Origin of the sequence: Streptomyces carpinensis (assembly GCF_002154505.1) — a bacterium.
GTDB lineage: Bacteria > Actinomycetota > Actinomycetes > Streptomycetales > Streptomycetaceae > Streptomyces > Streptomyces carpinensis.
The window spans coordinates 1-53,691 of the sequence record NZ_MUBM01000022.1 but is presented as its reverse complement, the minus strand read 5'-3'; the positions used below and the strand labels follow the sequence as shown (position 1 = coordinate 53,691).

Here is a 53,691-nt window from a genome sequence, read left to right as displayed (position 1 = left end):
TTCCGCGCAAGCGCGGAATGAGTCCGGAACTCCGTTCCGGACTGCCGGTCAACTCCGTTGCCCGGCAGGGGAATCCGGCTCCGCCGGCTTCCTGGCCCCTCCCGGGCCTGCTCCGCAGTCCCGTCCGGGAGTTGACGGACGCTCCGCGCCCGTCAAGGGGCTGCAGGGAGGGTCGGTGACGCCGTGTCAGTCCGCAGAGAGGAAGAGTGAGGATCCGTCAGGAGGCTGCGCCTACAGGTTGGTCGCGGCAGTGTGTGTCACTTTGCTTGCCCGGATGTCTTCTGGTCTACTTGGGCGGGTCCCGCTACGCCCGGTACACACATAAAAAACAGGCGAGATAGAGAGGCTGAGAAAGCACTCACTTGTTCCAGCCCGTTGAAAAACATGAGATACCGTCAGGGACTGCCTGACTGGAGGACAGTATGCCGCATATGGAATTGCGTCCACATCAGGTTGAGGCAGTCGACGGGGTTCTTCGGAATCTCTCCGTTCCAGTCGGTGGTCGGATGCCGCCGGAGGGACTGAGGACGCAGGTGATCGCCGCTACCGGTTCCGGTAAAACCCTGATCGGGGTGGAGTCCGCGAACCGGCTTTCCGCCCGCCGGGTCCTGGTCCTGGTGCCCACACTCGACCTCCTGACCCAGATGGCCCGTGCATGGCGCCGTGGCGGGCGTAGGGGCGTGATGGTGGGGGTCTGCTCCTTGCGGGCCGAGGAGAGCGACGGCGTGCCCTGCACGACCGATCCGGAGGAACTGGTCGCCTGGACACGGGATCTGGAGACCGTGACGGTGTTCGCCACGTATGCGGCTGTGGGACTTCGCGTCCTGCAGCGGGCGCATGCGGCCGGCCTGGCGGTGTGGGACCTGATGGTCGTGGACGAGGCGCACCGGACGAGCGGTGATGCGGGCAAGCCCTGGGCTGCCGTGCATGACCAGCAGCAGATCCCGGCGGTGCGCAGGTTGTACATGACCGCCACCGCCCGGGTCTGGGAGGCCGAGGGTGCGGGTGAGGCGTCCCGGCTGGTGGCGAGCATGGACGAGGACTCACCGGTGTTCGGGCCGGTGGCCTACAAACTGAAGCTGTCGGATGCGGTCCGGCTGGGGTTGGTGGCGCCGTATCAGGTGCTGTGCCTGGACATCCGCGACCCCGAGCTCTACTCCGTGCTCACGAGCACGAGCGAGGGCGCCGGTTCGCCGGCCGTGCGCGGCGCGCGGCTGGCCGCCGTACAGACCGGGCTCATGCGCGCGGCCGTTGAGGAGCGGTTCCGACGGGTGTTGTCGTTCCACAGCCGGATCGGGGAGGCGGAGGCGATGGCGGCCGGGGTGCCGGCGGTCGCGGCCCGGCTCGCTGAGGACGCCCCCGAGACCTTCCCACCCGCGGAGCAGGTATGGGCCAACTGGCTGTACGGCGAACACCCACCCAACCACCGCCGCCACGTCCTGGACGAATTCGCCTCGGACTTCCTCGGAGGAGCCGAATTCGAGGGACGGGATGTGCCCGCTGCTTTGCGGGTGTTGAGTTCCGTTCGCGTTCTGGGAGAAGGTGTCGATACCGCCGAATGTGATGCCGTGCTTTTCACTGACGCGCGCGGCAGCATGATCGATATCGTGCAGATGGTCGGGCGAGCGTTGCGTATGCAGCCGGGTGAGGGAAAACTGGCCACACTGATCGTGCCGGTATTCCTCGGACCCGACGAGGACGCGAATCAATTGCTCACTTCGGACGCCTACGGCACCCTCGCGAAGGTCCTTGGAGCCCTGCGAGCCCACGACACCGACACCATCGAAGCCCTCGCCGACCCCCGCCTCCGCAACGCCCGCCCGCAAGGCGAACCGGACGGCAGCGAGAGCGAGTTGGCTGGTGCCGACGAGGGTCAGGCGCAGGGCGAGGAGGGCGCCGCGCGGGCGCGAGTGAGCGAGCGAGCAGCCGGGGTTCTGCGGTTCATGGAAGAACGTGACCCGGCTGCTCTCGCCCAGTTCGTGCGCCTGCGGGTCATCGACCCCGAGGGCGCCTACTGGCGACGCGGCATCGAAGCCGCCACCCAATGGCTCCGTGAGACCGGGCAGAGCGAGCTGCGCGTGCCCTACACGTTCGTCTCTCCGGAGGACTGGCCAGCGGGCATCAGCGGCCATCCCCTGGGGGTATGGGTCGCCGATCAGCGCCGCTACTACGCCGCCGGGACACTCGAACCGGACCGTGTCGCCGAGCTCGAGGCGCTCGGCATGATCTGGTCCGTGCAGGACACCGCCTGGGCCGATGGCCTGGCCGTCGCCCGCTCCTACGCGGCCGCGCACGGCGGCATGCTGCTCCCGCCAGCCACCGCGGTCTGGGACGGCTACCCCATCGGGACCTGGACCAAAAACCAGCGCGCAGCCGCCCGCAAGACCCGAGAGAACGCCGAACGACGCGCAGCAGGCGAGAAGGGCATCCCCTACACCGGGGAACTGCCACAGAGGCGTCTGGAAGCCTTGGAGGCGATCGATCCGGGATGGTGCCCCCTCGGGTGGGACATCGCCTGGCAACGCTGCTTCCGCCTCGCCCACGCCCACGTCAAGACCGGCGGAACACTGCCGGTACGGGCAGGTGAGGTCATCGTGCTGGGGGAGGACCTGGGCGCGTGGGTTACGGCGCAGCGGCTCGGCTGGGACATGCTGCTGCCCGTGCAGCAGTGGCTCCTGGAGAACACGCTCAGGCTCGAGCCAGCAGGCGAGGACGAACAACCCACGCGCCGCTCGCAGAGTGCCGCGTGGGAACGCAACATCACCGCCGCCCGCCAGTACCACGCCCGCGAAGGCCACCTCGTAGTGCCCCGCAAACACGTCGAGAACGTCGACGGCGAGGCAGTGGGGCTGGGCCAATTCCTGAACAACACCCGCCGGAGAGCCGCGACACTCAGCACGCAACGACGCAACGACCTCGATGAACTCGGCATGCGCTGGTGACCGGTGGCCGCGAGCACGCCCGCTCGACGCGGTCGCCAGAGGCCGGGGTGCCGCGGCTCAAACGGGTTCGGTAACCGACCGGTAATCGGTCGGCGGCGCGGGTGGTCAGATCGCTCGGGCCGGCCCAACGGGTACCCCGACGCCCCGACGTACCGCCGGGTGGCCGGGCCAGCCTGCACGAGTGGAGCCGGGACGAGGCCAGACCCTGGTCCGAGGCCATGACGTACGCCCTGGCCGAGCACTACGGCCGCTGGGTCACCGGCTGGCGGTGGGCGCACGACGAGGGGGACTTCGGCGGAGGGCCGGTCGGCAGCTGGTGCTGCGCCCCGCACTCTGTCACCACTGCGGACGAGACCCTCGACCGTGTGACCGCGGCGCTGCGCGAGTGGCGCGAGTGGCTGGAGAGCCTGGCCGCACGGTTCGAGACCTACCCGCTGGACCTGGCCGGCATCGACGACCAGCGGATCCTGTGGGACCGCACCGCCCGCCACCTGATCCTGCACGTCACCGACCGCACCGGCTGCGGCAGCGGCTGGTACGGGCACTGCCATCAGGTGCTCGAATGGTTCCTCAGCCGCTGGGGCGTCGAGGTCGACGCCGCCGAGCACCTGGTGGAGCGGGCGATCGGCGGCCGGTTCAAGAGCTGGACCGGCCCCGGCCCTGTGCTGGTCGAGGACATCGCCGAACGGCTCGCGGCCTCCGTGCGGCCGGACGCCGACATCCGGGCCGCCGAGCCGTCGCTGCCCGACCACTTGGAGCGCCGGCTCGAGGTGCGGGAAGCCGTGCCGTGGCAGAAGGCCCAGGACAGCAGCGAGGAGGGGCCGGTGACGCCGGCCCGCGACGGGGCGGAGGAGGAGATCCGCACCTTCGACGCGATCCTCGACCCCGCCCGCGGACAAGGCCTGCTCGCCGCCCTGGAGCTGATGCGGGCCGACGCCACGCGCGGCGCCCGGCTCGACTTCGACCTGCTCCAGAGCTGGCAACGGCACGTCCTGGCCACACCCGGGCCGCCACCGTTCCGCAGCCTGCCCGCCTTCGCCAAGGGCGGCCTGGAACGGTACGGCATCGGCCCCGACACCCTGGCCCGCCTCGACGCCTGCCTCGCCGAGAGCGCGAAAGACGCCGCCCGGCCCCTGCCGCTGACCGCTCGGGCCGCACGCGCCTTGCTGTCAGCTCCGTGAGGTGTACCAGGGCACCAGGCGCAGCAGGAGGTCAAGGGTGTTGCGGGCGTGCGGGTGGTGGCGATGGGGCGAAGGCCGCGACGAGAGCCAGAGTGGCGGTGACCGCGCCGAGCAGAGATCCTCCGCGACTGCCGGCAGCGCAGCGACGGCCTCCATCACGCGGTCCAGGCCGTGGCGCGCATCCACGACCTCGCGCTCGCCGCATGACCCGAGCGGCCGGGAACGCGCTTCAGGCCGTGTGATCACGGCCTTCTGCAACACCCTTTAGTGTTCGGGGCTGCGCCCCTCGTAGTGTGTGGAATTCACAGGTGGTGAAATCTCCGGCTACAGCAGCTCAGATCTCGCAATAGATACAGCCCAATCAACGAAGCTCTCATCTACTGATTCATCCAGAATGTCTACGCCGCATTCTCCGTTTGCGTTCACATGAACGTGCATTAGCTCGCCTGGCCCTCCCGGAGTGAGATCCCAAAATTCAACTACCCAGTCTCCACTCCCCTCCTTACCGTCACTGAGAACCGCCACCTCGATCAGAGAGCCGTCATGCTCATAAAATCCCACAATGCCCATCCTTCCTGGTATGAATGAGAGAAGCGTGACGGCCTCTGAGGTGAGGCCGCCACGCATTTTGGAGTTGCCCATCTAATCCCTGAATGAGCACAGCTTCCAGTCTCCACTACCGCCAAACTGCCTAAACTGCACGCCACCCCAGGGAACGTGATATTCGATAATGTTATCTCCGGCCTTGTTAGTGTAGCTCTGCACTGCCGCCCTCGGGTCGTTTAGAATTCTCGCAAGCGTCTCCTGCCCGAGGTCACTCCAAGCCCACGGGCTTTTCTTTCCACTCGGCGTTGGCCATTGGCCAGCATTTGAAGAGCGATTTGCATTTTTCTGCAACTCAAAGCCTGCGCGCGAGAAATTATTCTTGTCGGGCGCAGCTCCTCTAGCCAAGAGTTCCCGAGCTGTCGGTCCCGACCCGCGCCCTGGCTTAGGCAACCCACCTTCACTCATACCGAAAATTGCGGCAAGAGCAGTGGGTACTTGGTAAGTGTCGCTCGTGGTGTCGTAGCCGCCTTCTTCGGCGATCCAGTTGTCAAACTGGTCTCCGTAGTCGCATCCGGGAGCTCCGGGACCGCCGTCACCGCGGCAGTCACTGTCCCAGATCCATCCTGCTTGTTCAGCTGCATGCGGAATATTGCTGATTATTCCGTAGAGGCTTCTCCGACGGACTTGCAGAGGCCGCTCAAACCGCCCCAAGCTCCGCACCCGCTCTTCTTCGCAGGGACGGGTTCGGGACCCTTTTTGAAGGTGATCTTGGCCTTTGTGCTGTTCTGGGTCTGTGGTGACGACCGTGGAAAAGGTGCCGCTCACGCCATGGAATGTGCCCTGTTGTGTGTAGGTTTTGGTGTAGCTCCAGTGCCAGCCAGTCCTGGTTTTGGTCCAGGTTTCGGTGCCGCCGTTGCAGCTGCTGGAGGCGCCGCCGCATGCGCCGTCGGGTCTCAGGCCGGTGGGGTCCGCGAGGGTGACGGGGGTGTTGTTGGCGTAGGCGTAGCCGTTGAGGGATTCGTGGTCGTTGAGTGCGAGGACGGGGTCGGCGGAGAGGAAGCGTCCTGTGGCCGGGTCGTATTCGCGGGCGCCGATGTGGGTGAGGCCGGTGTCGGTGTCGGCTGGTTTGCCGAGGAAGCCCTTGTCGTCGGGCCAGGTAGACGGTGCTATGCCGCGTGCTTCGCCGAAGGGTTTGGTGTAGCGGCGGGTGATGGCCTGGGTGGTGGGGTCCACCGCCATTGAAGCGGTGCCGTAGTGGTCGTCGACCATCCAGGTCAGGCCAGCTTCGGTGCGGACCGCGGTGGCGTCGCCAGCCGGATAGTAGCGCTGGGCGGTGAACTTCTTGGCGACCGTGTCGTAGTGAAGTTCCTGGCCGGCCAGGTAGAGGACGGTCTCGGCGGGGCCGCGCCGGATGAGGAGGTCGCCGCCTGCGTCGTAGAGGTAGTCGGTGGTCTTGGTGCCTTCGGTGAGGTGGGTGAGTTCTCCTTCGATGTCCCAGGTGAGGCTCTGCGCGACGCCGGTGGGGTCGTAGCGTTTGGTGGTGTTGCCCTGCTCGTCGTAGGTGTAGGGCTTGGCGGTGCCGGTGCCCACGGTGACGGAGGTCAGGGTGTGGGGCTGGCCGGAGCCGGAGGCGTTGACGGCGGGGTAGCCGTAGGTGGTCTTCGTGTCGCCGGTTGCCTTGTGCTCGGTCTGGGTGTCGCGCAGTCCGCCGGACTTGTAGGTCCAGCTGGTCCAGTACGGGGCCGGTCCGCCCAGCGCGCTCGCTGAGCGGGCGGTGGTGCAGTTGTTGGAGGAGGGGGTCCAGGCTTCGGTCAGACGGCGGTAGCCGTCGTAGGCGAAGCACTGGGTGTCCTTGCCGCCCGCGTTGTCGGTGATCGACGTGATGTTGCCACTGGTGTCATAGGTGTAGTTGGCGTCCCTGGTGTAGCCGGTGTTGGTCTGGTCGACGGTGTGGCTGTTGGACAGGCGGCGGGTGCCGTCCTCGTAGCGGTTGAGGATCTGCAGTTGCTTGGCCCCGGTGGAGGTGCCCAGGCGGGTCTCCTCGATCTCGCCGTACGGGGAGTAGCCGATGTTCTGGACGTAGTCGGTCATGCCGTCGGTGCCGGTGAGCATGCCGAGGTCGTTGTAGGTGTTGGTGACGGTCTCGGCGGGCAGGCTGGCCACCGCGGGCATCGAGGTGGACTGGACGGTGCCGTCGATGTTGTAGGTGGTGGAGGTGGTGAACGTCTGCGGCGCGCCGGCGGTGACCAGGGGGTCGGTGGCGGCGATGACGGTCTTGGTGCCCTTGGGGCGGCCAAGCGCGTCGTAGCCGGTGACGGACTGGGAGTAGATCTTGCCGGTGGTGCCGCCGACATACCGGATCGAGGCGGTCGGCTGTCCCTTGGCCAGGGAGTCGTAGGTGAACTTGGTCAGCTGGTGCGCGTCGTCCTTGACGCCGTCCCAGGTGCCGGTCTTGCGGCCGAGTTCGTCGTAGTCGGTGATCAGGGTGCGGGAGGCTCCGTTGAGGGTGGTCGTGACCGTCAGCGGCTGGTCGACGTCGTTGTAGGTGGTGTCGACGCGGCCCTTGTCGGGGTCTGTGGTCGTGATCTTTCGGCCGCGCAGGTCGTAGTCGTACGTCCAGACCGCCCCGTCCGGGCCGGTCATCTTCTTGAGCTGGCCGCCTGGGGTGTACTCGTACAGGGTGCGGGTGTAGTCGCTGCCGGTCGGGACGGGGCCGCCGTACTCACGGCGCTCGGTGATCCGGCCGCGGGCGTCGACCATCGTCAGGGTGCCGGTGCCGCCCGCGGCGGCGGTAACGGCGGTACGGTCGCCCAGTTCGTCCGTCTTGGTGCGCCACTTCTCCTGGTCGTAGACGCGGAAGATGGATTCGGTGGCGCGGCCGGCGGCGTCGAAGACCGTTTCGGTGGAGGCGGGGACGGAGCCGGGGTAGGTGTTCGCCAGGGTGCCCGAGGGGGCGTTGTTGTCGTGGACCTGGTCGTTGGTGATGTAGGGCAGGCCGCGGTCGTCGTAGAGGGTTTCGGAGATCACCCGGCCGCCGTTCGGCGCGGGGACCTGCTTCTGGCGGGTCCGCAGCAGGCTGTCGAAGATCTCATAGGAGCTGTTGTAGGTCTGTCCGTCGGCTTTGAGGGTGTCGGTGCGGACCCAGGTTTCCTTGTTGTTGTTGATGCTGTAGGCGTAGGCGATGCTGGCGGCGTCGCTGAGCGTGCGGGAGCGGTCCGGATTCCAGACCGACTTGAGGCGGCCGAGTGCGTCGAAGGCCCACTCGGTGACGTTGCCGTTGGCGTCGGTGGTCTTGGTGGCCGTGCCCCAGGCCGGGTCAACCCACACCTGCTGATCACCCAGAAGACGGCCGTCGAACTCGGGCCGGCGGGCAAGCTCTGGACCACCCGGGCCACCCGCAACCTCACCGCGACCCTGGAGCGACTCCGCGTCGACCGCCAGCTCGAAGAAGCCCTGATCCACGGACCCGACCCGCTCCACCTGTCCCTCGTCTTCGGCATCGACGAGAAGACCGCCATCCGCTACGCGGACTCAGCACGGGCCCTCCTGGAGCAGGCCGCCGAGACCCGACCCTTGTCTTGACGCGAACCCACGGATCCATCCCCCAGAATCAAGGCTGTGGATCCTCGGGTTCGCGCTGAAGACCCTTCAGTTTCCATGAACTCACGGGCCTCCAGGCCCCGGACTCCTATCTCTGGCCTCAGGTGTGAAGTAGTGATCAGGGCTTCGTGACCACGGAGCGCATGTAGGCGTCGGCGTGCGGGCGGCGGACGGCCATCGGGTGGACGCCGGTGGCGATCGGTAGAACGCTTGCCAGTTGCGCAGGCCGCGGGCGTAGGAGCGGCGGGTATGGGCGGAGCGCTCGCCTTAGAGGTCGCGCTGATAGGCGCGTTGGGGGCACCGGCAACAGAACGGGCACAGGTCCCGGTGATCATGGAGTTGCGACGCTCTGTGATCACTGGGGAGACCTGTGCCCGCGCTTCCATCATGGCTGACCGAACCGCTCTGGGACCAATTCGCGGTCTTGCTGCCCGAGCGGCCGGACTACCACCCGAACCACCCACTTGGCTGCCACCGCCGACGCATCAGCGACCGGATCATCTTCGACAAGATGTTGCAACTGCTGCGCTTCGGCTGTTCCTACGAGGCGATCGCCGACACAACCTGCTCGGCCACCACGATCCGCAGCCGCCGCGACGAGTGGATACGACAGGGCGTCTTCGCCCGGCTCAAGCAGATCGCGCTCGAGGCTTACGACCGGATCGTCGGCCTCGTCCTCGACCAGATCGCCGTAGACGGCTCCATCACCAAGGCTCCCGGAGGCGGCGAGGTAGCCGGGCGTTCCCCGGTCGACCGCGGCAAACAGGGCCTGAAACGCTCGGGCATGACGGACGGACACGGCATTCCACTGGGTCGTGTCCTGGCCGGCGCCAACCGCCACGACTCCCCGCTACTCGCCCCGACCCTGGACCGCCTGGACGACCTGGGTCCGTTGCCCGACGACGTCACGGTGCACCTGGACGCCGGCTACGACTCGGACAAGACCCGCACTCTGCTCAACGAACGCGGCCTCCACGGCCGCATCGCGCACAAAGGCGAGAAGGCGCCCATCCAGGCCAGTCAGCGTTGGCACGTCGAACGCACCCACGCCTGGCAGAACGCCTTCCACCGACTCGCCCGCTGCTACGAGCGGCGTGCCTCCGTCGTCGATGCGTTCTTCGACCTCGCCGACACGATCATCACCGTGCGCAGCCTGATCCGGCGGGCATGGACGACTCACCGCTGGGACGAACGCCCGAACCGCCGACCATGACCGCACCCCTATCCGTGCCACCTCCTAGACATCAGCCATAGAGAGACCAGCCGGGGCAGGTCGTCGCGGTAGTGGGCCTTCAGCGCGGTGCGGGCGGCGACGGCTTCGGCGGGCTCCGAATCATCCTTCCCTCTCTCCGGCTGCTCTGGGGTCAGCCGATCATCTGGTGCAGGACCGGGACGGCACCGCCAAAGCCAGTCAGGCCGGCCAGCACGGCGCCAGCGGCCGGGCCGCCGGCGAGGAAGGTCAGCCCGCCAGTGACCAGGCCGATGAAGGCGGCGGCGAGCAAGACGAGCGCGGTGTGCGGAGTCAGGAGCGGATCGGGGCCGGCGGGAGAAGAGGCGTGGTCGGTGGCGTCGTTCACGTTGTCGGTCATGCCATCAGCTCAGCCCGCCCGGCGCCGTGGGCCACCACCAGGCGGACGATTCCGTGGGAAAACGGCCAGCTCCGCAGCCGACCGGAAAGCCGCGCACACCACCGCCTTACGGTGCCGTCCGGAAACATCCGGGAAAGTCCGGCGAGGCCCGCGGGTCCGGCCCTACCGTTGGCCTTCGGCAGGCATGCGCGGGAGGGGTGGAGCCCAGGTGGCCAACGCGAGCACGGACAGCGAACACGGGGACTTCGCCCAGGAGCTGGAGGCGTTCGCGGCCGACCTCCGCGCCCTGCGGATCGACCAGGGACACCCCTCCTACGCGGCGATCAGCAAGCGCGCCGTCGGCCGGCCGCTATCCGTCTCCGCTCTGAGCGACGTGATGACCGGGGCCTACCTGCCGGGCCTGGACTTCCTCATGGCGCTGGTGCGGACCCTGCTCGGCTCCCAGTCCGAGCAGCCGCGGCCCGTCGCCCGGGACGACCCGCGGCTCGCGGAGTGGCGGTCCCGCTGGGGCAGGCTCAAGACGCTCCAGGACCAGAACAGGCGCGCCCCGGGACCCCAGCCCCCGGCCGCCGGCGCCCGTGCTCCCCGCGACGACCGGCCGGCGCCCGGCCCAGCGACCCTGCCCGCCCAGGAGGCCGCCCTCTCCTCTGAGGGAGTGTCCGCCCTCCCGGACGTCACGGACCCCGCCGAGGAGATCGCGCGCCTGCAGCGGATCCTCACCTCACAGGGCCTCGCCGCCCGCACCGTCCTGGGCGCGCTGGAACATGGCAAGCGGATCGACCTGGAACCCCTGACCGGCCACACCGGGGGCAGCTGGGGAGTGGCGTTCTCGCCCGACGGTAGGCTCCTCGCCACCGCCGGCGCCGACGGCACCGTGCGCCTGTGGGACCCGGCCACCCACGAACAGGTCGCCATCTTCGGCCGCTTGGCCATGGGCGCCCAAGGGGTGGCGTTCTCGCCCAACGGGGGGCTCCTCGCCGCCACCGGCGCCAACGACACCGTAGGCCTGTGGGACCTGGCCAGCCACGAGCAGGTCGCCACCCTCGACGCCGGGGGCAGTTTCGGGGTGGCGTTCTCGCCCAACGGCAGGCTCCTCGCCGCCCCCAGTTCGAGGGGTGAGGTACGCCTGTGGGACTCGGCCACTCACGAACTGGTCGCCACCCTCGACGGTCACACCAAGAACAACTGGACCGCGGCGACGTGCTTCGGGGTGGCGTTCTCGCCCGACGGCCGACTCCTCGCCACCGCCGGCACGGACAGCTCCGTACGCCTGTGGGACCCGGCCACCCACGAACAGGTCGCCACCCTCGACGGCTGGACCATGGGCGCCCGAGAGGTGGCGTTCTCGCCGGATGGCAGGCTCCTTGCCGCCGTCGGTGAGCAAGGCGACGTGCGTCTGTGGGACCCGGCCACCCGCGAACCCATCCGCACAGCCCTCAGCGACCGGCCCGGCGCCGACCGAGATGTAGCGTTCTCCCCCGACGGCAGACTCATCGCCACCGTCGGTAACGCCGGCAACGCGGTGAAGCTGTGGGACCTGGTCGCCGACGAGCCCGTCACCACCTACTCCACCGGGGGCAGCCGCAAATTGGCATTCTCCCCGGACGGCCGACTCCTCGCCATCACTGGCGAGGACGGCACCGTACGGCTGTGGATCACCCCGACCAGCGGAGTCGTCCCGCCTCAGCGTGCCCCGCTCGACGGTGTACGGACACCTTGACGAGACTACGACCATCCCCCGCCAGCCCAAGAGGACCGTGGTCACGAAGCCCTGATCACTACTTTGCACCCGAGGTCAGAGATCGGAGGCCGGGGCCAAGAGTCCCGTGGGTTCAGACGAAGTGAAGGACCTTCAACGGGAACCCGCGGGTCGGATCCTGTGCTGTGCGGAGGTGGCCCCGCGAGTTCGCTCCGAACTCACGGCGAGGGATCTGGTGCCGCGTGTGTCGTGACCTCGTGGAGATGCGCCTCGACCGGGCCCAGGTGCTGGTCGTGGGCGAGGACGAGCTCGTCGGCGAGGTTAAGAATGCGGATGCTTCCGCTAGGGAACTGAACGGTGATACCGACGGCGAAGTCCAGGTTCCCGTCCCGATACCGGATCTCTCGGACGGAGAGGACCTGCTCGCCGACGAACGGACTCGTCGGGAAGTCCCGTGGATCGTCCTCGACGGTGGTGCGGCCGTACTCGTCCATGTCGTAGGGGCCGTGGGGCTGGTCGATCTCCAGGGCCAAGCCGTCGCCAACTGTGTGGAGCCGGACGGGGCCAAGGCCGTCCATGTGTAGCCACATGTGCAGGAGGGACGGCTTGCTCTCCGGGTAGTGGTGCCAGGACGTTGTCACCTGCAGCAGGCGCCTGTCGGCCAGGTCCTCAGCTTTGATCACTCTTCGATGCTTTCACGTCGTTCAGCGACTCGGAACTGGATTCCAGGAGGCGGCGAGCCGAGTCCGCGTAGCGGATGGCGGTCTTCTCGTCGATGCCGAAGACCAGTGCGAGGTGGAGGGGGTCGGCGCCGTGGGTGAGGGCCTCTTCGAGCTGGCGGTCGACGCGGAGCCGTTCGAGGGTGGCGGTGAGGTTGCGGGTGGCCCGGGTGGTCCAGAGCTTGCCGGCCGGGCCGAGTTCAACGGCGGTCTTCTGGGTGATCAACAGGTGGGGGTTCGCCGTGTTCGGCCAGCGGCTGCGGCGGTGGTCGAGCCAGTCCAGGACCGCACGGCGGGTGAGGTCGTCGAGTGGGCGGACGTGGCCGCCGACGGTGATGCGCCGGTTGCCCAGGTCGACGTCGTCCAGCTGCATGGTGCGGATCATCTTCGGCCGTGCCGCGTGGACGGCGGCCAGGGCGACGATGAGTCGGATGTCTGGGGTGGTGGCGGTGCCGATGGCTTCGTCGATGTCGGCTTGGTCGAGGGCTTGGAGGACGCCACCGGTCTGTCGGGGGACACGGATGCGGATCGTGGGGTTGCGGAAGATCTGGCCGTTCTTCTTCGCGTGCCGGAACAGTGACCGCAGTGCGACGATCCGGCTTTCGCGCTGTTTGCCGGTGACAGCGTCCCGGGCCGCGATGATGTCCTCACGGGTGACCTCTCGCAGGTGGTCGTAGCGGCTGGACCACTCCAGCAGCACCGGCTGGATCTCGCCCAGGTAGGCCCATGTCGTATGCCGAGAGCGAGGCTCGGATCGCGGGCCACCGTCGAGGAGAGTGCGAATCCAGGCTTCGACGGCGTGGTGGATGCCTGGGGGCATTCCGTCGAGTTTTCGCTCCAACCACCGGTCGACGGCGGGAGCCCGGTCGTCGGTGAACAGGCCGAGACGGTCGAGGACTTCGGCGGTCCGCACGACGGGAAGCCCACGGACTCGTAGGGCCGGGAAGAGCTCGGAGGATCGGATCGACTCACCTTCGCGGAAGCCGGACAGCGCGATGACCAGGGCTCGGTTCACGTCGCTGGTGATCCAGCGGCTCCAGCCGCGGGCCTCTCCCAGTGCCCGGGCGGCCTGCCGGGCCCGGATCAGCCAGGGATTGGCCAGGTCGGCGTGGAGTTCCCGGTCGAACCGGCGGAAGTCCCGAGTGATAGTGAACAGCGTCAGTTGCGTTGGAGTCGTGATCACGCGATGCGGTTCGGGAAGCGGCGGCGGCTTCAGCATGCGTCGCCCGGCCTTGCCGACCCGCGGCCCGCCGTTTTTGGGCCGCTGGAGGTTCGCGAAGAACAGCTGCTGGCAGCTCACCCGCCGTAGGTACGGCTCGATCACCGAAGCCTTGCCACTGGCCTTGATCGCCCAGGTCGCCTGAGCCCGGCAGAGACGGCAGTATCCGTACTTGTCATCGACCGGAACCTGCCGTCGACAACCGACGCATGCACCGACAGTGTGTTGCTGACCGTAGGTGTAGCAGCCGCGGCAGAACCGGCCGGGCAGCTGCCCCCAGGCGAAACAGCCTGAACAGGAGGCCGCCGGCTTGCTGTCGCTGATCTTCCCCATGCTGTTGCTGACCAGGTCACATCGGCGGCAGGGAACGGCCGTCGCGGCGCTTGGGCACCACGGCCGGGGCCACCACTGAGCCGGTCGTGGCCTCCTGGACGACAGCCTGCTGACCGGGGCGCCTGACGTTCCCGGGCTCGGGAATCAGCAGATCGCCGATCTCACAGCCGAGCACGACACAGATCACGTCCAAGTCCTCCAGCTTGAGGGAGACCGGCTGGCCGGACCACAGGCCGGACATCTTCCCGGCCGAGATCACCAAGCCGTGTTCGGCCAGGCTCCGCTGGAGCTCGGACGCCTTCCAGATGCCCTTGTTCGCGGCGGTCAGCCGCAGGTTCCACTTCATCCCATCAGTCCTTCCAGTCGCCTCGCGGCCCGCTGCTGCCCGGACACCCAGGCGTCCTCGACCCGGGTCTGCTGGACGTGGATGTACCGCATCGTGGTGGCGATCCAGGAGTGTCCGAGGACCTCCTGGATCCCGAGCAGATCAAGACCCCCGAGGTAGAGCTCGGACGCACAGAAGTGCCGCAGGACGTGCGGCGTGAGCGTGTCGGCCCAGCCGGGCAGATGCGCCTTTGCCGCAGCGGCCAGGCCACTGCGCAACGCGTCGTCGCCGACCCGGCGCGAGGAGCCGTCAGAGTTCTTGCGCTCAGACGGGAACAGCGGGGCACCGGAACGGGTGTGGTCGTCGTCGAACTGGCCCCAGACGTCCTCGATGAACCACCGCAGCGTGCGATCGGCGCCGTTGATCAGCGGCACCATCCGCTCACGCGGGCCCGATCCGCGGGCGCCCTTGCCGTGACGCACGTGGAGCTTGCCGAAGCGACCCAGCTCCCACTTGATGTCGGCCAGATCGAGCTTGCATGCCTCGCTCACCCTGAGTCCGACCTGCGACATCAGTTTCGATGCGGTGTAGTTCCGCGCGGTCGGGGCGAACTTGCGGCAGGTCGCCAGCTCGCCGCCCCAGCCGGTGAACAGCGTCTTGATCTCCGGCTCGGTCGGCGGGATCCGCAAAGCCGTGTCATTGGATCCCCGCGGCCGGTTCATCTCGTCGATCGGGCACTCGACGACCCGCCCGGTCATCCGATGGATCTCGACCTTGTGCCGCAGCTCCAGGAACAGGAAGTACGTGGTCAGCGCCTGTGCACGCGCCAGCCGGGTGCCGCTCGGCGAACCCCGCAGCACCTTCCCGAAGTACCCGTCGGCGTCCGTCGGCTCCATATCCCACAGCGGCCGGCCGAACCAGGCCCGCATCTGGTCCAGGTGCCCAACGTCGCCGCGGATGGTGCCGTCCGCTAGCCCTGCCGAAGCCCGCGCGAGGACGAACCCGGCGAGCACGTCGGTCTCGAACTGCTCCAGTTCCTCCGCCGAGACCGGATCGCGGAACTCGCGCAGGTCGCGTACGGCTGCCAGCGCCAACCCGAGCCTCCTCACCTTCACTCCGATCGCAGATCGATCGGACAGAGTGAGAACGCTTCAAGAATCCTGAAGTTACGTCACCGGCTCGAAGACCACCCAAGAAGACAGAACACCCTGGCCACAGGGACAAGGACTCAGCAGGGCTCAGGGGAACTCGCGGGATGTCGCACATTAGCGACGGGCTGTCGGGTGCAGGTCAGTACCGCGGGGCTCCGCCCCACACCCCGGCCACCCTGCGGAGGGGGTGGGGGCACCGATCTTGGGTGCGGGTTCGTCGGGAATGGAGATGGTGGTGGGTCGCGGTGCGGCCCCCTCATTGGACGGCACCCGGAGGGCAGCACACCGCCTGGCGGTGGGACAGGCGGTTGGGCTGCAGAGCGGAACGATTCATTCGATCTTGGCCCGGCTGGAGCGAGCGGGGATCCTGGAGAGCTTCTGGGAGGACCCTGAAGAGCACGAGGCCGCTGACCCTCGGCGGCCGCGTCGGAGGCGCTACCGGTTCACCACCGATGGAGCGGAGCAGGCGCGGCTGGCTCTGGCTGCTGCGTACGAACGTCAGCAAAAGAGCGCCGGCCAATTCACTGGGCGCCCTGTCACCGGCTCCTGAACGGACGGTGCGAGATGAACGCGGACTTGCCCATCGGGCGGGCCTGGCGAACACGCTGGGCCGGCGACGCGGTGGCGACTACCGCGTGCCCGGTGAAGGCGACGGAGCACTCCAGCCCGCCAGGCAGCGGCGGCATGACGCTGACCTGGCCGTCAACTGGTGGGAAACGCCCCTCCCAGGCTTGCAGAAAGCAGTCGAGAAGAGGATGTGGACCGTTCACCGGGAAGTGGCTGTGTCAGTTCTGGGGAGTCGTTTGTCATTGGGTTCGGGAGTCGTTCTGGCCCTGCGGCCTTGATCAATGTTACTGAGTTTGATATCGATCGCGTGTTCGATCCTGGGACGATGGCCTCATGGCAGACCGGTCCACGGTCAAGCGCCGAACGCCGTGCCTGGGAAGTCAAGACCGTCCCGACAGACAAGCGAAGCTCCTCATCCCCGACCGGCCCCCGTCCTACCCGGAGGAACAAGTTCCTCACGCACGTCGAGAAGGGCAGGTGACCTCCCAGGCTGCCTCGATCATCCGGAAGATCTCGTCCACCGCGGCCTCCGGATCGGCCGCCTCACGGGCCAGCGAATAGGCGTCGATCACGAACCTCGCGATCGTCCGGCTCGCCGTTGCGGTCTGTGACAGTTCGGGATCGGCGGCGATGGCGGTTGCCAGCGTCTCCGCGTGGCGCAGCCTCATCGACTCCTCGTACTTCCGCAGGGCGGATGATTCGTCGATCATGCGCCAGATCGGGGCGGCGCTGTCCGCCGTGCAATGTCGCACCAGGGCCCGGATCTCGCGGCGCAGCGCAGGGATGAGCGGCTCGTGCGGCGCCCGGCCGGTGACCGCCTGCGTGAGGCGTTGCTCGAAGTCTTCGTCCTGCTCGAAAACCAGGGCCTCTTTGGAGGCGAAGTGGGAGAAGAGCGTGGTGACGGCCACGTCGGCCTCAGCGGCCACTTCACGGATACCCACCGCGTCGTACCCGCGTTCCAGGAAGAGCCGCAGGGCGGTGCTGGCGATCTTCTGGCGGGTCGCGGCCTTCTTGCGCTCACGGCGTCCGGACGGCACGGTCATGCCCTAACGCTATCAGGTACGAAACCGGAGCAGTTTCAAAACCCTAACGGTTAGTGTTACGTTCCACCGCATGAAGAAAGTGAGCTTCGCCGAGTTCGGCGGTCCGGACGTTCTGCAACTCATAGATGCCGAGGAGCCCCACGCGGGCCCCGGCCAGGTACGCATCGCCGTGCGGGCGGCGGGCGTGAACCCCGTCGACTGGAGGGTCCGTGAAGGCCAGATCCTGAAGGCCCATCCGATCGAGTTGCCTGCCGGAGTCGGGCTGGACGCCGCCGGGGTGGTGGACGAGGTCGGCGAGGGCGTCGACGGGGTCGAGGTCGGCGATCACGTGTTCGGCGAAGGCTCCAGCACCTATGCCGAGTTCGCCGTGCTGTCGGCCTGGGCCCGTATGCCTGAGGGTCTGACGTTCGAAGAGGCCGCCGGGTACCCCTCCGTGGTGGAGACCGCGCTGCGCATCATCCGCGAGGTCGGTGTGCAGCCCGGCCAGACGCTGCTGGTCAGCGGTGCGTCCGGGGGAGTCGGATCGGCGGTGCTGCAGATCGCCCGCGACCGTGGCATCACGGTGATCGGCACCGCCGGGGCCGCGAACCAGGACTATCTGCGGAGCCTGGGGGCCCTCGCCACGACGTACGGCGAGGGCTGGGTCGAGCGGGTGCGGCAGCTCGGCCATGTCGACGCGGCCCTCGATCTCGCCGGCTCGGGCGTGATCCGCGAGCTCGTCGAGCTGACCGGGGACCCGCAGAAGGTGATCTCCATCGCCGATCTCGATGCGCCGGAGCTCGGTGTCCGGTTCTCCGGCGTGGCCGGGAGCGTGCCGGATGCGCTCGCCGAGGCCGCCGGCCTCATCTCGCGGCGAAAGCTCCACATCCCGGTCGAGAAGTCGTACACGCTCGCCGAGGCCGCGGCGGCCCACATCGACAGCCAAGCCGGTCACACGCGCGGGCGCCGGGTCGTGGTCGTCTGAGCCGTTTCCTGCGCTGTTGCACGGCGCCTTCTGCATTGCCAGGGCGATGACCTGCGGTCACCCTTAACAGTCCGCACCGTCTCCGGGCTTGGCTGGTTATCGGCCACTGTCAGGGTGGCCGGCTTCAAGCAGCGAAGCCGACGTTGGTGACGTACTCGTACTGGCCCCACTGGGAACCGAGGTCGACGATCTGGTCGACCCATGCGTCGTCCAGCTCCTGGTCGTCGCCGGCGACCCAGGCCTGCACGATGCGGTCCCAGCAGCGCACGTTCAGCGTGCGGAACTCCACGACGCGCTGGCGGGGCCGGTCGACCTGCGACTGGTTGAGCGGGTGGATCTCCACCCGGGTTCCGCGGCCCTCTCGGTTGAGGCGGGCAAGGAGGTAGCGGGCGACGTTCTCTCGCCGCACCGTCCGGTATGCCTGCTCGATCCGTTCCAGGTTGGCCTTCGAGGGCGACCGCTTGCCGTCCAGCCACGCTTTCAGGGTGCGGTCGGTGACGGTCAGGCCGGCCTCGCGCGCAGCCTGTCGGGCGTGGTCGGTGCGGGTGAGGTAGTGCAGACGTGCTATCAGGCCGCGCCGGGCGGTGATGGGGGTGGCGATGTAGCCGGCGAGGGCGTCCAGCTGGCGGGCGACGGCTTCGTGGCCTTTGATGCCGCGGGCGCCGTACTTGCCGAACTCGATGTTCCGCTCGGGCATGGTCTCTCTGGTTCCTTGACTTATGGATCTCTGTACGGGGCTGTGATGGCCGATCGCCGTCGTCGCCAGGGAGATTACCGCCGGACGGGTGATCGGCGCCGTGAGGGCTGCTTAGGGCATTCCTCTGGGTGTGCTGGCCCTGCGTGGTTGATCAGGGGTTGTTGGTGTGGTCGGGGTCGGTGCCGATGCTGTAGACGTCCTTGATCTTCACCTCGGTGACGCCGCGGCCCTCGGGGAAGACGGCCCGCCAATCGCCGATGACGTGCAGTTCGTCGGTGCCCATCGCGCGGACGACCAGGAGGCCTTCATCGAAGGCGCGGTGAGCCTTCCACCACAGGTTGGCGAACGCCTGGGAGCGGATGATGTGCATCCAGTCGGGCCGGTACAGCTCCCGGTTGTAGTTCGACTCCCCCATGGTCGAGACGAACTTGGAGTACATCGCCTTGACGTACTCCAGCGTCACCTCGTCGTCTGCGGCGATCGCCGTGTCACGGGCGTCCTTGAGTGCGATGCGGAACTTCTCCAGCAGGTTCTCCGTCGCGCCGGAGGTGAACGACTCGTGGATCTCAGGCGGGTCACACAGCCCGTACTTGGGACCGGACAGACGCAGCAGCAGCCGGAGGGTGGGTTCGGTGACCCACAGCGGGCCGGGCTCGTCACGGCTGCCGAGCGGGTTCGGGAGCACGGCGTCGTGCTCCCACACCGGCGGGGTGATCAGATGGACCCCAGCGCGGCGCCGGTCGTGATGGTTGCCGGTGGAGTGCTCCAGCTGCCCGATCGGCAGGTGCGTCTTGAGCGCACTCAGGTAGGCGCCGTTGATATCGAGGGCCGTCACCTCGTGTCGGCCGGCGGGCAGATGCGGGCGCGTCCACTTCGGGCGGGCCTCCCAGATCTGGTCCGCGCCGTGGGCGGTCTGCTTACGCAGAATGTCCGGTACCCACGGGTGGGCGACCACGTCGTAGCGGCCGCCCTTGCGGGTGGCGTCCAGCAGCGCCATCGCGTCCGGGATCGCCCGCTTCACCAGCGCCGCAGTCGCCGCTTCGACGTCGCCGGAGTGCTGAGCGAGCGCGGCCGTGACGGCCTGGCCGATCAGGTCGGGGGTGTCGGAGGCGGCCTGCGCGCGGCGTCCCTTGGGCACGATCGGCACGTCGCCCGTGCGGTCCGCGGTGCGGCGGGCGGCAGGCGGCTGGGGCTTCGCGGCTTCCGGCTGTGGGGGCGCGGCGGGAGGCTGCGCGGTGCTGGATGCGGCGGTGCACTCGGCCGCATCCAGGTGCTGCGGCAGCCCGGCCAGCGCGAACTGCGCCGGCTGCCCGCACAGCACGCAGGACTCAGGTGCGGCGAGGGCGTCGACGTCGTCCTGCTCGACGTCCTGGACCGGATTCTTTTGTCCGGCGTCCGGTGTGCCGTCGTCCGCAAGTTCCCCAGCCGGTGCGTCCTCGGCCGCAGCTGCCAGCTTGGCCTGTGCTCCCTGAAGGAAGTACGCGTACTTCTCCCTCAGGTCCCCGCTCGGGTCACGGCCCGATTCCCAGCCCCCGACCGTCGACGGGCTGACGTTCAACGCCTTCGCAACCTGCGTGCGCGAGAGGTTCAGCTGCTCGCGCAGGGCACGCCGTTCGTCCACGGGGGGAAGGGCAGCAACTTCCTGCTTGGCTCGTGCGAGCAGGGCATCGATCGCTTCGAAGTCCGTCACCGGATCTCCCTTCCGCCGCTCGGTGCCGGCGCAGAGCGCGTGCCGTCGATGTGGCGGCGGGGGGCACGGCGGCGGTGCGCGGGCAGCGACTCCGTTGCCCGCGTGGGGCCGGCCAGGAGATCGAGAGCGTCGATGCCGTAGTGGGCGGCCACCGCGTCGCAGTCGGCCAGACTCCAAGCCGCAGCCCCCGACTGACGGCGGCTCACCTGAGCCTGGCTCACTCCCAGGGCGGCGCCGAGCTCCGTCTGCGACTCCCCGGTCGCGTGCAGGAGCGCGGCCACAGCCGACCGCACTCGCTCCTCCAGGCTCATACCCATAGCACCAAGGATACCCCTTCTTCCGCATCTTCCATGTGAATAATGCATGATAATTGGTGGCCGCTCCACGGACCAGAAGAACGTCCCTGCCTAACCCCGCTTAATGATCAGTTCTTCGGCAAATCCGCGATGCCCATGCGCACTGCGACGGCGCGCGCGCCGACCTTGGCGAGGGATGCATAGGCGGCTGCCAGGTCGAGGGGGGTGCGTTCCAGCTCGTCCTCGTAAGAGCCCACGCGAACCTCCTCCAGGTGGGCCTGCGCGGAGCTGATCAGCTCGAAAATGACCGCGATGTCGGTATGCGGCTGAGATTCTGCTTGGCCCCGGGAGAGAAGGGCGTGGCTGATCGCCTCCGCTTCCTTCTTGAGAGTGTCGAGGTTGGCGGGTGTTTTGCGGTAGGTCACGGGTGCAGGGTCTCGCCGCCCATGACATGTCGATCTTCTGTGACCTGCCGGTTCTCTGTTGTCTCACCGCGATGTCACCCAAGATCAGTCTCAGATCGATGCCATTTCCTCGGCGGAACGATGAGTCTGAGGCTGAGCCACCGAGCACGAGGACTACATGCGAGCTCAGATCGCGCACCGATGAGTTTCCCGCGTTGCGCCGGTCTGTACGCGTGAGACCGACTCACGGAAGGCTGGCACCATGCGGAAATTGATCTACGGCATGAACCTGACCCTGGACGGCTACATCGCCGCGCCCGGCGACGACATCGGCTGGGGCGGGCCGCCGAGCGACGAGCTGTTCCAGTTTTGGTCCGACCAGTTGCAGGCGACCGACCTGACGCTGTACGGGCGCAAGCTGTGGCAGACGATGAGCTCCTACTGGCCGACCGGCGACCAGCAGCCGAACGCCACCCCGACGGAGATCGAGTTCGCGCGCCGCTGGCGGGACATGTCGAAGGTGGTGTTCTCCTCGACGATCGACAAGGTCGACTGGAACACCCGCCTGGTCACCGGCGACGCAGTCGCCGAGATCAGCCGGCTCAAGGCCGAGGACGGCGGCCCGATGGACATCGGCGGCGCGACACTCGCCGGGGCGGCCATGCGCGCCGGGCTGATCGACGAGTACGTGCTGGCCACCGCGCCGGTCCTGGTGGGCAGCGGCACGCCGTTCTTCACCGCGCTGGACAGCTGGGTGAACCTGAACTTGGTGGAGACGCGGGCGTTTCCCGGCGGCGTGGTCCTGACCAGGTACGAGACGAGGCACTGAGCAGCTTCCCGCTGTCGCGCTGCTTGGATGGGTGTTTCCCTCTCACCGTCGTCCTCAGCCGGGATCGTCTGGGCGGCTGCGGCAACGTGTTTCCCGAATCGGGTCAGCTCAGGATCAGAGCCCAATCACCCAAACGAGTGGGCGGCTTGACCTGCCAGTCTCAGATTCGTGTCAGATATGCCATCGCTTGGCCATCGCTCGTGAGATTTGGCCACGAAAACTGATGAGACCCTGCAACGGGGGCCTCAGGTCTGTGACATGTCGACGAAGCGGGAGTAGTGCAGCTGGCTGGCGACCGTGATCGTGCCGGTGGGTCCGTTGCGGTGTTTGTCGAAGATCAGCTTACAACGGAGACGGAAAACGTGTCGGAGTCGTTGGCTGGTCGAGGTGCCTCGGACAGTTCACATGTCCGAGGTCCCTCAACCAGCCATCCGCGCATCCGACAAGTGAAGATCCGAGAGGAACTCAGGAGGTGGCGCGAATGTCCTCCCACAGTGGCGTCAGCCGCATGAGCTGCTCGTCTCGCCAGCGAACTCGCTCTTCCCATCGGTCGAGGGGGAGAAGAGTGCGACGCTGGCGTACTGCGGTCGACACGAGTTCTGGCGTCCATGGGTCGTCCTGACCGCGCTCAGCGCCCATTCGCGCATACGCGGGTCCCATTTTCTCCGCGTGTGATTCAAGACCGCCGCGTGTGTTGAGGTCGACGGTCTCGAACGGGCCGATGAGACTCCACCGGCGCCCGAGACCACTGCGGACGACTTCGTCGATCTCGTCAACGGTCGCAACCCCGTCTCGGACCAGGCAGTAGGCCTCACGCAGTACCGCGCCTTGAAGACGGTTGAACACGAACCCTTCCGGTTCATGGTTGACCGTGATCGGGCGTAGTCCTGCGCCGGTGTAGATGGCCCGGGCGCGCTCGACGGCCCACGTAGCCGTGTTGGAGGAGGGGACGAGCTCGATCACCGGGATGAGGTACGGCGGGTTGCCGGGGTGACCGACCAGGATCCGGTCCGGCAGCCCTTCGGGCAGGTCGGCTGTGATGAGACTGGGACGTATCGCTGAGCTCGAGCTGGCGAACACCGCTCGATCAGGCGCGTTCTGGGCCGCACGCCGGATCAGGTCTTGCTTGAGGTCTACCCGCTCCGGGGCACATTCCTGCACCAGTGCTACTCCCGCGACTGCCTCCGCCAAGTCGCGGGTGAACGTGACCCGCGCGCTCACAGCGTTCGGATTCTCGACGAGGCCGTGTACGGACAACTGGTCAAGGCGATCGGAGAGCTCACCGTGGGCGCGCTCCAGAGCGTCCGGGAACGGGTCCCACACTCGGACCGCGTGCCCGGCCCGTGCGAAGACGATCGCGAAGGCGACCCCGATGGAGCCGGCGCCGGCGACGGCGACCGGCTCCATCGGGCCGCGTGCCGGTGTTGCAGCTGTGCTCGTCACACCGACCACCAGGTGCGGTCGTTGTCGTAGCCGCGCTGCAGGATGTCAACGACGGACTCGTGGGTGAGATCGCGCGGGTTGTTGGCCGTCAGGCGGGTCGCGAGCATCGCCTGATCGGCCACGTAGGAGAAGTCCTTCGGGTCCAGGCCGAGCGTCTTCAGGTCGGTTGGGCAGCCGACGGTCTCCAGCAGTGCCTCGACGCGGGAGATGCCGGCCTTCGCCTGATCCAACGGGGTCGACTCGGGGTCCGCGGCACCGAGCAGTGTCCCGATCTCGGCGAATTCCGCGATCCGGGTCGGAAGGTTGAAGCGCATCACGTACGGCAGGAGCGCTCCGACACCGAACCCGTGCGAGGTGTGGGTCAGCGCACCGATCGGGGACTGGATCGCGTGCGCCGCGGCGGTACCGGCGGTGTTGATGGCCATGCCTGCGTTGTACGCGGCCAGCATGGTGGCGGAGCGTGCTTCGATGTCGGACGGGTCAGCGACCACGTCCTCCAGGGACGAGTTGAGCAGAGTCAGGCCGCTGCGGCAGAAGATGTCGGTCAGCGGGTTCTTCCCGACGTAGAGATGATTGGCCAGGAACTCCGGCGTCACGTCCTTGACCCGGTCGGTGAACGTCTCGACCAGGTGGGTCAGCGCGTCGGCCGCCGTGGCTGCGGTGAGTGCCGGTGGGCAGGAGACGGTGAGCTCGGGGTCGATGACGGCGGCGTACGCCTCCAGGTGTGGGCTGGCCACGCCGACCTTCATGCCCCTGTCCCGGTCGAAGACGACCGAGATGCAGGTGACCTCGGCGCCGGTGCCGGCGGTGGTGGGTACGGTGATGACCGGGAGCCCGGGGCCCGGGACGAGGAACTCGCCGTAGTAGTCCCGGACGTCGCCGCCATGGGCCAGGACGGCGGCGGACACCTTCGCCAGGTCGAGGCAGGAGCCGCCGCCGACCGCGAGCAGGGCATCCACGCCGGCGTCGCCGTAGCGGTCGGCGACGGTCAGTACGTTCTCGCGCGGCAGGTCCGGCTCGGCCTCGGAGAACACCGACACCGTGATGCCTTGCCCTTCGATGGCGGTCACCATGTCCTTGAACTCGCTCACCTGCGCCATACGGGCGTCGGTGACGACGAGGACGTGCCGTCCGATCTCGGCCAGGAGACGGGGCAGATGGCGCCGTTCGCCAGGGCCGAAGACAACGGTCTTGGGCTGGCGCAGGACGCCGATGGATGCGACGCACGCGGTCACAGGCCTGCCTCCGTCTCGTCCACGGTGATGGCGAGGTACTTGGGCTCGAGGAACTCATAGATCGCCTCGTGTCCGCCTTCGCGGCCCAGGCCGGAGGCCTTGATGCCGCCGAACGCCGCTGCGGGGTCGGCCATGATGCCGCGGTTGATGCCGACCATGCCGAAATCGAGGCGCTCGCTCACGGCGATGGCTCGGTCCACGTTGCGGGTGAACACGTACGCGGCAAGCCCGTAGGTGGTGTCGTTGGCGACCTTGACCGCCTCGGCGACCGAGTCAACGGTGTAGATCGTCGCGATGGGGGCGAACAGCTCCTGGTGGCAAAGGTCGTCATCTGCCTCGGTCACCGAGAAGACGGTCGGCTCGAAGAAGAATCCGTCGCCCGGCACCTCCTTGCCCCCGGTCAGCAGGGTCGCGCCGATCCCGGAGAAGCCGTTGACCAGTTCCTTGACGGTGTCGCGCTGTTGGGCCGAGATGATCGGGCCGACCTCTGTGGCCGGGTCGAACCCGTCGCCGACCTTCAGCTTCTCGGTCAACGCGACGAACTTGGCCGTGAACTCTTCCGTGACGCGGCTGTCGACGATGATCCGGTTGGCCGCCACACACGCCTGACCGGCGTTGCGGAACTTGCACACGATCGCCTGCTCGGCGGCCAGGTCGAGGTCGGCGTCATCGAGCACGATGAACGGGCCGTCGCCGCCGAGCTCCATCGAAGCATTGGTGATGTTCGCAGCTGCCTGGCTCAGCAGGGTGCTTCCCACACCGGTCGAGCCGGTGAAGCTCACCTTGCGCAGACGGCTGTCCGCCATGAGCGCCGCCGACACCTTGGACGAGGTCGTCGTGTGGAGGAGGTTCACCACACCTGCCGGGAAACCGGCATCGTGCAGCGCCTGCACGAACAGCGCGCAGGTCAGCGGAGTCTCCTTCGCGGACTTCACCACGACCGTGCATCCGGCGGCGAGTGCGGCGCCGGCCTTGCGGGCGATCATCAGCAGCGGGAAGTTCCACGGAGTGATGAGGAGGCACGGGCCGACCGGCTGGTGGGTGGTGACGACGCGGTAGGCGCCTCGGGAGCCGTGGGCGTAGGTGCCGTGGAGGTGGGCGATCTGCTCGGCGTACCAGAGGAAGAAGTCGACCGAGAGCTGGAACTCGCCCCGGGCCTCGCCCAACGGTTTGCCGCTCTCCAGCGTCATGGTCTCGACGATCTCGTCGGCCCGCTGCAGGAGCAGCCGGTGCGCGCGGTGGAAGAGGTCGGCACGCTCGCGCGGCAGCACGTGACGCCAGGTGTCCTGAGCGGCGACGGCCGCATCGAGCGCGGCGAGTGACTGCTCGACGGTGCCGTCGGCGACCTCGGCGATCGTCTGACCGGTTGCGGGGTTGATGACCGAGAACGTCTCGGCGGCGTGTGTCCACGCACCGTCGATGTACAGATCGACGGGTATCTCCCGTCCGCGGACCTGTGCTGTGACCGGCGCGGTCGGTGTCGTCATGGAAGGGTCCTCCTCTTTCGGCGGCAGCGGGTGCGGCGGCAGCCAACCGGCTCGGGTGGGGCTGCCGCCGGTGCAGCACGGCGCGTTCACGGGGGTGACGTATTACCGTCATCTCGTAATACGCTACGGGCCGGGGCGCGGGATATGGGCCGGTGCATCGATTTGAGACAGTGCCTCACGGGCCCCAAGAGCCGCTGGGCCTGGCAAGCAACAGTTAGAGGTTGAGGGACCCTTCATGAGCACTTCGAGACTGACTCGGCATGCGGCGCCGCTGCGGCAGCAGATCACACGTCTGCTTCGTGAAGACATCCTGAGCGGGACCTTCCAGCCCGGCGACGCCCTGCGCGAGAGCGCCCTGTGCGAGGCCTACGAAGTCTCACGCACCGTGGTCAGAGAAGCGCTGCGCCAACTGGAGGCCGAGCGGCTGGTGACGGTGGTCGCCCACCACGGTCCAGTCGTGACCGTGTTGACGCCGCGGGACATCGAGCAGATCTACGAGGTACGACGCGCGCTCGAGGGCCTGGTGGGCGAACTCTTCGCGGCCCGCGCGTCGGAGCAGGTGAAGCGCGAGTTGCGAGAGCTCCTGATCGAGATGGAGACGACCTACCTCAGGGGCACCATCAAGACTCGAGAGGAGGCGAACGAGCGGTTCTACGGGCTCCTGCTCGAAGGTGCCGGCAACGCGGTCCTTGCCGAGGATGTCGCCCGCGTTCACGCTCGGGTCCAGATCTTTCGTCGCTACGCGTTCATGGACGACAAACGGGCACGGATCTCGTTCGAGGAATTCGGCCGCATCGTCGAAGCCGCAGCTGTTGCGTGTGACGCCGCCGCGGCGCGAGCCGCGTGCGAGCACCATGTCCACGGCGCAGCAGCGCTGGCTGTCGATGAGTATCACCGTCGTCTGGCCTGAGGCCGTCGGCGACTCGCATGATCCGGGGATCGATGCTCGTCGATCCCGGATCATTATTACAGGATGATCGCGAAATAGCGCTATGTATGCGATTTCGCATTATGCTCCGGCTCTGCCTTAGGAAGGGAAGGGCATGTCGACTGGGCCAGTCAACGCACTCAAAGACGAATGGTTGACAGGCAACACCGACCGCATCAATGTGGCGCCTGCGCTGCTGAGATCCTGGGAGCGTTCCCGGGAGGCGCTCGGTGTGCCGACCAACGTCCGCGAGGTGCCGCATGTGGCGGTGGATGAGCTAGATCAGCATCTTCTGGATCTGTTTCAGGCGCCGATGTCACGTTTCTCCGCCGACTTGTCGGGAACGGGCGTCGGCCTTCTGCTCGCGGACGCCCAGGGCCGTATCCTCGGTCGTTGGGCCGCAGACCATGACGCATGGCGCCACTTCGAAAGGGTCGGCACCGACCGCGGTGCCGTCCTGGACGAGTCGCTCGTGGGCACCAACGGTGTCGGTACGGCCTTGGCGACCGGGCAGTGCGTGCAGATCACCGGCGCGGAGCACTACGCGGACATGTACAACGACGCCGTCTGTACCGGCACGCCGATCCGGCACCCGCTGACCCAGAAGATCGTCGCTGTGGTGACGTTGTCCAGCGGGCTCATCGAGGGCCGTTCGCTGCTGCGGCCCATGGTCAAAACGGTCGCGGACCAGTTGCAGCAGCATCTCCTCGATGTGGCCTCCCCTCAGGCCCGGGCGGTCTTCCAGGCATTCCTGGAGGCCTCGAAGGCGAAGGCCGGCGCGGTGGTCGGCTTCGGTCCGCAGGGACTGATCATGCAGAGCCAGGGCGCTGCCCGCCTGTCCAGCGCGGATATCGCGGCGCTCGGCGAGCTGGTCCAGCGGCAATCCGGTGGCCGGTTCATCATCGAGCTCTCCGGCGGCCTGACCGAGGTCCGGCTGGCCCCCGTCGAGACGGGCGCCGGGGCGATCGTGTCCCTGCAGCGGGGCAGGACCTCGACCACCACCGCCCTGGGGCCGGCCCGCATGCAGCTGATCGGACGCTCGCCGGACTGGATGGCGGCTGTGCACGCGGTCGCACGAAGGCGGGAGGCGACGCGGCCGGTGGTGATCGCCGGCGAGGCCGGCGTCGGGAAGACGTCGCTCGCCCTGGGGCTCCCGTTCCGTTCCGGCGATCCCGGACCAGGTGCCCACATCGTGATCGACACGGTGGAGCGAACCCTGATCGGCGGGAAGCGATGGCTTCGCAGCATCGCGGAGCGGCTGCAAGGCGGAGCGCCCGTGATCGTCAAGGGGATCGACGCCCTCGACCCGGCGGCCAGAATCGCGCTGGCCGGGCTGTTGGAGATGAGCGTTCTGAAGGGGCCCGTGATGCTCACCGCCACGCTGCGCTCGGCCGCGGAGGCCGAGGAGACGGCGGTCGGTCTCGGGGCGTCACACGTGTGGGTTCCGCCGCTGCGGGAGCGCACCGCCGACCTGCCCGCTCTGTGGCGCTACTTCACGGACCGGGCCATGCCGGGAGTCGGTCTGGAACCCCATGCGGAGACCCTCGACCTGCTCACCGGATACCAGTGGCCCCGCAACCTCAAGGAACTCCACAACGTCGTCGAGGGGTTGGCCCTTGCCGGCAAACGCGGATACGTCCTGCCCAGTGACCTGCCGGAGCGGATCCAGGGTTCCCGCGCACTGACCATGATCGAGCGTGCCGAGCTCGAGGCGATCTCCCGGGCGTTGCGGGAAGCCGACGGGAACCGTTCCCGCGCCGCGGAGATACTCGGCCTGTCCCGGGCGACGATCTACCGCAAGATGAAGGCCTACAAGATCACCGACTCGTGACGGACGACTTCGACGCGGCCACCGCGCAGCCCCTCGCAGCCACCGGTATGCACAGCGCGGTCCGGGAACTTGGTTCCGGACCGCGCTGTGCATACCGGTGGCTCGGTCGTCAGCCGGCCGTAGGCAATGCCCGTTGGCGTCGACGCTGTGCCAGCCCGCGAAGAGCGGGGGCGGCCTGGCGCAGCAGGACCACCGCGGCTAGGACTGCTGCCTGGGCGATGAGCTGCTGGGCGTCGTTCCAGCCCAGAGAGCGAAGCAGCTGTCCGAGCTGCGTGAGGAACAGCGCCCCGACGCCGCTGGCCACGATGCTCGCGAGACCGCCGGTCATCGCGGTGCCGCCCAGCACTACGGCCGCGACGGTCGGAAGGACGTAGCTGTCCCCGATGAAGAGCCCGGGAGTGCGGGTGTAGCCGGCCAGGAGAACTCCGGCGGCGCCGTAGGCGAGGCCCGCGAACCCGTAGGCGACGATCTGGTAGAGGGTCACTCGGATGCCCAGAGCTGAGGCGGTGGGAACGCTGACACCGATGTAGGTCAATCGGCGCCCGACCGCCGAGCGCTTGGCGATGATGCCGCCCACGGCGAGCATGACGACCGCGATGATGAACGTGTTCGGGATGCCGAGGGTCCGGTCGACGGAGAACCGGCTCAGGCCGCCTGGCGCTGTGGCCGGCGAACCGCCGGAGATCGCCAGGACGGTGCCCAGCAGGACGGCGTTCATGCCGAGCGTCACGACCAGCGGCATGACACGGGCGACTGCGACCAGGACTCCATTGACCAGGCCGACGAGAGCGGGGGCGACCACGGCGACGGTGACGGCGAGCCACGCCGGCCAGCCGTGGGACTGGACCATGCAGGTGCACAGGGCCGCGGCGAGCGCGATCATGCCCGGCACCGACAGGTCGAGGCCGCGTTGCTGCACGACAAGAGTCTGCCCGGCGGCCGCCATGGCGAGCACGGCGGCGAAGGGCAGCATGCTCAGCAGCGGGGCTGAACCCAGGCTGCCTTGGGCGATGGCGGGGCTGAGGGCGAACAGGATGATCGTGGCGATCACGATCCCCACCCAGCTGCCCGACAGGAGACGGCGCCAGGTGGCGCCCGCGTCGAGGGTGTCTATGACGTTCCCCTCATGACTCGGGTTGCGGCGGGAGGCGTTGGTGGGTCGGGTGGTCATGCGTGTGCTCCCGTCCGGCGAGTACGGCGCAGCTGCGCGTACAGCACGGCGGCGCCGATCGTGATGAGGCCCGGGAGCCAGTAGCCCCAGGCAGGGGAAAGGTCGAGGAACGGGGAGACATTGACCAGCTGCTGAGTGAGGACAGCGGCGGCGATGATCCCGATGAACGAACCGCGGCCACCGAAGATGCTCGCTCCGGCAAGCACGACCACCGTCACCGAGTTGAGTGTGTACGCGAGACCGGGACGCCCGTCACCGATACCGATCTGGGCCATCAGGATGATGCCGGCGGGCAGGACCAGAGCCGAGCAGATCACGTACGAGGTGAACTGGATCAGTCGGATCTTCACCCCGAGACGCTCCGCTGCGTCCGGCTCGGACCCCAGAGCCCGAAGCTCGACGCCCCACCGGGTGCGACGCAGTGCCAGCTCAAGGAGCACAACGAGGAGCACCGCGATGACGGTCACCAGCGGAACCGCACCGAAGTGGGCCTGGATGTCGGCTGCCACCGACGGGAAGATCGTGCCGCCCGGCGTGTCCCGCAGGGACAGGTAGATGCCCTGGAGGGCCATGTAGACCGCGAGGGTCGCGACGACCGGGTTGATGCGGAACCAGGTCACCATGACGCCGTTGATCACGCCTACCGCGAGCGCGCCGAAGGCCATGAGGATTAGGCCGAGGACCAGGTTTCCGCCGTCCACGATCCAGTACGACGCGATCACGACCAGGAAGCCCATGAGGGGGCCGACCGACAGGTCGAACCCGGCTCCCATGACGACGACCTGCTGCGCTGCGCCGACCAGTAGCAGGGGCGCGAGCATGAGCAGGAGGTTGTTGAGGTTGAGCTGGCCGAAGTAGTCGCCGTTGTGCAGCCCGGTCCCGACACCGAGGAGCACCACGATCATGGCGATCACTGCCGCAGGGGCCTGGTCGCCGGCGAGCCAGGCCCGCAGTCGGCGACGCTTTGCCGGTCGGGTCTTCTCGTGGCCGCGCACGCTCGTCGAGGTCAGTGCGGCGTGAGTGATGGCCGCTTCGGTGATCTCCTCGTCGGCGAGCTCCTCGACGACGCTTCCGCGCGACATGATCAGCACGCGGTGGCACAGGCCCTCCAGCTCGACGTTGTCGGAGGAGAGCACGATGACGGCGGCACCGTCATCGGCCGCGGTACGCAGGATCTGGTACAGGTCGACGCGCGCGCCGGCGTCGACGCCCTGGGTGGGCTCCTCCACCACGAGGACCTTCGGTGCCGCCAGCAGCGTGCGGGCCATGACGGCCTTCTGCTGGTTGCCTCCCGACAGCGAGCTGATCGGCGTATCGGGGGTCGGGGTCTTGATCGCGAGGCTGCGGATCTGGTCCTTCGAGGTGGACTGTGTCAGCGCGTCGCTGACCAGGCCGAGGCGGGAGACCTTGTGCAGGGTGCGCGCGACGATGTTCTCGCTCACGCCGAGGGGCAGGAACACACCTTCGCCGTGCCGGTCGGCCGGCACGTAGACGACACCGGCGTTCGCGGCCGCCGCGTTTGAGCCGCGGACCCGCTGTCCGTCGACGACGATCTCGCCCGACGTCGAGACCAGGCCGGCCAGGGCACGGACGAGCTCGGCCTGGCCATTGCCCTGGACCCCGGCCAGGCCGACGATCTCGCCGGAGCGGACGGTCAGGGAGATGTCGTCGAAGCCGTGACCGGACAGCCCGGTCACGACGAGTCGCTCGGCCGCGTCCGCGGGTACGGGTTCCTTGGCGGGGAAGACCGTCTCGAGTTTGCGGCCCACAACGCGCTCGACGATCTGCTCCTCGGTGACAGCCGAGGCGTCGAAGGTTCCGCGGGTCTGGCCGTCGCGAAGGACGGTGATCCGGTCGGCGATCTGCTTGACTTCCGGGATGCGGTGGGAGATGTAGACGACCCCAGCGCCGGTTGCGACGGTCTCGCGGACCTTCGTGAACAGACGCTGTACTTCTTCGGCGTTGAGATGCTCTGTGGGCTCGTCGAGGATCAGAACCTTCGGGTTCAGCGCGAGCGCCTTGGCGATCTCGATGATGAACCGCTTCTCCATCGACAGGTCGGCGACGCGGGCGCGCGGGTCGATCTTCATCTCCCACGGCGCGAGGGTCTCGCGGGCCCAGGCGACCGCACGGCGAAGTCCGCCGACGCGCTTGTACCCGACCCCGAGCGCCATGTTCTCCGCCACCGTCAGGTCCGGAAGAAGCGCCGGATGCTGTCGCACGATACCGAGGCCGAGGCTGCGAGCCTGCTCGGGTTGCGCATGCGTGAGATGGACGCCGCCGATGAGGACGGTGCCGTCGTCCGCCGCCAATGCGCCCGACGCCACGGCCATCAGGGTGGACTTGCCGGCGCCGTTCTCGCCTACCAGGGCGTGGACTTCGCCCGGGCGGACATCGAAGCTCACCTCGTCCAGCGCGCGCACGCCCGGGAAGGACTTCCCGATGCCCTGCATGGAGAGCACCGATGCGACATGACCGGCCGCCTGGCTCGCTGTCTGACTTGCTGCGTGGTTGGACTGGGTGAGGTCGGGGCTCGCACCCTGCTGCGGTGGCCGGACCTGAGTCTCAGGTCCGTTGCTGCCGAAGTTGGTCACGTCGGACTCCTGGAATATGTTGAGGGGCGCGGACCTGAGTGGCCGGGCCGGCGCCTCGGCCCGTTGACGGGCCCCTTACTGGGCGAGGTAGCCGCCGTCGATGACGAGCTCGGAACCGGTCACGAAGCTGGCCTCGTCGGAGGCGAGGAAGACGACTCCGGCGGCGATCTCCTCGGGTCGTCCGGCGCGTCCCATCGGGGTCTGGGAGATGACGTACTCGTTCACCTCCGGGGCCTGAGCCTCGGTCAGGGGGGTCCATATGAAACCGGGATGAACCGAGTTCACGCGGACGCGTTCCTTGGCGTAGCTGACGGCGGCGCTCTTCGACATGTTGCGCACCGCGCCCTTGGTCGCGTGGTAGGCGTGCGCACCGGCGACAGCGGCGCTGCCCCAGATCGAGGAGACGTTGATGATGCTGCCGCCGCCCTGGGTGATCATCTGCGGGATCACCTCGCGCATCCCGAGCCAGGTGCCGGTCTGGTTGACCGCGACGACCCGGTTCCACTCCTCACTGGTGAGTTCGTGGACGGTTTCATAGGCGATGATGCCGGCGTTGTTCACGAGGAAGTCCAGGCGCCCGTGGTGTTCGATGACCTCGGCGATCACACGCTGCCAGTCGGCTTCGCTGGCCACGTCGAGGGACGCGTACGTGACGCCGGCGCCGAACGAGTCGTCGGCGGCAGCGCGGCTGGTCGCGACGACGGCCGCGCCCTCAGCCGCCATGGCGTCGACGATCGCGTGGCCGATGCCGCGCGAAGCGCCGGTGACGATGCCGACCTTACCGTCGAGTCGGTTCATGAGTGCTCCTCGGATATCCGCAGGTGGCTGCGTAGTTCGGGATTCGGAGGGAAAACCGTCTGGAAAAGCGACGAGGTCAGCCGCCCGGGCCTTGAAGAAACCCATGGAGGCCCGGGCAACTGCCGGGAATGGCCGGAGCTGCGGACGGTTCTGTTTGTGAAAGGGGCGATGGCCTGGCCGAGATGGCATCGAAGCCGACCGGACCGCTGCAGGGCCTACTTGTAGAGAGCCTTGATCTGCTCGGTGGTCAGGCCGGAAGAGAGAATCGCGTCAGCCGGCAGCGACTTGTCGTACTTCGGCATCATCTTCGGGTTGGTCGAGTCCTCGATGATCTCCAGGTTGTACGTCGAGGGCTCGGTGTCGGTGATGCCGTTGTAGGCCGCGAGACCCTTGTTCAAAGCAGCCTCGACGACCCAGTTGCGGGACGACTCCGTCGCGATCTGATAGCTCGGGTACCGCTTGTGGTACTGGTACCAGAGCGAGGCGAACTCGTTGGAGTCATTGGCCGACCAGACCGGCAGGGGCTTGTTCGCGGCGATGAACGCCCGGATACCTCCGACCGAACCGCCGCCGAAGTCGGAGACGATGCCGTCGATCTTGCCGTACTTCGTGATGAGACCGGCCACGACCTGCTGCGTCTTGCTGACGTCCCAGTCGGTGGCGACATACCCGTCCGCGTTGAGCAGGTGGACGCCGGGATGCTCCGCGACCGCCTTCTTGACGCCGTTGTAGACGGTCTGGGAGTAGGCGCTGCCGGCGACACCGCCCAGCATGACCAGGTTGCCCTTGCCGTGCATCGCCTTGACGGTCCAGTCGGCGAGGTTCTTGCCGTACGTCTCGACGTTCTCGGAGACGAAGTCGACGTAGTCCTTGCCCGGTGTACCGCCGACGCCCGAGACGATCGGCACGACCGCCACGCCGGCCGCGGTCGCCTTCTGGATGGTCGGCAGGAGGGCCTGTCCGGCGTCGCCGAAGGTGACGATCACCTTGACGCCCTGGGCGACCATCGAGTTGATGTCCGAGATCGCCTTCTGGGTGTTGTTCTGGGCGTCGGTCACCACGACCTGGGTGATGTTCGGGCACTTGGCCGCCTGGGCCTTGAAGAGCGCGATCGTGGCCTTGCGCCAGGTGTTGTTGTTGTTGCCGTCGGCGTAGCCGACCTTGATCGGCTTGGTGCCGCAGAACTTGCTGATGTCCGGGATGTCGGCCTGCACTCCGACACCGCCCACCTTCACGGTCGGCCACGGGCCGCTGGAGCCGACGGAGGCACCGGAACCACCGGAGCCGGTGGAGCTGGTGGACAGACCCCCGCAGGCGCTGAGCGCCATGGCCATGGCAGCTGCGACGCTAGTCGCCGCGACGGCCCGCTTCTTGATGTGCATGGAGTGTCTCCTCGTTGAGAGCTGTGAAGGACCTCGCCGGCCCGGGAGCACCAGGTGTGCGCAAGCACCGAGCCGGAAGAGCGCAGTACCTGGTCCGACTCCGAGGGCGGGATCGCCGGCGTGATCGGAGTGACGTGAACGCCTGGGTGAGGGAAACGGGCTCGGTGAGGGCCCCGGCAGAAGGCTGTCGCGAGCAGGACCGTATGACGCGAGTCACTGTGAGACGGCGGTGCCTCATTTTGTGACAGCGTTCACCTTCGACGCCTGGGCGTGGAGATCCTCGACTGGCCGGGTCGGCCGTCTGCCGGCCCGAGGAACAGCCAGTACCGCCGACCATGACGTTGAGGAGCACCGATGCCCCATCCCCGTCCTTCAGACCCGCTTGGGGAGATCTACGCCGAGTGGAGCGTGGAGTTCGAGGCCAACCCGCAGATGTCGCTCCAGCTGATGCGCTGGGTCTTCGAGGACTGGCAGCGCGCGACCGCTGAGCCCGAAGGGGTCACCTACGCCACGACCACCATCGGTGGCGTGCCGGGCATCCTCGTGACCCCCCTCGACGCGGATCCCTCTCAGGTGATGGTGGTCATGCACGGCGGAGGGTTCGCGCTCGGCTCCTCCGCCAGCCACCGCAAGCTCGCCGGGCACCTGACCAAGGCCTGCGGCACCCATGCATTTGTTCTCGACTTCCGGCTCGCACCGGAGTTCCCGTTCCCGGCGCAGATCGAAGACGGCCTCGCCGTCTACCAGGCCCTCCTGGACAAGGGCATCAAGGCCGACGACGTGTGCTTCGTCGGCGACAGCGCCGGTGGAAACCTCGCGGTAGCGATGACGCTCACGCTGCGCCGCGACGGCCGCCCGCTGCCCGGACGTGTCCTGACGATGTCGCCGTGGCTGAACATGGAGAACAGCGGTGCCACGATCGAGACCAACAACGACACCGACTTCCTGATCACTCGCGAAGGCCTCGCCGGGAACATCGGCCGCTACCTCTCCGGGGGCGCGGACCCGACGGACCCGTACGTCAACCCGCTCTACGCCACCTATGAGGGCTTCCCGCGGCTCTACGTCTGCGCAGCCGACACCGAATCCCTCTTCGAGGACTCCGAGCGCCTGGTCGCCCTGGCCGAGAACGCCGGCGTCGACGTGACGTTCTCCATCGGCAAGGGCATGCAGCACGTCTTCCCGTTCCAGGCCGGACGCCTCGCGCGCGCCGACGAGGAGATCGCTTCCATGGCCGCCTGGTACCGGTCCTGACCAGCCTCCCACCGGCGCCCTGGCCAGACCGCTGACCGCGTCTCATCCACCTTTCCTACCGCGCGCTCCCACCTTGAGTGCCCACCTGTCATCACTCGGTGAAAGGACCCACACTTACATGACCAGCAAGCGTGACTACGACGCCATCGTCATCGGCGCCGGCTTCTCCGGCCTGGCGATGCTCCACCACCTGCGCGAGATCGGTCTGTCGACCCTCGTGGTCGACGGCGAGGACGGCGTCGGCGGCACCTGGTGGGTCAACCGCTACCCCGGCGTCCGCACCGACAGCGAGTACAGCTACTACTCCTTCTCCTTCTCCAAGGAGGTCCGCGACGAGTGGACCTGGACCGAGCGGTACCCGGCCGGCGCGGAGGTCCTGAAGTACCTCAACTTCGTCGCCGACCGGCTCGACCTGCGCAAGGACATCCGCCTGTCCACCCGCGTGGACAAGGCCGTCTACGACGAGGATGCGAACACGTGGACCGTCCACCTCGGCGACGGCAGCACCCTGACCACGACCTACCTCGTCTCCGGCATGGGCGTCCTCTCGCAGGCGATCTTCCCTGCCATCGACGGCATCGACACGTTCCAGGGCGAGAAGTACCACTCCTCGATGTGGCCCCGCGGCGGCGCAGACCTGACCGGCAAGCGTGTGGGCCTCATCGGGCTGGGTGCCTCCGGCATCCAGATGGTCCCTGAGATCGCCAAGGCCGCCGGCGACTTCTACGTCTTCCAGCGCACGCCGAACTTCATCGTCGAGACCACGAACGACCCGGTGACCGAGGAGGAGATGGCCTACCTGCGTGACCACTACGACGAGATCTACGAGAAGGCGGCGAACCACCCCTTCGGCGTCGCGATGGAGCCGGCCGAGCACAGCGCCCTCGAGGTTTCCGCAGAGGAGCGCGACCGGATCTTCGAGAGCAAGTGGAACGAGGGCGGATTCCACTTCGCCAACGAGTGTTTCACCGATCTGGCCACCAGCCATGAGGCCAGCGAGCTCGCCTCGGAGTTCATCCGCAAGAAGATCCACGAGATCGTCGAGGACCAGGCCGTCGCCGACCTTCTCTCGCCGACCACCTACTCGTTCAACGGCAAGCGCGTCCCGACCGGCCATAACTACTACGCGGCGTTCAACAAGCCGAACGTGCACCTCATCGACGTCGCCTCGCAGCCGATCAGCCGGATCTCCGAGCGCGGCGTGGTGGTCGGCGACACCGAGTACGAGCTCGACGTGCTGATTTTCGCCACTGGCTTCGACGCCATGACCGGGACCCTGACCAACATCGACATCGTGGGTCGCGGTGGCCGCACGCTGCGCGAGAAGTGGCTCGCCGACGGCCTGAAGTCGAACCTCGGCATCAACGCCAACGGATTCCCGAACTTCTTCATGTCCCTCGGCCCGCAGACGCCGTACTCGAACCTGCCGGTCCCGATCCAGCTCGGCGCCCAGTGGCTCCAGAGGGCCATCGCGTGGGCGCGTGAGAACGACGTTCCGTTCCTCGAGGCCACCCCCGAGTCGGAGGCCTGGTGGATGGAGGAGACCGAGCGGGCCGGCAAGGCCACCGTCATGTACTCCGAGGGCAAGAAGGCCAAGGCGTGGTTCCTGGGTGACAACCTGCCCGGCAAGCCGGAGGAGTTCCAGGTCTACATGGGCGGCGGACAGGTGTATCAGCAGTTCTGCCGTGCAGCTGAGGCGGACGGCTACCGCTCCTTCCTGGCCAACCAGTCGGTCAAGGCCTGAGACCTGAACGGGGAAAGGGAATCGGCATGGGACGTCTGGAGAACAAGGTCGCCCTGATCACCGGGGCCGCAATGGGCATGGGCCGGGCGACCGCAGAGCTGTTCGCGGTTGAGGGCGCCAAGGTCGCCGTCACGGACCTGGACGAGGTCAAGGGCCAGGAGGTCGTGGCGGGGATCCGCGCGGCAGGCGGGACCGCGGAGTTCTGGAGCCTGAACGTCGCCCGGGAGGCCGAGGCGAAGTCGGTGATCGACGCAGCAGCACAGGAGTTCGGTGCTCTCGACATCCTCGTCAACTGCGCCGGCGTCATCGGCGTCGACAAGCCGACCCACGAGCTCACCGAGGCCGAGTGGGACGCTCTGTTCGCTGTCGATGTGAAGGGTGTCTTCTTCTGCACCAAGCATGCCATCCCGCACATGATCGAGCGGGGCAAGGGCAGCATCGTCAACTACTCGTCCATCTACGGGATGATCGGGAACGACGAGTTCACGGCGTACCACGTCGCCAAGGGCGCGGTCTCCATGCAGACCAAGCAGGACGCGGCCAGCTACGGCAAGTACAACATCCGCGTGAACTCGGTGCACCCGAGCACGGTCCTGACCCCGCTGGTCGAAGGCATCGCGGCTGAGTTCCCCGGTGGTCTGTCGGCCTATGAGGAGTACATGACGGGGAACCAGTCTCTGCGTCGCCTGGGTCGTCCGATCGATGTCGCCTACGGGGTCCTTTACCTGGCTTCGGACGAAGCGGACTGGGTGACGGGCGTGAACCTGCCGATCGACGGCGGCTACACGGCGCGCTGATCAGCCCATTGGCGTCGGCCCTTCTCCCAAGCGCCTGGAGAGGGGCCGACGCTGTCGCCTTATCCCGCTCCGGGAGTCTCGGTGCCAACTGCCCCGGGTTAGGTGGAGATCTTGATGTGCCCCGGGTTCGGAGGAGTCGGCTTGCTGGACAGCGATCACTCCAGCAGCCCAAGAACGCACCTGGGCCGCGAAGTTGCCCTCCGAAGTTCCGCCGCAAGGTGCTCGACCTCATCGAAGCCGGCCGGTCCGCCAGGCAGGTGGCGGCCGGCCTGAGGCTGAGCGACCAGACCGTCTACGTATGACGGCGCCGGCAGTTGGCCGACTTGGGCCTGCTCCCAGGCACGACCAGCGCCGAGCAGAGCGCGCTCGCGGCGCCCAGCCGGCGGATCGCGGAGCTGGAGACCGAGCCGGCGATCCACCGGCGGGCCGCCGAGCTGCTGGGGAAGGGGGTGCCACCAGAAGGCGGTTCGAGGCCATCGCCGTGATGGCCTCCGAGGGGCTGCCCGCTGCAGCCGGCCAACCCGGGTACTGCGTGTCTCCGATTCCGGCTTTTCAGGCCTGGCGGCGGCGGCGCGCGTCGTCGGCCGGATCATCAGTTGGTTGGCTTGATTCTTGGCTGCCGCGATGAGCCGGTTGATGACAAGCGCGCCGAGCGCGATTGCTGCGCCCACAGGAACCGGAGCGTCAGGTGCGGGCCTGGGGAGGTCAGAGCAGCTCGACGTCGAGGCGTGAGCGCAGCTCGTTGAGGGTGATGCCGTAGGTCTCCAGCACGTGGACGCCGTGGGGCCGCAGGTCGAAGGTGGCGACCTCGGTGTAGACCCGGCTGACGCAGCCGATGCCGGTGAGCGGGTAGCTGCACTGCCGGACCAGTTTGGGCGCACCGGACTTCGTGAAGAGCGTCATCATCACGTAGACGTCCTTGGCTCCGATGGCGAGGTCCATCGCGCCGCCCACGGCGGGAATGTCGCCGGGCTTGCCGGTGTGCCAGTTGGCCAGGTCACCGTGGGCGGAGACCTGGTAGGCGCCGAGCACGCAGACGTCGAGGTGGCCGCCGCGCATCATGGCGAAGGAGTCGGCGTGGTGGAAGTACGCCGCCCCCGGGAGCTCGGTGACCGGGACCTTGCCGGCATTGGTGAGGTCGGGGTCGATCTGGGCGCCCTCGGCCTTCGGCCCCATGCCGAGCATGCCGTTCTCGGTGTGGAGGACGACGCCGAGTTCCTCGGGCAGGTGGTCGGCGATCTTTGTGGGCTGGCCGATGCCGAGGTTGACGAACGCGCCGGCCGGGATGTCCCGTGCGATCACGGCGGCCACCTCGTCCATGCTGAGCGGATGGTCGACGGTGATCGGCGCCTCGCCCGCGGACGCCGAACGTGTCGCGGCGGTGGTGTCGGTGGTCATCGTGCCCCCTGGACGGTGTAGTGGCGGGTCTCGACCGGGACGATGCGGTCGACGTAGATGGACGGCGTGACGACCGCCTCCGGGTCGAGCCCGCCGAGCGGGACGACCTCGTCGACCTGGACGACCGTGGTGGTGGCGGCGGTCGCCATCACCGGGCCGAAGTTGCGGGCGGTCTTGCGGTAGACGAGGTTGCCCATCGGGTCGGCACGGTGCGCGGCGATGAGGGCGTAGTCGCCCTTGATCGGGTACTCCAGCAGGTAGTCGCGTCCGTCGATGGTGCGCACCTCCTTGCCCTCGGCGAGCGGGGTGCCGACCGCGGTCGGGCAGTAGAACGCGCCGATCCCGGCGCCGGCGGCCCGCATCCGCTCGGCGAGGTTGCCCTGGGGCACCACCTCGAGCTCGATCTTCCCCTCGCGGTAGAGCGCGTCGAAGACATAGGAGTCGACCTGCCGCGGGAAGGAGCACAGCACTTTGCGGACCCGGCCGGCCGCGAGCAGCGCCGCCAGTCCCACGTCGCCGTTTCCGGCGTTGTTGGAGACGATCGTGAGGTCCTTCGCGCCCTGCCGGATGAGGGCGTCGATGAGGTCGAACGGCATCCCGGCCAGGCCGAAGCCGCCGACCAGGACAGTGGAGCCGTCCTCGATCCCGGCGACGGCCTCGTCGGTCGAATCCAGCACAGCGGTGCGGCTCACTTCGACACCTCCAGGTTCTCCAGGACGACGGCCAGCCCCTGGCCGACGCCGATGCAGATCGCGGCCACGCCGTACCGCTCGCGGCGTTCCTTCAGGACCGCGGCCAGGGTCCCGAGGATCCGGCCGCCGGAGGCGCCCAGCGGGTGCCCGATCGCGATGGCCCCGCCGCGCTGGTTGACGATCCCGGGATCGCGCAGGCCGTCCTTGAGCCAGGCGTCGATGCAGGCCAGTGACTGGACTGCGAATGCCTCGTTGAGCTCGACCGCACCGACCTGCTCCCAAGTGATCCCGGCGCGGGCGAGCGCTCGGTTGGCGGCCTCGACCGGGGCGTAGCCGAATTCCTGCGGGTCCAGCGCCATCGCGCCTCTGCCGAGGATCCGGCCGAGCGGGTCGTGGCCGATGGTCGCTGCTGCTGCCTCGCTGCCGAGGATCACCGCGGAGCCGCCGTCGGAGAGCGGGGAGGCGTTGCCCGCTGTGATGGTGCCGTCCGGCCGGAACGACGGCTTGAGCTTGGCGAGCTTCTCGGTGCTCGAGTCCGCGCGGATGCCCTCGTCGCGGGTCAGGTCGCCCACCGGGGCGACCAGCGCGTCGTAGAAGCCGTCCTCCCATGCCTGGTGCGCGAGGCGGTGAGAGCGGACGGCGAACTCGTCCTGGCGCTCGCGGGAGATGCCGAAGCGTTCCTGGAGCTGCTCGTTGCACTCCCCCAGCGAGATGGTCCATTCCTTCGGCATCCGCGGGTTGACCAGCCGCCAGCCCAGGGTCGTCGATACCGCGGTGACGTCGCCCGCCGGGAAGGCCCGCGACGGCTTGGGCAGCACCCACGGCGCCCGCGTCATCGACTCGACACCGCCCACGAGAACAACGTCGGCGTCGCCCGTCTCGATCGTGCGGGAGCCGGCCATCGCCGCGTCCAGGCTCGAGCCGCACAGCCGGTTGACCGTCGTGGCGGGCACGCTGGTCGGCAGACCGGCCAGCAGCGCGGCCATCCGGCCGACGTTGCGGTTCTCCTCGCCGGCGCCGTTGGCGTTGCCCCAGACGACCTCGTCGATGGCAGCGGGATCCAGCGACGGCGCCTGCGCGAGCACGCCGCTGATCGCGGTAGCGGCCAGATCGTCGGGCCGGATGTCGGCCAGCGCGCCGTTGAACTTGCCGAACGGTGTCCGCGTGGCGGCGTAGAGGAATGCACTGTTCATGGCTCGACGCTAGACGGCACCGCCGATACTGTGAAGTATCAATATCGACGTCGATTGAGATACTGAAACTATGGATCTGCGCCAGCTCCGCTACTTCGTCGCCGTCGCGGAAGAGCGCCACTTCGGGCGTGCAGCCGAGCGGCTCCACATGGCACAGCCGCCGCTCTCGCACGCGATCCGGCAGCTCGAGGGCGAGCTCGGCACCGCTCTGTTCCACCGCACCACACGTCGGGTCGACCTCACCGACGCCGGCCGCGCCTACCTCGACCGGGTACGGGCGATCCTCGCCGAGGTCGACGAGGCCGCCCACCACGCCCGCCGGGTCGCCGCCGGTGCGGTCGGTCACCTCACCCTCGGCTGCGTCGGCTCGGCGACGTACAGCCTGCTGCCGGCGCTGTCGCGTCACCTCGCCACCGAACTGCCGGGCATCGACTTCTCCTTCCGCGGGGAGATGCTCGCCCCGGATCAGGTGGAGGCGCTGCGCAGCGGCGCAATCGACGTGGCCCTGCTCCGCCCGCCCGCGGCCGACCCGTCCCTCACCGTCCACACCCTGCGCCGGGACCGCCTCGTGGTGGCACTCCCGGCCGAGCATCCACTCGCAGCGAAGACCCAGGTGCGCGCCGCCGACCTCGCCGGCCTCGACCTGATCATGCACTCGGCGGACCGCCACTCGGTGATGCACGATGTCGTGCTCGGTGTCCTCAAAGACGCCGGCGTCGAGCCGCACATCCGGCACGAGGTCGCAGAGACCTCCACGCTCATCACCCTCGTCGCCGGCGGCCTCGGAGTCGCGGTCGTGCCCGAACCGGTGACCGCGCTCGCCCTCGCCGGTGTCGCCTACCGGCCCCTGGTACGTCCGGCGGCGGCGATCGAACTGGCCGTCGCCCACCGCGCCGACCGCAACGAACCCCACCTGGCTCGCACGGTCGAGGTCATTCGCCGGCTCTTTTGAGCGATCTGCGGGCGTCAGTCCTCGTTCACGAGCTGAGCCCGGCGAAGTTCAACACGTTGATGCTGCTGGTGAGGCGTTGTGGCAGGGACATCCAGCGCGGCCGCCCCCGGCGTTTGCCGTTGGAGGACCGGGTACTGCCGGGAAGCAACGCCCTGGCTCATCCGGTGCGGACAATAGAGCCGGTAGGCACGGTGTTGATCCAGTGACAGATCATCAGTGTGCCGTGCCGGACCGTGCCACTTGCCTCGGTGCGGACACCGAGGCCTTTTCACACAGGAGGACTGTTTTCATGAATGACCGGCCCTTGACGCTCATGGCGGTGCACGCCCACCCCGACGACGAGGCCACGGGAACGGGAGGTGTCCTCGCACGGTACGCGGCGGAGGGCATCCGCACGGTCCTCGTGACGTGCACCGACGGCGGTTGCGGTGACGGACCGGGGGGTGTCAAACCGGGCGATCCCGGGCACGATCCGGCAGCCGTCGCCTTGATGCGGCGTCAAGAACTCGAGGCGAGCTGCAACATCCTGAAGGTCAGTCATCTCGAGACGCTGGGATACGCCGACTCCGGGATGATGGGCTGGCCGACCAATGACGCCCCCGGATCCTTCTGGCAGACACCCGTGGAGGAGGGGGCTGCACGACTCGCGGACCTCTTGCGCCGCCACCAACCCGATGTGGTCGTCACCTACGACGAGAACGGCTTCTACGGCCACCCCGACCACATTCAGGCAAACCGCATCACGATGGCGGCGCTGGCGATGACCATGCAGACACCGAAGGTGTACTGGACGACGGCGCCCCGCTCGATGATGCAGCGGTTCGGGGAGGCCATGCGCGAGTTCGGTGCGGACTGGCAGGAGCCGGACCCCGCCGAGGCCGCCGCGATGGCCGAGATCGGACTCCCCGACGAGGAGATCACCACGTGGGTGGACACCTCCGCGTTCGGCGGTCAGAAGTTCGATGCGCTGGCCGCGCACGCCAGCCAGGGCGAGAACATATTCTTCCTCAAGATGGGCCAGAAAAGGTTCACCGAGTTGATGGGCGTCGAGACCTTCGTACGCGTCCAGGACACCACCGGCGCGGCCGTGCCCGAGAACGACCTCTTCGCCGGACTGCGCTGATCCGCCCGCCTTCCCGGGTCCTGAGAAAGCTCATGGTCCGTACGGCTCGATCGAGCGTGCTCGCACGCCTGGCGGCTTGTTCTCGGCGGGTCCGCACCGGCGGCCCTTGATCATCCCAGTCGAAGTCCCCGTGGTAGGCGAAGGTGCATCCGGTGTCGGCCAGCGCGTCGAGCAGTCTGAGGACGACCGTGGTTGCGCTGCCTGAGGGCAGCGGTGCGGTGCGGCCGGCGTCGGCGGCGGCTTCGACCACGCGGGGGTTCTCGCAGACGTGGATGCGGTTGTGGGCGGGCATCTGCAGGTTGAGGGTGCGTAGTTCGCGCAGGGTGAGGTGGGTTTCCAGGTGGTGTTGCGACCGCTCGCGTAGGGCTTTTCGCCCCAGGTGTCGCCTTGGGGGGTGCAGGCCGTAGTGAGCACGGTGCTGGATACCTTGTCCGGGGTGACCGATGCCAGGCGCCACAGAGCTCGGCGCGCAGGCGCGTCGGCGGGAAAGTCGACGTCCCGTGCCAGGGCGATGCCGCGCAGGACCAGCCGGGACAGCAGTGTGCCGTCGTCCAGGCCGCGGGCGGAGCCGGTGGCGCGGGTGGCCAGTTCGCCGCGGCACCAGGTGGCGGGGGTGGGATGCGGGTCAGTGTCGGGGAAGAGGACCGCCAGGGTGTGGATGGCCTGGGTGATGATCGCGGTCGCGGTGTCGGGGGCTTGGCGGGCGAGTGCGCCGCCGCGTCGTATCTCCTCCAGCCACTGATCTGTCCGTACCTGCGCCAGCAGTCACCTCTCGATCGCGGCCACCACGTCGAGCCCGGCGGCGTGCAGAGTCCGCCGCACAGCGTGCCGGGCTCCGCGAACGGTGAGCGTCACCGTCTTCGGCCGCCGCGTGGCTGCGGCCTGCAGCAGGGCGTAGACGCACGCAAGGTCGATCCCGGTGACCTTGTTCATGTCGACGACCCACTCATCGGCCCGGCTCAGCGGCGGGGCATCCAGCTGCTCCTCCAGTTGCCTCAAAACTTCCGCCCTGACCTCTCCGACGAGGATCAGCCCAGCCCGCCGGCCACTGGTCGCCGCCACCGTCAGAGTCGGCGTCGCGTAGCGCTCGGCTGCCATGGCGGCCTCCTTCCGCCCCCACCATCACTTCAGCTCACCTCCATGGTGGCTCGGTCGGCCTGCCGTGGGGGCTCAGAACGGGCGCAGCGAAGAGGACGCCGGCTTACCAGCGCACATCGCCGGTGCGGCGTAGGCGCACAGGCAGGTGAGCACCAGCGCTCGGCTTTCTCATCCAGCGGCTGCTCACCGGGCGGGCGACCTGGACACAGGCGTCCTGGCAGTCAGTCGGCCCTGGTGCCGCGGGGTGCCTGAGGCGGCTCAGCTGCCCGTCCCCGCCCCGGCGAGCGAGGCCAGGGCGGCGTCGAGGCGGCGGACGGGGCTCCTCGGCGACCGGGCGCAGGGCCTCGGGTCCGGTCAGCGTGACCATCGTGCCGGGTCGAGGGCCTGTACGACAGTGCGGTCGCTCTCGGCGCGGACGACCACGTTGCAGGGCGGCAGCAGGCCGATGCTGCGGTCGGCCTCCAGCGCGCGGTGGGCGGACGGCGGGTTGCAGGCTCCGACGATGACGTGGTCCTCCATGTCCTGATCGAGTTTGGCCTTGAGAGTCGCGCCGTGACGTCGATCTCGGTGAGGACGCCGAAGTGCTGCCCGGGTGCGCTACGGGCCGCTCGGGCCGCCTGCGAGGCCGCCGGTGTTCTTGACGATTACCGTGTCGCCGATCCGGCTGAAATCGTAGAAGCGGTGGGCGTCCGCCGTTGTCAGGTGGATGCAGCCGTGAGAGGTGTCGGCCCGGCCGATGGCGTGGTCCCAGGGTGCCGCGTGGACGAACACGCCGGAGGTGGTCAGGCGCACCGCCCAGTGGACCGTGAGGACGTAGTAGTTGGGATTGCGCGGATTACACGTGATGTTCGCGCTGCACGAGGTCATTTTGATGACCGCGTCCTTGCCCAGCACGTGAAACGTTCCGGACGGGGTACGGAAGCCGGGCTTTCCGAAGCTCGCGGGGAAGGTCATCACCGTCCGGCCGTGATCCGTGACGGTCATTTGGTGGGTGGCCGCGTCGATCGTCGAGACGTGGCCCGCGGAGGCCGCCCGGACAGGACCGGCGCCCACCGTCAGGACGGCCGCCAGAGCACCGACCAGCACGAGCCGGGTGGCGTCACGGAGGCCTGGGCGTGGGACTTGGCGTTGGTGGGCCACTTACGATCACCGCCGCTCTCCTTGCAAACCAATTCTGCCCCCTCTCTCCCATCGAAGCGGCTTCGCCTCGTCTTTGGCGGGTTTCCAGGTGGTCGACCGAGTCAACCCAAGAACGGCCGCCGTGCGTCACCGCTCCGCCTCCGGACCGGCCTGGGCGTCCTGCTGTTCCTGCTGTTCCTGCTGTCCGGCCTGACCGGCAAGAAGCGGGGAACGCGTCAGAACCATGACGGCGGCGGCCACCACGGCTGCCGCCACGACCGACAAGACGATGTAGAGGCCGCCACGGACGGCTTCGCCGAAGACGAAGATGCCCCACAGGATCGCGATGACGGGGTCGCTCATCGTCAGTGCGGGTTGGCTGGCCAGCAGTCGCCCTGCCTGCATCGCGGACTGCAGCAGGAACATCGCTCCGGCACCGGCCACGATCATGGCGTAGAGCTGCCAGCTGGTGAACAAGGCGCCGAGGCCGTGGGTGAACGCCACGGTCACGCCCTTGATCAGCGCGGCGGTGAAGCCGAAACCGCAGCCGGTCGCCACACCCAGCAGGGCCGCCTTGCGGGCGCCGTTGGCGGTGAAGTAGGCGCACACGACCACAGCGGCAACCAGGAACACGTTCAGTCCCGAGGCGAATGCCCATGTCAGCGTGGTGGCGTTTGCGGTGGAACCGTGGGACGGGGAGAGGAAGAACAGCAGCCCTGCCAAGCCGGCGACCATCGCGACCGAGGCGGCCCACTCGCGGACGCCGAGGCGGCTGTCGAAGACGAGCGACGACAGCACGAGGGTAGCGGGTAGCTCCAGCAGGAGCACCGGTTGCACCACCGAGAGCTGGCCGTGGCTCAGCGCCGTGGCCTGCAGCAGGAAGCCGACAATGATCGAGGCAACGCCGCCGAACCATACCCGTCGGTGCAGCAGGCTCCACACCAGCCGCCAACTCAGGCTCTCGCTCTCCGGGCGCTCCCGGGCAGCCTTGCGCTGCAGCACGGAGGCCAGGGCGTTGGCGATCGCGGCCAGGACGGCCAGCGGCACACTCAGCACGGCGCGCCGTGTCCAGGTGTCACCGTCCGTGCCAGCGCACGCCAGCGCCGCCTGTGCGCCGCCGGCCGCAGGGCCACGTGTGGCCATGCGTCGGGGCGGCGGAACGGTTGTGGCGCCGTCTGCCGGGCTGATGTGTGTCCGTTGTCCCGTCCTCGTGGGGAAGCGGGGCACGCAGCTTGGGACACGGGAAGGACTCCTCCACGCAGGCCGGACCAGGGCCGGGGCTGCCGGGCCGCTGTGGGCACCGATCGAGCCTGTCGAGCTGTCCGGTTGTCAGCGGACTCTGCCTGCCGTCGCGGTCGTCGTCAGTCCTGGTGCGATCGCGACGGCGCCGGTGGCGGTGTTGCCGGCGATGGTGCCTGTCGTCGCCGATGCGTGCTGCACCGCCCACGGGCGGTAATCGTCCATGCGCCGATAGCGGCGGTGGCCCGGCCCATGCCGAAGGTTCGCTCGTAGGCCGAGCCCTCAGCAGGGCCAGGCACTCGGCCACCTGCGCGGGCCTGAACGAGACTTCTGCGGCTCGGTCCTGCAGGGCCACCAGGTCGGGATGTTTCTCCCTTCCGGTAGGAGTTCTCTGACTCCTACCGCGTGTCCGAACAAAGCCGATCAAATCATTAAGTAACACATGAAATCAGACCCGAAATTCGTACACCCCTCCTCTGAATGCCCTGCTCACCAGTAGTCCCGCGGGTTCGAATGCGGACCGGAAACCCTTCGAGGGGCCGAGAACCGCCGCCCCGATCCTCGACACCCTTGCCGCATACTGTCGACGCTCACCAGGACTCCGGGGAGGTCCAGGGTCCTTGCTGATCGCGTGAAAGGGGCATACCGGTGTTTAGGCCGGTGTCCGGGAGCACACCCAGTGCACATGGAGCAGCGGCAGACGCCGGCACAGGGCCCTGCGTGCGCGATCGGCCACTCCCCCGGCGTCCGGGTGCACTGTCCCGTGGGGAAGGGGCCGGAGGCGGTCGTGAGCGATCCCGACCGGCGGCGCGTCTTTGTCGCCTGCTCCCGTGACAACGCGGTCACGGCACTGGATCTCGACCGGGCCGTTCCGGTGTGGCGGGCCGGCGTGGGACGCGAGCCGATCCCGATCGTGCTGGACAAGCCGACGGAGCGCCTGTTCACCGCGGACGCGCGTTCGGACACGGTGTCCGTGCTGGATGCCGGCACCGGCGACCGGGTCGCGCAGATCCCGGTCGGCGCCTATCCCGCCGGCCTCGGCCACGATCCGGGGCGGCGCCGGCTCTTCGTCGGCAACACCGCCGGTGGAACGATCACCGTGGTCGACACCGACCGGCTCACGGTGCAGGGAACCGTGCCGGCGGAACCCGGTGCGGGCAGTATCGCTGTCGTCCCGGGGTCCGGCCGTGGGTACTGCGCGAACTTCCTTGCCGGATCGGTGACCGTGTTCGACGCGGACACGCTGCAGCCACTGGGCCGTATCGCGGTGCGTGAGGGGCCGTGCAAGGTCGTGGCCGATCCGGCCGCCCGGCACCTGTACGTCGCCAACTCGCTGCACGGCACCATCAGCAGGGTGTCGCTGGACAGCGATGCCGTGCTCGACGAGGTCCCGGTGGAGCGCGCACCGGTCGGGATGTGCGTGGACGCTGCGGGCCGCCGACTCTACGTGTGCAACCGGGGTGCCGGAACGGTCAGCGTCCTGGACACCGGCAGCGGTCGGGAGAGCCACCGGATCGTGGTGGGCAACGCACCTGGCGACTGCGCCCTGGACCCCGTCACCGGCACCCTGGTGGTGTCGAACGCGGGAAGTGGCACCCTGACCTTCGTCGACCGGCCCTGGCTGCCCGCCGGGCCCGCTCCCCGTACCGAGCACCCGCTGGTGGGCCAGCCGCTGCCCGACTTCGAACTGCCGGATCTGCGCGGCGGACGCATCCGCACCACGCGGGAGTGGGCCGAGAAAAGATACGTGATCAACTTCTTCGCGAGTTGGTGAGGCCCCTGCAATGCGGAGGCACCGGTCCTGGAAAGGCTGCGCCGCCGTATGGCCCGGTCCGGGCTGGACGTGATCATGATCAATGTGTGGGAAAACGCCGCCCCGCAGGTCGAGGCCGCGGACTTCGCGGCCGTGTGGGACATCGGCGCGACGGTCCTCCTGGACACCACTGGCGGCTACGCCGCCCGTCTCGGGATCCGCGGTGTCCCGACCAATGTGCTCGTCGACGACCACGGCATCGTGCGTATGGTCGGCGGCACCACACCCGCCGAACTGGACGCCGCGGTGCGCAACCTGCTGGCGGAGGACTGAGCCCCTGCAGTGGCGGAAACCTCCTGGGACGGGACCTGGTCGCTCCGCCCTTGACCGGGTGGGACACGAAGGCCTCCGTGCGGTGAAGATTCGACACCTCCACCACACACGGAGGCCTTCGCCGTGCTCAAGCCCGGCCCGCGTTGACAACGCTCGTGACCAATACACCTGAGCCCGGTTCGGAGGACGGCGTATGCGGACGACGGCCGACCTGGCAAGTTTCTGACCTACGCGGGAGCGCCGGTGACGCCGCTGTTCCCCGTGCCTCTCAGGCGAGTCCGCAATGGCCCGATGGGCCTCGATCTTCGAGACTCGCTTTCTGCCCCTGCATCAGGTGCAGACGGTGCCCACGGGTGGGAGCTGATCGTTCAGCAGGTAGCGGTCGACGGCGGTGTCGACGCAGGTGCTGCCCTGCAAGAAGCCCGTGTGGCCGTCGCCGTTCCGGGTGAGGAGGCGGCCTGAGGAGAGCTGGTGGGCGAGCGCCTGTGACCAGATGTAGGGCGTGGCCGGGTCGCGGGTGGTGCCGACGACCAGGATCGGCGGGGTGCCGGGTGCGGTGATGCGCTGCGAGGGCTGGGTCGGCTCGACCGGCCAGTGCGCACACCCTTGGAGGAAGGGGGAGAAGAGCGCCCCGAACTGGGGTGAGACACGGACGAACTCGGGGAGTGCCGCCTCAGCCTGCGCGGGGGTGAACCGCGGGCCGAACGGGGCGCTGAGGCAGGTGACCGCCGTAGAACCCCAGTCGCCGACGACGGAGTCTTTCTGGTCCGCGGCGAAAACTTTCTGCAGCCCGGTCGCGACGCGGTGGGTCGCCTCGCTCAGCAACAGGCGCAGGGCCTGCCACGCGGGCTCCCGCAGCCCTTCCGTGACAACAGTAAGGAGGAACTGCCCTGTGATGGTGATGTCCTTGGTTGGCTGGAGCGGGTTCTGGTCGAGTGCGGCCACCAGGGCGTCGAGGGTGCGGTCGGCTTCCTCGACAGAGTGGCCGACGGGGCAGTCGGTGCGGGTGGCGCAGTCGGCGGCGAAGGACTCCCAGGCGACCTGGTATCCGTGCGCGGCGTCCAGGAAGCGGTGGTAGCCGTCGATGGAGGGGTCTACGGCTCCGTCCAGGACCATGCGGCCCACACGGGAGGGGAAGAGTTCGGCGTAGGTGGCCCCGAGGTAGGTGCCGTAGGAGAAACCGAGGTAGTGCAGCCGTTCGTCTCCGACGAGGGCGCGCATGAGGTCCAAGTCCCGTGCTGCCTCCGGGGTGCCGACGTGGGGCAGTAGCCGCCCGGAGTGCAGTCGGCACGCATCGGCGGTCGTTTCGACCACCGCGTCCACGCCCTCGAAGTCTGGCTGCTCGGAGGTGGTGATCACGCCGGCATTGAGGAGGGCCATGGCCGTGTCGGTGTTGCAGTCCACCGGGGTGCTCTCGCCGACCCCACGCGGGTCGACCGCGACCAGGTCGTAGGCGGCGCGCACCGATGGCGGGAAGGCATCAGCGATGTCCCACAGTCCGGTGATGGCCGGGTAGCCTGGGCCACCGGGGTTGTATAGCAGGGAGCCGATCCGTTTCGCGCCGGTCCCGGTGGCCCGTTTGCGGGTGGCTGCCAGCGTGATGTCGCCCGCGTCGGGGTGGGCGTAGTCCAGCGGCGCCTTCAGGGTCGTGCACTGGAAGCCCGGTTTGTCCGGGCAGGGCTTCCAGTGCAGTTGCTGCTGGTAATAGCGCAGCAGACCTGCCGGGACGGGGGCCGTGGAGGCGGTGGCCTCCGTTCCGGCGGGGATATGTGCCGGGCTCAGCCGCAGCTGGGTGGCCGTGCACGAGGTCAGCAGCAGCCCGCAGGCGCTCAGCACCGCAAGCGCGCCGCGGAGCCTGCGCCGGGGTATTCGGTCACTGGTCAGGTCAGCGTTCATCGCCAGCCTTCGCTTCTGCCCGCGCGGGACACGGGACTTGCGGGGATCGAGGGTGGGGTCGCGATCGTCGGCCCTGGCGCCAGGACCCGTCCTCGAGCGGCGCTCTCGCCAATCCACCTCGCGATATGTGACCAGTGCACCACAGAGCGTGTTCATGTGACCGTCCGACTGAGCCGAATGCGTGAACCGTGCTGCTCCATGTTTCAGGCGGTGCGCCAGAAGCTCCGGGCCACAACACTCAGCCGCAACGACGCACCGACCTCGACGCCCTCGGCATGCGCTGGTGAGGCAGAATCCTGGCCGAGCAGAACGACGAGTGGACCGAGGGCCGCCGCTACATGGGCCGCGAGCTCCTCGCCAAGGCCCGCCTCCACCCAATCGAGTCAGAAACCGACGACACCGTCCTGCCCACCGAACTCACCCCGCATAACCTCGAAACGAGATCAGCGAGTGGCCGCCGACACACCACTCCAGCGGACGTGACCCGGCACGCTTGATTGTCGGCGCAGGCTCCGTGCGTTCCTTGCCAGGTATGGCTGGGGGGAACGGTGACGAACCCGCGTCCGGCGCGGCGCCCGCTGTCCTGTCTCGGGATCGTCGTCCCCGTGGTGCCAGCCGCAGGGGGCGTCCGGCTGTTCCCGGACGATCTACCGATTCCCGCCGACGCCAAGGACGTTCACTATGAACGGCTCGGCCGAGGTGACCTTTTGAGCGCCCTGATGCCGGGGCACCTGCACCGCACGGGTACGGTTCCCGACGGCCAGGACTTGTTCGACCACCGGTACGGCGGCCCGGCGGTCGCCGGCCCCGTGAACCCGCTGCCGAACGGCCTGTGCAGGTCCGCCCCTGCGGGCCCCATCTGGATCTACCCGTCACCGAGTTCCGCAGGCGCCGGTCTCGGCGTCATGATCGAGTGTTCCGACATGCTCGGTGGCGGCTTCCGCTTCGCGGCTCGGGCCGTGATCACTTTCACCCTCGGCTGAGGCGGAGGCGGAGGGGTTCTCGGGCCGACGTCGACGGCGGCGGCTTCGGGAAACCGCTGGGAGATACGCGACGACATCCACGAGTCAGGGGATGTGCAGGGAACCTGTGAGCTGCTGGTAGAGCTGTTTCACGCCCTTTTCGTCTGCGGCAGGGCCACTGGCCCCGAGTCCGACGAGGTGGTCGGCGGCGGCGACGTAACGGATGAGGACCACGCGCGGGACACCCTTGTCGTCGAACGTGATCCGGCCCTCGCGGGCGGGATGGCCGGCGACTTTAAGGGGCTGGTCCCTGCTGACGGTCCCCTTGGTCGAAGTGGCAATGCCGCGGATGGCCGGGTCCAGGGCGGCCTTGGTATCTGCTCCGTGCATGTCCGTGACCTGGAAGACAGCCTTGTTTTTCCCGGCTCTGACCACGTACATCCGTAGCTGGAAGGTCTTACCGTTCAAGGTGATCGAGTCGTGCACGACTTTGGTCCTACCAGGCAGCTTGACGGTGATGCCGCTCGGTGCGTCGGTGGTCTTGACCCACTGCGCGGCGACGCTGCGAGGCGGGCTGGTGACCGAGCACCCGGCGGTGGCGGCGAGGCGCAGGCTGCCGATGCGCGCGACGTCCTGGGGGGTGCTGACGGCGGTGGCCCCGCCTATCGCCGCGCCAGTCAGAACGGCGGTCAAGCCGGCGGTGGTGGCGGTGCGAACAAAGTGGCGTGTAGTTCTCATGGGCCCTCCCGGTGGCCTGAGCTCCCCGTCGATGAGGATGGGCTCCACATTCCAGTCGACTGCGGCTCGTCCCACCTGTCATCTCCAGCATCAGCAGCAAAACGGTCGGCTGTCCCGAGCGACAGGGACACCCCTTCTAGCCGGTCGTTTCCGGTTCCGCATGCCGTACAGCCCGCGAGATGGGCACGATGGGCGGCTCCGAGAGCCGACCACGCAGAATCCACCGGTCTGCCCGTCCCACTCCCCCATCCGGTCGTACTCTGGCGCGCGCTCCGCCAGGGCACCTCAGCAAGATCTTGCTCGTGCTGCTCTTCTTACCCACTACCTGGAACTGCTTCCTGCGGGACCTTTCGTCCCAATATCAGGCCGTCCAGCCCAGCGGGGGAACTTCACTCGCTGTCAGGTGTGACGGTTTGTTCGGCCCAGATGGTCTTGCCGGTGGGGGTATGGCGGGTGCCCCAGCTGTCCGCGAGTTGGGCGACGAGGAGGAGACCGCGTCCGCCTTCGTCGTAGACGCGGGCACGGCGCATGTGAGGGGTGGTGCTACTGGTGTCGGAGACTTCACAGATGAGGGTGGTGTTGTGGTGGATCATGCGGAACTGGACGGGGGGTTTGCCGTAGCGGATGGCGTTGGTGACGAGCTCGCTGACGATGAGTTCGGTGATGAAGGCGACGTGGGTCAGTCCCCACGTGGTGAGCTGGGCGGTGGCATTTTGGCGGGCGCGGGCGACGACGGC

General features: G+C 68.1%; 45 protein-coding genes and 5 pseudogenes. 18 read left to right on the top strand and 32 right to left on the bottom strand.

Going from position 1 to position 53,691, the window contains the following annotated elements; translation table 11 throughout:
* Positions 1–422 precede the first annotated feature (422 nt).
* The 3 genes and pseudogenes from BZY54_RS04510 to BZY54_RS54990 form a co-directional block, all read left to right on the top strand.
* Positions 423–2,942: a DEAD/DEAH box helicase gene (locus tag BZY54_RS04510; RefSeq protein ID WP_086723231.1), complete on the top strand. Its 2,520-nt coding sequence runs from the start codon at positions 423–425 to the stop codon at positions 2,940–2,942.
* A gap of 218 nt (positions 2,943–3,160) precedes the next feature.
* A complete protein-coding gene (locus tag BZY54_RS04505; protein WP_086723230.1) occupies positions 3,161–4,123 on the top strand; it encodes a hypothetical protein in 963 nt (320 codons plus the stop codon).
* A 114-nt stretch (positions 4,124–4,237) separates the two neighbouring features.
* Positions 4,238–4,330: pseudogene (locus tag BZY54_RS54990) on the top strand (IS5/IS1182 family transposase); the annotation flags it as partial.
* Positions 4,331–4,447: 117 nt separating this feature from the next.
* Here the strand turns inward: BZY54_RS54990 and BZY54_RS50175 are convergent.
* A complete protein-coding gene (locus BZY54_RS50175; RefSeq protein ID WP_143667996.1) occupies positions 4,448–4,765 on the bottom strand; it encodes a hypothetical protein in 318 nt (105 codons plus the stop codon).
* Positions 4,766–8,131, bottom strand: a complete 3,366-nt coding sequence (locus BZY54_RS04500) for an RHS repeat domain-containing protein (RefSeq protein WP_244216955.1) — start codon at positions 8,129–8,131, stop codon at positions 4,766–4,768.
* Between the two features lie 508 nt (positions 8,132–8,639).
* Here BZY54_RS04500 and BZY54_RS04495 point away from each other — a divergent pair.
* Entirely contained in the window at positions 8,640–9,482 is an 843-nt protein-coding gene (locus BZY54_RS04495; protein WP_086723229.1) for an IS5 family transposase, read from the top strand.
* Positions 9,483–9,633: 151 nt separating this feature from the next.
* On the opposite strand, the gene BZY54_RS04490 is transcribed toward BZY54_RS04495, so the two are convergent.
* Positions 9,634–9,858 carry a hypothetical protein gene (locus BZY54_RS04490; RefSeq protein WP_086723234.1) on the bottom strand — a complete coding sequence of 75 codons (225 nt, stop codon included), beginning with the start codon at positions 9,856–9,858 and terminating at the stop codon, positions 9,634–9,636.
* Positions 9,859–10,066: 208 nt separating this feature from the next.
* Here BZY54_RS04490 and BZY54_RS04485 point away from each other — a divergent pair, with 208 nt between their 5' ends.
* Positions 10,067–11,578 (top strand): WD40 repeat domain-containing protein, encoded by a 1,512-nt coding sequence (locus tag BZY54_RS04485; RefSeq protein WP_143667995.1) that lies wholly within the window; start codon positions 10,067–10,069, stop codon positions 11,576–11,578.
* 197 nt (positions 11,579–11,775) lie between these two features.
* Here the strand turns inward: BZY54_RS04485 and BZY54_RS04480 are convergent, their stop codons facing one another.
* The 5 genes from BZY54_RS04480 to BZY54_RS04450 all read right to left on the bottom strand — a co-directional run bounded on the left by BZY54_RS04480 (position 11,776) and on the right by BZY54_RS04450 (position 16,914).
* Positions 11,776–12,240: a hypothetical protein gene (locus tag BZY54_RS04480; protein WP_086723227.1), complete on the bottom strand. Its 465-nt coding sequence runs from the start codon at positions 12,238–12,240 to the stop codon at positions 11,776–11,778.
* Positions 12,227–13,576, bottom strand: coding sequence for a site-specific integrase (locus tag BZY54_RS04475; RefSeq protein ID WP_244216954.1), 1,350 nt, complete (start codon positions 13,574–13,576; stop codon positions 12,227–12,229). The genes BZY54_RS04480 and BZY54_RS04475 overlap by 14 nt, the downstream gene beginning before the upstream one ends.
* A gap of 268 nt (positions 13,577–13,844) precedes the next feature.
* Positions 13,845–14,174, bottom strand: a complete 330-nt coding sequence (locus BZY54_RS04470; protein WP_086723225.1) for a helix-turn-helix domain-containing protein — start codon at positions 14,172–14,174, stop codon at positions 13,845–13,847.
* Positions 14,171–15,247 (bottom strand): tyrosine-type recombinase/integrase, encoded by a 1,077-nt coding sequence (locus tag BZY54_RS04465; protein ID WP_086723224.1) that lies wholly within the window; start codon positions 15,245–15,247, stop codon positions 14,171–14,173. Before BZY54_RS04465 ends, BZY54_RS04470 begins: the two co-directional genes overlap by 4 nt.
* A gap of 1,079 nt (positions 15,248–16,326) precedes the next feature.
* Positions 16,327–16,914, bottom strand: coding sequence for a TetR/AcrR family transcriptional regulator (locus BZY54_RS04450; protein ID WP_086723222.1), 588 nt, complete (start codon positions 16,912–16,914; stop codon positions 16,327–16,329).
* 70 nt (positions 16,915–16,984) lie between these two features.
* Between BZY54_RS04450 and BZY54_RS04445 the strand changes: the two genes are divergently transcribed.
* Positions 16,985–17,878 (top strand): NADP-dependent oxidoreductase, encoded by an 894-nt coding sequence (locus tag BZY54_RS04445; protein WP_086723221.1) that lies wholly within the window; start codon positions 16,985–16,987, stop codon positions 17,876–17,878.
* A 124-nt stretch (positions 17,879–18,002) separates the two neighbouring features.
* Here the strand turns inward: BZY54_RS04445 and BZY54_RS04440 are convergent, their stop codons facing one another.
* The 4 genes from BZY54_RS04440 to BZY54_RS04425 form a co-directional block, all read right to left on the bottom strand.
* On the bottom strand, positions 18,003–18,575 hold the full coding sequence (locus tag BZY54_RS04440) for a transcriptional regulator (protein WP_086723220.1): 573 nt from the start codon (positions 18,573–18,575) through the stop codon (positions 18,003–18,005).
* Between the two features lie 151 nt (positions 18,576–18,726).
* Positions 18,727–20,265: a helix-turn-helix domain-containing protein gene (locus tag BZY54_RS04435; RefSeq protein ID WP_086723219.1), complete on the bottom strand. Its 1,539-nt coding sequence runs from the start codon at positions 20,263–20,265 to the stop codon at positions 18,727–18,729.
* A complete protein-coding gene (locus BZY54_RS04430) occupies positions 20,262–20,582 on the bottom strand; it encodes a helix-turn-helix domain-containing protein (protein WP_086723218.1) in 321 nt (106 codons plus the stop codon). Before BZY54_RS04430 ends, BZY54_RS04435 begins: the two co-directional genes overlap by 4 nt.
* A gap of 107 nt (positions 20,583–20,689) precedes the next feature.
* The gene (locus tag BZY54_RS04425) at positions 20,690–20,986 is read right to left on the bottom strand and encodes a hypothetical protein (protein ID WP_086723217.1); all 297 of its coding nucleotides are present in this window, start codon (positions 20,984–20,986) and stop codon (positions 20,690–20,692) included.
* Positions 20,987–21,227: 241 nt separating this feature from the next.
* Here BZY54_RS04425 and BZY54_RS04420 point away from each other — a divergent pair, with 241 nt between their 5' ends.
* Entirely contained in the window at positions 21,228–21,794 is a 567-nt protein-coding gene (locus BZY54_RS04420; protein WP_086723216.1) for a dihydrofolate reductase family protein, read from the top strand.
* A 465-nt stretch (positions 21,795–22,259) separates the two neighbouring features.
* Here BZY54_RS04420 and BZY54_RS04415 read toward each other — a convergent pair whose 3' ends face one another.
* The 3 genes from BZY54_RS04415 to BZY54_RS04405 are packed head-to-tail and all read right to left on the bottom strand — an operon-like array spanning position 22,260 to position 25,959.
* A complete protein-coding gene (locus tag BZY54_RS04415) occupies positions 22,260–23,237 on the bottom strand; it encodes a 3-hydroxyacyl-CoA dehydrogenase (protein WP_208640548.1) in 978 nt (325 codons plus the stop codon).
* Entirely contained in the window at positions 23,234–24,472 is a 1,239-nt protein-coding gene (locus BZY54_RS04410; protein ID WP_086723214.1) for an iron-containing alcohol dehydrogenase, read from the bottom strand. The genes BZY54_RS04415 and BZY54_RS04410 overlap by 4 nt, the downstream gene beginning before the upstream one ends.
* Complete coding sequence (locus BZY54_RS04405; protein ID WP_086723213.1) at positions 24,469–25,959, bottom strand: NAD-dependent succinate-semialdehyde dehydrogenase; 1,491 nt, start codon at positions 25,957–25,959, stop codon at positions 24,469–24,471. Before BZY54_RS04405 ends, BZY54_RS04410 begins: the two co-directional genes overlap by 4 nt.
* A 235-nt stretch (positions 25,960–26,194) precedes the next feature.
* Here BZY54_RS04405 and BZY54_RS04400 point away from each other — a divergent pair, with 235 nt between their 5' ends.
* Positions 26,195–26,869: a GntR family transcriptional regulator gene (locus BZY54_RS04400; RefSeq protein ID WP_086723212.1), complete on the top strand. Its 675-nt coding sequence runs from the start codon at positions 26,195–26,197 to the stop codon at positions 26,867–26,869.
* Between the two features lie 172 nt (positions 26,870–27,041).
* Complete coding sequence (locus tag BZY54_RS04395; RefSeq protein WP_244216953.1) at positions 27,042–28,718, top strand: sigma-54-dependent Fis family transcriptional regulator; 1,677 nt, start codon at positions 27,042–27,044, stop codon at positions 28,716–28,718.
* A 109-nt stretch (positions 28,719–28,827) separates the two neighbouring features.
* Here the strand turns inward: BZY54_RS04395 and BZY54_RS04390 are convergent, their stop codons facing one another.
* The 4 genes from BZY54_RS04390 to BZY54_RS04375 form a co-directional block, all read right to left on the bottom strand.
* A complete protein-coding gene (locus BZY54_RS04390; RefSeq protein WP_086723210.1) occupies positions 28,828–29,889 on the bottom strand; it encodes an ABC transporter permease in 1,062 nt (353 codons plus the stop codon).
* Complete coding sequence (locus BZY54_RS04385) at positions 29,886–32,483, bottom strand: ATP-binding cassette domain-containing protein (RefSeq protein ID WP_208640547.1); 2,598 nt, start codon at positions 32,481–32,483, stop codon at positions 29,886–29,888. Before BZY54_RS04385 ends, BZY54_RS04390 begins: the two co-directional genes overlap by 4 nt.
* Before the next feature lie 75 nt (positions 32,484–32,558).
* Positions 32,559–33,281 carry an SDR family NAD(P)-dependent oxidoreductase gene (locus BZY54_RS04380; protein ID WP_086723209.1) on the bottom strand — a complete coding sequence of 241 codons (723 nt, stop codon included), beginning with the start codon at positions 33,279–33,281 and terminating at the stop codon, positions 32,559–32,561.
* Positions 33,282–33,496: 215 nt separating this feature from the next.
* On the bottom strand, positions 33,497–34,663 hold the full coding sequence (locus BZY54_RS04375) for a substrate-binding domain-containing protein (RefSeq protein ID WP_086723208.1): 1,167 nt from the start codon (positions 34,661–34,663) through the stop codon (positions 33,497–33,499).
* A 354-nt stretch (positions 34,664–35,017) separates the two neighbouring features.
* Between BZY54_RS04375 and BZY54_RS04370 the strand changes: the two genes are divergently transcribed.
* The 3 genes from BZY54_RS04370 to BZY54_RS04360 all read left to right on the top strand — a co-directional run bounded on the left by BZY54_RS04370 (position 35,018) and on the right by BZY54_RS04360 (position 38,458).
* Entirely contained in the window at positions 35,018–35,917 is a 900-nt protein-coding gene (locus tag BZY54_RS04370; RefSeq protein ID WP_086723207.1) for an alpha/beta hydrolase, read from the top strand.
* Between the two features lie 118 nt (positions 35,918–36,035).
* A complete protein-coding gene (locus BZY54_RS04365) occupies positions 36,036–37,661 on the top strand; it encodes a flavin-containing monooxygenase (protein WP_086723206.1) in 1,626 nt (541 codons plus the stop codon).
* Between the two features lie 26 nt (positions 37,662–37,687).
* Positions 37,688–38,458: an SDR family NAD(P)-dependent oxidoreductase gene (locus tag BZY54_RS04360; RefSeq protein ID WP_086723205.1), complete on the top strand. Its 771-nt coding sequence runs from the start codon at positions 37,688–37,690 to the stop codon at positions 38,456–38,458.
* A 705-nt stretch (positions 38,459–39,163) separates the two neighbouring features.
* On the opposite strand, the gene BZY54_RS04355 is transcribed toward BZY54_RS04360, so the two are convergent.
* From BZY54_RS04355 to BZY54_RS04345, 3 genes are read right to left on the bottom strand one after another with little or no spacing between them, the layout of a single operon-like run.
* Positions 39,164–39,856, bottom strand: coding sequence for a 3-oxoacid CoA-transferase subunit B (locus BZY54_RS04355; RefSeq protein ID WP_086723204.1), 693 nt, complete (start codon positions 39,854–39,856; stop codon positions 39,164–39,166).
* Complete coding sequence (locus BZY54_RS04350) at positions 39,853–40,548, bottom strand: 3-oxoacid CoA-transferase subunit A (RefSeq protein ID WP_086723203.1); 696 nt, start codon at positions 40,546–40,548, stop codon at positions 39,853–39,855. The genes BZY54_RS04355 and BZY54_RS04350 overlap by 4 nt, the downstream gene beginning before the upstream one ends.
* A complete protein-coding gene (locus tag BZY54_RS04345) occupies positions 40,545–41,741 on the bottom strand; it encodes a thiolase family protein (RefSeq protein ID WP_086723202.1) in 1,197 nt (398 codons plus the stop codon). The genes BZY54_RS04350 and BZY54_RS04345 overlap by 4 nt, the downstream gene beginning before the upstream one ends.
* Before the next feature lie 70 nt (positions 41,742–41,811).
* Here BZY54_RS04345 and BZY54_RS04340 point away from each other — a divergent pair, with 70 nt between their 5' ends.
* Positions 41,812–42,693 carry a LysR family transcriptional regulator gene (locus BZY54_RS04340; protein ID WP_086723201.1) on the top strand — a complete coding sequence of 294 codons (882 nt, stop codon included), beginning with the start codon at positions 41,812–41,814 and terminating at the stop codon, positions 42,691–42,693.
* A 289-nt stretch (positions 42,694–42,982) separates the two neighbouring features.
* Positions 42,983–43,816, top strand: a complete 834-nt coding sequence (locus BZY54_RS04335; protein ID WP_086723200.1) for a PIG-L family deacetylase — start codon at positions 42,983–42,985, stop codon at positions 43,814–43,816.
* Here the strand turns inward: BZY54_RS04335 and BZY54_RS52785 are convergent.
* The 7 genes and pseudogenes from BZY54_RS52785 to BZY54_RS54645 all read right to left on the bottom strand — a co-directional run bounded on the left by BZY54_RS52785 (position 43,722) and on the right by BZY54_RS54645 (position 47,497).
* A complete protein-coding gene (locus BZY54_RS52785) occupies positions 43,722–44,108 on the bottom strand; it encodes a DUF2399 domain-containing protein (RefSeq protein WP_244216952.1) in 387 nt (128 codons plus the stop codon). The two genes, BZY54_RS04335 and BZY54_RS52785, sit on opposite strands and share 95 nt — an antisense overlap.
* 170 nt (positions 44,109–44,278) lie before the next feature.
* Positions 44,279–44,542 (bottom strand): annotated as a pseudogene (locus BZY54_RS52780) (TIGR02679 domain-containing protein); the annotation flags it as partial.
* A 39-nt stretch (positions 44,543–44,581) separates the two neighbouring features.
* Positions 44,582–44,914: an STAS domain-containing protein gene (locus tag BZY54_RS04325; RefSeq protein ID WP_086723199.1), complete on the bottom strand. Its 333-nt coding sequence runs from the start codon at positions 44,912–44,914 to the stop codon at positions 44,582–44,584.
* A 258-nt stretch (positions 44,915–45,172) separates the two neighbouring features.
* Positions 45,173–45,501: pseudogene (locus tag BZY54_RS04320) on the bottom strand (DUF302 domain-containing protein); the annotation flags it as partial.
* Between the two features lie 10 nt (positions 45,502–45,511).
* Positions 45,512–46,000: a L,D-transpeptidase gene (locus BZY54_RS04315; RefSeq protein WP_086723198.1), complete on the bottom strand. Its 489-nt coding sequence runs from the start codon at positions 45,998–46,000 to the stop codon at positions 45,512–45,514.
* 180 nt (positions 46,001–46,180) lie between these two features.
* Positions 46,181–47,176 (bottom strand): DMT family transporter, encoded by a 996-nt coding sequence (locus BZY54_RS04310; RefSeq protein ID WP_143667994.1) that lies wholly within the window; start codon positions 47,174–47,176, stop codon positions 46,181–46,183.
* Positions 47,177–47,362: 186 nt separating this feature from the next.
* Positions 47,363–47,497, bottom strand: a complete 135-nt coding sequence (locus BZY54_RS54645) for a hypothetical protein (RefSeq protein WP_279634643.1) — start codon at positions 47,495–47,497, stop codon at positions 47,363–47,365.
* A 562-nt stretch (positions 47,498–48,059) separates the two neighbouring features.
* Between BZY54_RS54645 and BZY54_RS04305 the strand changes: the two genes are divergently transcribed.
* Together BZY54_RS04305 and BZY54_RS04300 are read left to right on the top strand one after the other, a co-directional pair.
* Positions 48,060–49,046 carry a hypothetical protein gene (locus BZY54_RS04305; RefSeq protein ID WP_158103809.1) on the top strand — a complete coding sequence of 329 codons (987 nt, stop codon included), beginning with the start codon at positions 48,060–48,062 and terminating at the stop codon, positions 49,044–49,046.
* A 12-nt stretch (positions 49,047–49,058) separates the two neighbouring features.
* Positions 49,059–49,358, top strand: a pseudogene (locus BZY54_RS04300) (TlpA family protein disulfide reductase); the annotation flags it as partial.
* A 330-nt stretch (positions 49,359–49,688) separates the two neighbouring features.
* Here the strand turns inward: BZY54_RS04300 and BZY54_RS04295 are convergent.
* A complete protein-coding gene (locus tag BZY54_RS04295) occupies positions 49,689–51,254 on the bottom strand; it encodes an alpha/beta hydrolase (RefSeq protein ID WP_086723194.1) in 1,566 nt (521 codons plus the stop codon).
* 287 nt (positions 51,255–51,541) lie between these two features.
* On the opposite strand from BZY54_RS04295, the pseudogene BZY54_RS55285 reads away from it, so the two are divergent.
* Positions 51,542–51,676, top strand: a pseudogene (locus BZY54_RS55285) (IS256 family transposase); the annotation flags it as partial.
* 285 nt (positions 51,677–51,961) lie between these two features.
* On the top strand, positions 51,962–52,237 hold the full coding sequence (locus tag BZY54_RS04285) for a hypothetical protein (protein WP_086723193.1): 276 nt from the start codon (positions 51,962–51,964) through the stop codon (positions 52,235–52,237).
* Between the two features lie 84 nt (positions 52,238–52,321).
* On the opposite strand, the gene BZY54_RS04280 is transcribed toward BZY54_RS04285, so the two are convergent.
* Both BZY54_RS04280 and BZY54_RS04275 read right to left on the bottom strand, forming a co-directional pair.
* Positions 52,322–52,909: a hypothetical protein gene (locus BZY54_RS04280; protein WP_143667993.1), complete on the bottom strand. Its 588-nt coding sequence runs from the start codon at positions 52,907–52,909 to the stop codon at positions 52,322–52,324.
* Between the two features lie 434 nt (positions 52,910–53,343).
* Positions 53,344–53,691, bottom strand: a 348-nt coding sequence (locus tag BZY54_RS04275; RefSeq protein WP_143667992.1) for an ATP-binding protein, incomplete at its 5' end; no start/stop codon positions are given.

Coding starts and splice junctions, on each gene's coding strand:
- BZY54_RS04325 (WP_086723199.1), bottom strand. CDS start 44,914: ATGGCAGCCGAGCGCTACGCGACGCCGACTCTGACGGTGGCGGCGACC.
- BZY54_RS04490 (WP_086723234.1), bottom strand. CDS start 9,858: ATGACCGACAACGTGAACGACGCCACCGACCACGCCTCTTCTCCCGCC.
- BZY54_RS04450 (WP_086723222.1), bottom strand. CDS start 16,914: ATGACCGTGCCGTCCGGACGCCGTGAGCGCAAGAAGGCCGCGACCCGC.
- BZY54_RS04295 (WP_086723194.1), bottom strand. CDS start 51,254: ATGAACGCTGACCTGACCAGTGACCGAATACCCCGGCGCAGGCTCCGC.
- BZY54_RS04375 (WP_086723208.1), bottom strand. CDS start 34,663: ATGCACATCAAGAAGCGGGCCGTCGCGGCGACTAGCGTCGCAGCTGCC.
- BZY54_RS04510 (WP_086723231.1), top strand. CDS start 423: ATGCCGCATATGGAATTGCGTCCACATCAGGTTGAGGCAGTCGACGGG.
- BZY54_RS04355 (WP_086723204.1), bottom strand. CDS start 39,856: ATGACCACCGACACCACCGCCGCGACACGTTCGGCGTCCGCGGGCGAG.
- BZY54_RS04365 (WP_086723206.1), top strand. CDS start 36,036: ATGACCAGCAAGCGTGACTACGACGCCATCGTCATCGGCGCCGGCTTC.
- BZY54_RS04345 (WP_086723202.1), bottom strand. CDS start 41,741: ATGAACAGTGCATTCCTCTACGCCGCCACGCGGACACCGTTCGGCAAG.
- BZY54_RS04310 (WP_143667994.1), bottom strand. CDS start 47,176: ATGGCCACACGTGGCCCTGCGGCCGGCGGCGCACAGGCGGCGCTGGCG.
- BZY54_RS04400 (WP_086723212.1), top strand. CDS start 26,195: ATGAGCACTTCGAGACTGACTCGGCATGCGGCGCCGCTGCGGCAGCAG.
- BZY54_RS04430 (WP_086723218.1), bottom strand. CDS start 20,582: ATGGGTATGAGCCTGGAGGAGCGAGTGCGGTCGGCTGTGGCCGCGCTC.
- BZY54_RS04390 (WP_086723210.1), bottom strand. CDS start 29,889: ATGACCACCCGACCCACCAACGCCTCCCGCCGCAACCCGAGTCATGAG.
- BZY54_RS04420 (WP_086723216.1), top strand. CDS start 21,228: ATGCGGAAATTGATCTACGGCATGAACCTGACCCTGGACGGCTACATC.
- BZY54_RS04380 (WP_086723209.1), bottom strand. CDS start 33,281: ATGAACCGACTCGACGGTAAGGTCGGCATCGTCACCGGCGCTTCGCGC.
- BZY54_RS04505 (WP_086723230.1), top strand. CDS start 3,161: ATGACGTACGCCCTGGCCGAGCACTACGGCCGCTGGGTCACCGGCTGG.
- BZY54_RS04445 (WP_086723221.1), top strand. CDS start 16,985: ATGAAGAAAGTGAGCTTCGCCGAGTTCGGCGGTCCGGACGTTCTGCAA.
- BZY54_RS04340 (WP_086723201.1), top strand. CDS start 41,812: ATGGATCTGCGCCAGCTCCGCTACTTCGTCGCCGTCGCGGAAGAGCGC.
- BZY54_RS04440 (WP_086723220.1), bottom strand. CDS start 18,575: ATGCCCGAGCGGAACATCGAGTTCGGCAAGTACGGCGCCCGCGGCATC.
- BZY54_RS04370 (WP_086723207.1), top strand. CDS start 35,018: ATGCCCCATCCCCGTCCTTCAGACCCGCTTGGGGAGATCTACGCCGAG.
- BZY54_RS54645 (WP_279634643.1), bottom strand. CDS start 47,497: ATGGACGATTACCGCCCGTGGGCGGTGCAGCACGCATCGGCGACGACA.
- BZY54_RS04360 (WP_086723205.1), top strand. CDS start 37,688: ATGGGACGTCTGGAGAACAAGGTCGCCCTGATCACCGGGGCCGCAATG.
- BZY54_RS04335 (WP_086723200.1), top strand. CDS start 42,983: ATGAATGACCGGCCCTTGACGCTCATGGCGGTGCACGCCCACCCCGAC.
- BZY54_RS50175 (WP_143667996.1), bottom strand. CDS start 4,765: ATGGGCAACTCCAAAATGCGTGGCGGCCTCACCTCAGAGGCCGTCACG.
- BZY54_RS04405 (WP_086723213.1), bottom strand. CDS start 25,959: ATGACGACACCGACCGCGCCGGTCACAGCACAGGTCCGCGGACGGGAG.
- BZY54_RS52785 (WP_244216952.1), bottom strand. CDS start 44,108: ATGCCCGCCCACAACCGCATCCACGTCTGCGAGAACCCCCGCGTGGTC.
- BZY54_RS04470 (WP_086723225.1), bottom strand. CDS start 14,174: ATGAAGTGGAACCTGCGGCTGACCGCCGCGAACAAGGGCATCTGGAAG.